54 protein-coding genes, 1 tRNA gene and 1 pseudogene (1 of these 56 running past the window's edge) are annotated in these 56,003 nt (G+C 63.1%); 36 read left to right on the top strand and 20 right to left on the bottom strand.

Features of this window, described 5'->3' with window-relative positions; translation table 11 throughout:
• The 6 genes in view from AU381_RS01985 to AU381_RS01960 are tightly spaced (at most 47 nt apart) and all read left to right on the top strand, a layout consistent with a single transcriptional unit that may run on beyond the window.
• Positions 1-232: the 3' portion of a dipeptidase gene (locus tag AU381_RS01985; protein WP_064240151.1), read on the top strand. 824 nt of this gene lie to the left of the window's left edge; the window shows 232 of its 1,056 coding nt (coding positions 825-1,056); its start codon lies off the left edge, out of view; the stop codon is at positions 230-232.
• Positions 233-279: 47 nt separating this feature from the next.
• The gene (locus AU381_RS01980) at positions 280-1,920 is read left to right on the top strand and encodes an ABC transporter substrate-binding protein (RefSeq protein WP_064240150.1); all 1,641 of its coding nucleotides are present in this window, start codon (positions 280-282) and stop codon (positions 1,918-1,920) included.
• A gap of 22 nt (positions 1,921-1,942) precedes the next feature.
• A complete protein-coding gene (locus tag AU381_RS01975; protein WP_064240149.1) occupies positions 1,943-3,004 on the top strand; it encodes an ABC transporter permease in 1,062 nt (353 codons plus the stop codon).
• Positions 3,001-3,933, top strand: coding sequence for an ABC transporter permease (locus AU381_RS01970; RefSeq protein ID WP_064240148.1), 933 nt, complete (start codon positions 3,001-3,003; stop codon positions 3,931-3,933). Before AU381_RS01975 ends, AU381_RS01970 begins: the two co-directional genes overlap by 4 nt.
• Positions 3,930-4,763, top strand: a complete 834-nt coding sequence (locus AU381_RS01965) for an ABC transporter ATP-binding protein (protein WP_064240147.1) — start codon at positions 3,930-3,932, stop codon at positions 4,761-4,763. Before AU381_RS01970 ends, AU381_RS01965 begins: the two co-directional genes overlap by 4 nt.
• Positions 4,760-5,515, top strand: coding sequence for an ABC transporter ATP-binding protein (locus tag AU381_RS01960; protein ID WP_064240146.1), 756 nt, complete (start codon positions 4,760-4,762; stop codon positions 5,513-5,515). Before AU381_RS01965 ends, AU381_RS01960 begins: the two co-directional genes overlap by 4 nt.
• Positions 5,516-5,724: 209 nt before the next feature.
• Here the strand turns inward: AU381_RS01960 and AU381_RS01955 are convergent, their stop codons facing one another.
• The gene (locus AU381_RS01955; protein ID WP_064240145.1) at positions 5,725-6,258 is read right to left on the bottom strand and encodes a dTDP-4-dehydrorhamnose 3,5-epimerase family protein; all 534 of its coding nucleotides are present in this window, start codon (positions 6,256-6,258) and stop codon (positions 5,725-5,727) included.
• A 104-nt stretch (positions 6,259-6,362) separates the two neighbouring features.
• On the opposite strand from AU381_RS01955, the gene AU381_RS01950 reads away from it, so the two are divergent.
• The 3 genes from AU381_RS01950 to AU381_RS01940 are packed head-to-tail and all read left to right on the top strand — an operon-like array spanning position 6,363 to position 8,469.
• Positions 6,363-6,848, top strand: coding sequence for an acyltransferase (locus AU381_RS01950; protein WP_064240144.1), 486 nt, complete (start codon positions 6,363-6,365; stop codon positions 6,846-6,848).
• Positions 6,848-7,678, top strand: coding sequence for an NAD-dependent epimerase/dehydratase family protein (locus tag AU381_RS01945; protein WP_064240143.1), 831 nt, complete (start codon positions 6,848-6,850; stop codon positions 7,676-7,678). The genes AU381_RS01950 and AU381_RS01945 overlap by 1 nt, the downstream gene beginning before the upstream one ends.
• Positions 7,679-7,692: 14 nt before the next feature.
• Positions 7,693-8,469 carry a cephalosporin hydroxylase family protein gene (locus AU381_RS01940; protein WP_064240142.1) on the top strand — a complete coding sequence of 259 codons (777 nt, stop codon included), beginning with the start codon at positions 7,693-7,695 and terminating at the stop codon, positions 8,467-8,469.
• Positions 8,470-8,810: 341 nt separating this feature from the next.
• Here the strand turns inward: AU381_RS01940 and AU381_RS01935 are convergent, their stop codons facing one another.
• Genes AU381_RS01935 through rfbF form a run of 3 tightly spaced genes read right to left on the bottom strand, consistent with a single transcriptional unit; the run spans position 8,811 to position 11,877 of the window.
• Entirely contained in the window at positions 8,811-10,043 is a 1,233-nt protein-coding gene (locus AU381_RS01935) for a class I SAM-dependent methyltransferase (RefSeq protein ID WP_082909598.1), read from the bottom strand.
• The gene (gene rfbG / locus AU381_RS01930; protein ID WP_064240140.1) at positions 10,043-11,113 is read right to left on the bottom strand and encodes a CDP-glucose 4,6-dehydratase; all 1,071 of its coding nucleotides are present in this window, start codon (positions 11,111-11,113) and stop codon (positions 10,043-10,045) included. Before rfbG ends, AU381_RS01935 begins: the two co-directional genes overlap by 1 nt.
• On the bottom strand, positions 11,110-11,877 hold the full coding sequence (gene rfbF, locus AU381_RS01925) for a glucose-1-phosphate cytidylyltransferase (protein ID WP_064240139.1): 768 nt from the start codon (positions 11,875-11,877) through the stop codon (positions 11,110-11,112). The genes rfbG and rfbF overlap by 4 nt, the downstream gene beginning before the upstream one ends.
• A 229-nt stretch (positions 11,878-12,106) precedes the next feature.
• On the opposite strand from rfbF, the gene AU381_RS01920 reads away from it, so the two are divergent.
• The 5 genes from AU381_RS01920 to AU381_RS30640 all read left to right on the top strand — a co-directional run bounded on the left by AU381_RS01920 (position 12,107) and on the right by AU381_RS30640 (position 15,911).
• Positions 12,107-13,546: an FAD-binding oxidoreductase gene (locus tag AU381_RS01920; RefSeq protein ID WP_064240138.1), complete on the top strand. Its 1,440-nt coding sequence runs from the start codon at positions 12,107-12,109 to the stop codon at positions 13,544-13,546.
• A gap of 230 nt (positions 13,547-13,776) precedes the next feature.
• Positions 13,777-14,190, top strand: a complete 414-nt coding sequence (locus tag AU381_RS01915; protein ID WP_064240137.1) for an EF-hand domain-containing protein — start codon at positions 13,777-13,779, stop codon at positions 14,188-14,190.
• Between the two features lie 67 nt (positions 14,191-14,257).
• Positions 14,258-14,635 (top strand): DUF488 domain-containing protein, encoded by a 378-nt coding sequence (locus AU381_RS01910; RefSeq protein WP_064240136.1) that lies wholly within the window; start codon positions 14,258-14,260, stop codon positions 14,633-14,635.
• A 297-nt stretch (positions 14,636-14,932) separates the two neighbouring features.
• The gene (locus AU381_RS01905; RefSeq protein ID WP_064240135.1) at positions 14,933-15,688 is read left to right on the top strand and encodes an adenylate/guanylate cyclase domain-containing protein; all 756 of its coding nucleotides are present in this window, start codon (positions 14,933-14,935) and stop codon (positions 15,686-15,688) included.
• A 70-nt stretch (positions 15,689-15,758) separates the two neighbouring features.
• Positions 15,759-15,911 (top strand): DUF488 family protein, encoded by a 153-nt coding sequence (locus AU381_RS30640; RefSeq protein WP_425288607.1) that lies wholly within the window; start codon positions 15,759-15,761, stop codon positions 15,909-15,911.
• Positions 15,912-16,049: 138 nt separating this feature from the next.
• Here AU381_RS30640 and AU381_RS30635 read toward each other — a convergent pair whose 3' ends face one another.
• On the bottom strand, positions 16,050-17,084 hold the full coding sequence (locus AU381_RS30635; protein ID WP_064240134.1) for a hypothetical protein: 1,035 nt from the start codon (positions 17,082-17,084) through the stop codon (positions 16,050-16,052).
• A gap of 106 nt (positions 17,085-17,190) precedes the next feature.
• Between AU381_RS30635 and AU381_RS01895 the strand changes: the two genes are divergently transcribed.
• The gene (locus AU381_RS01895) at positions 17,191-17,397 is read left to right on the top strand and encodes a hypothetical protein (protein WP_156528523.1); all 207 of its coding nucleotides are present in this window, start codon (positions 17,191-17,193) and stop codon (positions 17,395-17,397) included.
• Between the two features lie 236 nt (positions 17,398-17,633).
• On the opposite strand, the gene AU381_RS01890 is transcribed toward AU381_RS01895, so the two are convergent.
• The 4 genes from AU381_RS01890 to xylF all read right to left on the bottom strand — a co-directional run bounded on the left by AU381_RS01890 (position 17,634) and on the right by xylF (position 21,283).
• Positions 17,634-17,710, bottom strand: a tRNA-Arg gene (locus tag AU381_RS01890).
• 266 nt (positions 17,711-17,976) lie between these two features.
• Positions 17,977-18,762, bottom strand: a complete 786-nt coding sequence (locus AU381_RS01885) for an ATP-binding cassette domain-containing protein (RefSeq protein ID WP_064240132.1) — start codon at positions 18,760-18,762, stop codon at positions 17,977-17,979.
• Positions 18,763-18,777: 15 nt separating this feature from the next.
• Entirely contained in the window at positions 18,778-20,091 is a 1,314-nt protein-coding gene (locus AU381_RS01880; protein ID WP_064240131.1) for a sugar ABC transporter permease, read from the bottom strand.
• A gap of 151 nt (positions 20,092-20,242) precedes the next feature.
• On the bottom strand, positions 20,243-21,283 hold the full coding sequence (gene xylF, locus AU381_RS01875) for a D-xylose ABC transporter substrate-binding protein (RefSeq protein ID WP_064240130.1): 1,041 nt from the start codon (positions 21,281-21,283) through the stop codon (positions 20,243-20,245).
• A gap of 241 nt (positions 21,284-21,524) precedes the next feature.
• Between xylF and AU381_RS01870 the strand changes: the two genes are divergently transcribed.
• The 3 genes and pseudogenes from AU381_RS01870 (at position 21,525) to aac(6') (ending at position 25,873) form a co-directional block, all read left to right on the top strand.
• Complete coding sequence (locus AU381_RS01870) at positions 21,525-22,736, top strand: ROK family transcriptional regulator (protein ID WP_064240129.1); 1,212 nt, start codon at positions 21,525-21,527, stop codon at positions 22,734-22,736.
• A gap of 121 nt (positions 22,737-22,857) precedes the next feature.
• Positions 22,858-25,212 carry a bifunctional diguanylate cyclase/phosphodiesterase gene (locus AU381_RS01865; RefSeq protein ID WP_064240128.1) on the top strand — a complete coding sequence of 785 codons (2,355 nt, stop codon included), beginning with the start codon at positions 22,858-22,860 and terminating at the stop codon, positions 25,210-25,212.
• A 209-nt stretch (positions 25,213-25,421) separates the two neighbouring features.
• Positions 25,422-25,873: pseudogene (aac(6'), locus tag AU381_RS01860) on the top strand (aminoglycoside 6'-N-acetyltransferase).
• A gap of 137 nt (positions 25,874-26,010) precedes the next feature.
• Here the strand turns inward: aac(6') and iolG are convergent.
• A complete protein-coding gene (gene iolG, locus AU381_RS01855) occupies positions 26,011-27,003 on the bottom strand; it encodes an inositol 2-dehydrogenase (RefSeq protein ID WP_064240127.1) in 993 nt (330 codons plus the stop codon).
• A gap of 425 nt (positions 27,004-27,428) precedes the next feature.
• Between iolG and AU381_RS01850 the strand changes: the two genes are divergently transcribed.
• Positions 27,429-27,638, top strand: coding sequence for a hypothetical protein (locus tag AU381_RS01850; protein ID WP_064240126.1), 210 nt, complete (start codon positions 27,429-27,431; stop codon positions 27,636-27,638).
• A gap of 24 nt (positions 27,639-27,662) precedes the next feature.
• Here AU381_RS01850 and AU381_RS01845 read toward each other — a convergent pair whose 3' ends face one another.
• Both AU381_RS01845 and AU381_RS01840 read right to left on the bottom strand, forming a co-directional pair.
• Entirely contained in the window at positions 27,663-28,121 is a 459-nt protein-coding gene (locus AU381_RS01845) for a hypothetical protein (RefSeq protein WP_064240125.1), read from the bottom strand.
• A gap of 98 nt (positions 28,122-28,219) precedes the next feature.
• Positions 28,220-29,203 (bottom strand): LysR family transcriptional regulator, encoded by a 984-nt coding sequence (locus AU381_RS01840; RefSeq protein WP_064240124.1) that lies wholly within the window; start codon positions 29,201-29,203, stop codon positions 28,220-28,222.
• Positions 29,204-29,477: 274 nt separating this feature from the next.
• Here AU381_RS01840 and chvE point away from each other — a divergent pair, with 274 nt between their 5' ends.
• The 6 genes from chvE (at position 29,478) to araD (ending at position 37,981) form a co-directional block, all read left to right on the top strand.
• The gene (gene chvE / locus AU381_RS01835) at positions 29,478-30,545 is read left to right on the top strand and encodes a multiple monosaccharide ABC transporter substrate-binding protein (RefSeq protein WP_064240123.1); all 1,068 of its coding nucleotides are present in this window, start codon (positions 29,478-29,480) and stop codon (positions 30,543-30,545) included.
• Positions 30,546-30,732: 187 nt separating this feature from the next.
• Positions 30,733-32,268, top strand: a complete 1,536-nt coding sequence (mmsA, locus tag AU381_RS01830) for a multiple monosaccharide ABC transporter ATP-binding protein (protein WP_064240213.1) — start codon at positions 30,733-30,735, stop codon at positions 32,266-32,268.
• Positions 32,268-33,482: a multiple monosaccharide ABC transporter permease gene (gene mmsB, locus AU381_RS01825; RefSeq protein WP_064240122.1), complete on the top strand. Its 1,215-nt coding sequence runs from the start codon at positions 32,268-32,270 to the stop codon at positions 33,480-33,482. Before mmsA ends, mmsB begins: the two co-directional genes overlap by 1 nt.
• A gap of 156 nt (positions 33,483-33,638) precedes the next feature.
• Positions 33,639-34,634, top strand: a complete 996-nt coding sequence (araD1, locus tag AU381_RS01820) for an AraD1 family protein (RefSeq protein ID WP_064240121.1) — start codon at positions 33,639-33,641, stop codon at positions 34,632-34,634.
• Between the two features lie 71 nt (positions 34,635-34,705).
• A complete protein-coding gene (locus AU381_RS01815; protein ID WP_064240120.1) occupies positions 34,706-36,139 on the top strand; it encodes an aldehyde dehydrogenase family protein in 1,434 nt (477 codons plus the stop codon).
• A 96-nt stretch (positions 36,140-36,235) separates the two neighbouring features.
• A complete protein-coding gene (gene araD / locus AU381_RS01810) occupies positions 36,236-37,981 on the top strand; it encodes an L-arabinonate dehydratase (RefSeq protein WP_064240119.1) in 1,746 nt (581 codons plus the stop codon).
• A 254-nt stretch (positions 37,982-38,235) separates the two neighbouring features.
• Here araD and AU381_RS01805 read toward each other — a convergent pair whose 3' ends face one another.
• The 3 genes from AU381_RS01805 to AU381_RS01795 are packed head-to-tail and all read right to left on the bottom strand — an operon-like array spanning position 38,236 to position 41,447.
• On the bottom strand, positions 38,236-39,090 hold the full coding sequence (locus AU381_RS01805; protein WP_064240118.1) for a transglutaminase family protein: 855 nt from the start codon (positions 39,088-39,090) through the stop codon (positions 38,236-38,238).
• Between the two features lie 16 nt (positions 39,091-39,106).
• On the bottom strand, positions 39,107-40,048 hold the full coding sequence (locus tag AU381_RS01800) for an alpha-E domain-containing protein (protein ID WP_064240117.1): 942 nt from the start codon (positions 40,046-40,048) through the stop codon (positions 39,107-39,109).
• Between the two features lie 4 nt (positions 40,049-40,052).
• On the bottom strand, positions 40,053-41,447 hold the full coding sequence (locus tag AU381_RS01795; RefSeq protein ID WP_064240116.1) for a circularly permuted type 2 ATP-grasp protein: 1,395 nt from the start codon (positions 41,445-41,447) through the stop codon (positions 40,053-40,055).
• A 323-nt stretch (positions 41,448-41,770) separates the two neighbouring features.
• Here AU381_RS01795 and AU381_RS30630 point away from each other — a divergent pair, with 323 nt between their 5' ends.
• The 4 genes from AU381_RS30630 (at position 41,771) to AU381_RS01780 (ending at position 43,844) form a co-directional block, all read left to right on the top strand.
• Positions 41,771-41,932, top strand: a complete 162-nt coding sequence (locus tag AU381_RS30630; RefSeq protein WP_244520007.1) for a hypothetical protein — start codon at positions 41,771-41,773, stop codon at positions 41,930-41,932.
• A 107-nt stretch (positions 41,933-42,039) separates the two neighbouring features.
• Positions 42,040-42,231 (top strand): hypothetical protein, encoded by a 192-nt coding sequence (locus AU381_RS30625; protein ID WP_244520006.1) that lies wholly within the window; start codon positions 42,040-42,042, stop codon positions 42,229-42,231.
• A 124-nt stretch (positions 42,232-42,355) separates the two neighbouring features.
• Positions 42,356-43,285 (top strand): DMT family transporter, encoded by a 930-nt coding sequence (locus AU381_RS01785; RefSeq protein WP_064240212.1) that lies wholly within the window; start codon positions 42,356-42,358, stop codon positions 43,283-43,285.
• Between the two features lie 10 nt (positions 43,286-43,295).
• Positions 43,296-43,844, top strand: a complete 549-nt coding sequence (locus tag AU381_RS01780; RefSeq protein ID WP_064240115.1) for a cysteine hydrolase family protein — start codon at positions 43,296-43,298, stop codon at positions 43,842-43,844.
• A 237-nt stretch (positions 43,845-44,081) separates the two neighbouring features.
• Here AU381_RS01780 and AU381_RS01775 read toward each other — a convergent pair whose 3' ends face one another.
• A complete protein-coding gene (locus tag AU381_RS01775) occupies positions 44,082-45,599 on the bottom strand; it encodes a DEAD/DEAH box helicase (protein ID WP_064240114.1) in 1,518 nt (505 codons plus the stop codon).
• 673 nt (positions 45,600-46,272) lie between these two features.
• Between AU381_RS01775 and AU381_RS01770 the strand changes: the two genes are divergently transcribed.
• Positions 46,273-46,725 (top strand): host attachment protein, encoded by a 453-nt coding sequence (locus AU381_RS01770; protein WP_064240113.1) that lies wholly within the window; start codon positions 46,273-46,275, stop codon positions 46,723-46,725.
• A gap of 6 nt (positions 46,726-46,731) precedes the next feature.
• Here the strand turns inward: AU381_RS01770 and mnmC2 are convergent, their stop codons facing one another.
• A complete protein-coding gene (mnmC2, locus tag AU381_RS01765; protein WP_064240112.1) occupies positions 46,732-47,448 on the bottom strand; it encodes a tRNA (5-methylaminomethyl-2-thiouridine)(34)-methyltransferase MnmC2 in 717 nt (238 codons plus the stop codon).
• Between the two features lie 39 nt (positions 47,449-47,487).
• On the opposite strand from mnmC2, the gene AU381_RS01760 reads away from it, so the two are divergent.
• The 6 genes from AU381_RS01760 (at position 47,488) to uraH (ending at position 51,959) form a co-directional block, all read left to right on the top strand.
• Positions 47,488-48,618: an NAD(P)/FAD-dependent oxidoreductase gene (locus AU381_RS01760; protein ID WP_064240111.1), complete on the top strand. Its 1,131-nt coding sequence runs from the start codon at positions 47,488-47,490 to the stop codon at positions 48,616-48,618.
• 75 nt (positions 48,619-48,693) lie between these two features.
• Positions 48,694-49,494, top strand: coding sequence for a DUF1045 domain-containing protein (locus tag AU381_RS01755; RefSeq protein ID WP_064240110.1), 801 nt, complete (start codon positions 48,694-48,696; stop codon positions 49,492-49,494).
• Between the two features lie 79 nt (positions 49,495-49,573).
• Entirely contained in the window at positions 49,574-50,503 is a 930-nt protein-coding gene (puuE, locus tag AU381_RS01750) for an allantoinase PuuE (protein ID WP_064240109.1), read from the top strand.
• Positions 50,503-51,006, top strand: a complete 504-nt coding sequence (gene uraD, locus AU381_RS01745; protein ID WP_064240108.1) for a 2-oxo-4-hydroxy-4-carboxy-5-ureidoimidazoline decarboxylase — start codon at positions 50,503-50,505, stop codon at positions 51,004-51,006. The genes puuE and uraD overlap by 1 nt, the downstream gene beginning before the upstream one ends.
• Positions 51,007-51,084: 78 nt before the next feature.
• Positions 51,085-51,600 carry an ureidoglycolate lyase gene (locus AU381_RS01740; RefSeq protein WP_064240107.1) on the top strand — a complete coding sequence of 172 codons (516 nt, stop codon included), beginning with the start codon at positions 51,085-51,087 and terminating at the stop codon, positions 51,598-51,600.
• A complete protein-coding gene (gene uraH, locus AU381_RS01735) occupies positions 51,597-51,959 on the top strand; it encodes a hydroxyisourate hydrolase (RefSeq protein ID WP_064240106.1) in 363 nt (120 codons plus the stop codon). Before AU381_RS01740 ends, uraH begins: the two co-directional genes overlap by 4 nt.
• A gap of 18 nt (positions 51,960-51,977) precedes the next feature.
• On the opposite strand, the gene AU381_RS01730 is transcribed toward uraH, so the two are convergent.
• The 3 genes from AU381_RS01730 to AU381_RS01720 form a co-directional block, all read right to left on the bottom strand.
• Positions 51,978-53,123, bottom strand: a complete 1,146-nt coding sequence (locus tag AU381_RS01730) for an alpha-hydroxy acid oxidase (protein ID WP_064240105.1) — start codon at positions 53,121-53,123, stop codon at positions 51,978-51,980.
• Between the two features lie 102 nt (positions 53,124-53,225).
• Positions 53,226-54,542 carry a guanine deaminase gene (gene guaD / locus AU381_RS01725; RefSeq protein ID WP_064240104.1) on the bottom strand — a complete coding sequence of 439 codons (1,317 nt, stop codon included), beginning with the start codon at positions 54,540-54,542 and terminating at the stop codon, positions 53,226-53,228.
• Positions 54,539-55,771 (bottom strand): urate hydroxylase PuuD, encoded by a 1,233-nt coding sequence (locus AU381_RS01720; protein WP_064240103.1) that lies wholly within the window; start codon positions 55,769-55,771, stop codon positions 54,539-54,541. Before AU381_RS01720 ends, guaD begins: the two co-directional genes overlap by 4 nt.
• Between the last annotated feature and the right edge of the window lie 232 nt (positions 55,772-56,003).

The following is a 56,003-nucleotide window of genomic DNA, read 5'->3' as shown; positions in this document are numbered from 1 at the left end:
CGACATGGTGCGTCACGTCGACTACATGGTCGAGCGTGTCGGGATCGACTGCGTCGCGCTCGGCTCGGACTTCGATGGAGCGACGATACCCGAGGAGATCGGCGATGCAGCGGGAAATCAGAAGCTCGTTGCCGCGCTGAAGGACGCCGGATATGGTGACCGCGAGCTGACAAAAGTATGCCGCGAGAACTGGCTGAGAGTTCTGGGACAGGCATGGCACGAAGCAGCCTGATCCCATGAAGAAGAGCCCGACAAGGGCTAGACAAAGGGAAGCGCAAAATGATGCATAAGCTCAATGGACGTTTTCGACTTCTGACTGCTTCCGCGGCGCTTGCGCTCGCGATGGGGGCCGCACAACCGGTATTTGCAGAAACGCCGAAGGACACGCTGGTGGAGGGCTTCGCGTTCGACGACATCATCACCATGGACCCGGGCGAAGCCTTCGAGCTTTCGACCGCAGAGGTGACCAGCAATACCTACAGTCTGCTCGTCCGCCTCGACCTCAACGACACGTCCAAGGTCGTCGGCGATCTTGCCGAAAGCTGGACGGTTTCCGACGATGGCCTCACCTATACGTTCAAGCTGAAGCAGGGGATGAAGTTTGCCTCCGGAAATCCGATCACCGCCGAGGACGTCGCCTATTCCTTCGAGCGCGCCGTCAAGCTCGACAAGAGTCCGGCCTTCATCCTCACCCAGTTCGGGCTCAACGGCGACAATGTCACCGAGAAGGCCAAGGCGACGGACGCGCAAACCTTCGTCTTCACCGTCGACCAACCCTACGCGCCAAGCTTCGTGTTGAACTGCCTGACAGCAACCGTCGCCATGGTTGTCGACAAGAAGCTGGTGCTCGAGCACGTCAAGCCGATGACGCCTGACGACAAATACAAGTACGATAATGACTTCGGCAATGAATGGCTGAAGACCGGCTATGCCGGCTCGGGGCCGTTCAAGTTGCGGGAGTGGCGGGCGAACGAAGTCGTCGCCCTGGAGCGGAACGACAACTACTATGGCGAGCCGGCGAAGCTCGCCCGGGTCATCTACCGGCACATGAAGGAAAGCTCGGGCCAGCGGCTGGCGCTCGAAGCCGGCGATATCGATGTGGCTCGCAATCTCGAGCCGGGCGACTACGAAGCCGTTTCCAAGAATGGCGATCTGGCGACAACCAGTGCCGCGAAGGGCACGGTCTGGTACATCAGCCTCAATGAGAAGAACGAGAAGCTGGCCAAGCCGGAGGTCCAGGAGGCGTTCAAATATCTGGTCGACTATGACGCCATCGGCGCCACCCTGATCAAGGGAATCGGCGAGATCCACCAGAGCTTCCTGCCGAAGGGCGTTCTTGGCGCGTTGAACGAGAACCCCTATACGTTCGACGTCGCCAAGGCGAAGGAACTGCTGGCGAAAGCCGGCTATCCGGACGGGTTCACCGTAACCATGGATGTGCGCAATACCCAGCCGTCCACCGGCATTGCCGAATCCTTCCAGCAGACGCTGGGGCAGGCGGGCGTGAAACTCGAAATCATTCCGGGTGACGGCAAGCAGACGCTTACCAAATACCGCGCCCGCAATCACGACATGTATATCGGCCAGTGGGGCATGGATTATTTCGATCCACACTCGAACGCCGATACCTTCACCAACAATCCGGACAATTCCGACGCGGGCACAAACAAGACGCTCGCCTGGCGCAATGCCTGGGACGTTCCGGAACTGAGCAAGAAGACCAAGGAAGCGCTTCTGGAGCGCGACAGCGCCAAGCGTGCGGAAATCTACAAGGAACTGCAGAAGAGCGTTCTCGACGACAGCCCCTTCGTCATCATCTTCCAGCAGACGGAGGTCGCCGGTCTTCGAGGCAACTTGAAGGGCTTCAAGCTGGGTCCGAGTTTCGACACCAACTACGTCTGGAACGTCTCCAAGGAATAGTCGAAAGGGCGTTCCCTTGAGCATGAGCGGAACAGAATACTTGAGCGGGCGCCGGCGCGCCCGTTCCCGAAAGGCCGTGGCCGCGGCGCTGCAGTTTCTCGTTGTGGTGGCGACCACCTATATCGGTCTCCTGGCCGTTACCTTCTTCATCGGCCGGGTGATCCCGATCGATCCGGTGCTCGCCGTTCTCGGCGACCGGGCGCCGGCGCATGTCGTCGAACGGACGCGCGAGGCGATGGGTCTCAACCTGCCGCTGTATCAGCAATTCTTCATCTACTGCCGCCAGGCGCTCTCCGGTGACTTCGGCGTTTCGGTGCTGACGACCAATGCGGTGATGACCGACATCCGCCGCGTCTTTCCCGCGACAATCGAGCTTGCGACGCTCGGAACGCTGATCGGTGCCTTGATCGGCGTGCCGCTCGGCGTGCTTGCCGCGGTCAAACGCGGCAGCATCGCCGACCAGATCGTCCGCGTCATCGGCCTCGTCGGCTATTCGGTGCCGATCTTCTGGCTGGCGCTCCTGGCGCTCCTCGTCTTCTACGCGCGCCTGAAATGGGTCGCCTATCCCGGCCGCATCGACATCGTTTACGAATACACCTTCTCGCCGATCACCGGTTTCTACCTCGTCGACGCGCTCTGGCAGCGGCAATGGGACGTGTTCCGCGACGTCTTTCGTCACATCATCCTGCCCGCCTCGCTGCTCGGCTACTTTTCGCTCGCCTATATCAGCCGCATGACCCGCAGCTTCATGCTGAACGAACTGCAGCAAGAATATATCGTGGCGGCTCGCGCCAAGGGGCTTTCCGAGGCGCGGATCATCTGGGGCCATGCGCTGCGCAACGCGGCCGTGCCGCTGGTCACCGTGATCGCGCTTTCCTATGCCGGATTGCTCGAGGGCTCGGTGCTGACGGAGACGGTCTTCTCCTGGCCGGGGCTCGGCCTCTACATCACCAATTCGCTGCAGAATGCCGACATGAACGCCGTGCTCGGCGGCACCATCGTCATCGGTTCGGTATTTATCGGCATCAATCTCCTGTCCGATCTTCTCTACCGGACGCTTGACCCGAGGACGCGCGCCCGATGAGCCTTGCCACGGAAACACGCCCGATGACGCGCCGCGAATGGCTGCTCTCCGACCGGCCGCAATCGCGGCTGCAGGCGCGCCTCGGCCGCGCCTACATGACCTGGCGCCGCTTTTCGGCGAACCGCCTCGCGGTGGTCGGCCTGCTCATTCTCCTGGGCCTATGCTTCGTCGCCGCATTTGCCGATCTGCTCGCGCCGCATTCGCCGGTGATCGGCAATCTCGCCGGGGCGCGGCTCCTGCCGCCCGGCAGCGAGGGATACCTGCTCGGCACCGACGACCAGGGCAGGGACATCCTGTCGCGGCTCATCCACGGCTCCCGGCTGACGCTCGCCGTCGTCGTCCTGGTTGCCATCATCGCGGCGCCGGTGGGGCTGATCGTCGGCGCCGTTGCCGGCTATGCCGGCGGCTGGCTCGACGCGATCCTGATGCGCATCACCGATATCTTCCTCGCCTTTCCGAAGCTCGTGTTGGCGCTCGCCTTCGTCGCGGCGCTCGGTCCCGGCATCGAAAACGCCGTCATCGCCATCGCGGTCACCTCCTGGCCGCCCTATGCGCGGATCGCCCGCGCTGAGACGCTGACGGTGCGCAATTCCGACTATATCGCCGCCGTGCGCCTGATGGGCGCGTCGCCGGCGCGCATCGTCTTCCGCCACGTCGTGCCGATGTGCATGTCGTCGCTGATCGTGCGCGTGACCCTCGACATGGCCGGCATCATCCTGACGGCAGCGGGCCTCGGTTTCCTCGGCCTCGGGGCGCAGCCGCCGCTGCCCGAATGGGGTGCGATGATCGCCTCCGGCCGTCGCTTCATCCTCGATCAATGGTGGGTCGCGACCATGCCGGGCATCGCCATCCTGATCGTCAGCCTCGGCTTCAACCTGCTCGGTGATGGCTTGCGCGATGCGCTCGATCCGCGGGAGAGTGGCCAGTGAGCGCTCTGTTGACGGTCGAGGATCTCCGCGTCAGCTTTCCGACCCGCACTGGTGTCGTTGAGGCGGTACGCGGTGTTTCGTTTACCCTCGGACGCGAACGCCTCGGCATCGTCGGCGAGAGCGGTTCCGGCAAGTCGCAGACGGGCAGGGCCATCATGGGCTTGACGCCGCCCCATGCGCAAGTGACCGCGAAGCGGCTCGCCTTCGATGGCATCGACCTGCTTTCCGCCCCACCAAAGCTGCGGCGCGATCTTCGCGGCAAACGCATCGCCATGATCCTGCAGGATCCGAAATACTCGTTGAACCCGGTGATGAGCATCGGCAAGCAGATCGTCGAAACCTTGTGGCGCCATGAGAAGGTCGGCCGTGCGGAGGCCCGCAAGCGGGCCCTCGACATGCTGGCGGCCGTGCAGATCCGCGATCCGGCCCGCGTCTTCGATCTCTACCCGCACGAGGTCTCGGGCGGCATGGGCCAGCGGGCGATGATCGCCATGATGCTGGTCGCCGGCCCGGAGCTCTTGATTGCCGACGAGCCGACCTCGGCGCTCGACGTGACGGTGCAGCTCGAGGTGCTGTCGATCCTCGACAGGCTGGTTGCCGAGCGCGGCATGGGGCTGATCTTCGTCTCGCACGATCTGCGGCTCGTCTCGTCCTTCTGCGATCGGGTGCTCGTCATGTATGCCGGCAGGATCGTCGAGGAAATCGCCGCTTCGGACCTCGCCAATGCCAGGCATCCCTATACCCAGGGGCTCTTGAACTGCATGCCGGTGATCGGCGCCGATCGCCATCCCTTGCCGGTCCTCGACCGCAAGCCGGAGTGGGCGCTATGACAGGGGTCGTTTCCGTTGAAAACCTCAGCGTCGTCTATGACGATTTCCGGGCGCTCGATACCGCCAGCGTAGAGATCGGGGCCGGCGAGTCCTTCGGTCTCGTCGGCGAATCCGGTTCGGGGAAGTCAACGCTGCTCAGGGCCATCGCCGGGCTTGCCCCGGCCAGCGAGGGTGCCATCCACGTCCTGGGGCGCGAACTTCGCGGCTCGCGGCGCGAAAAGGCGTTCTATCGCGCCGTCCAGATGGTGTTTCAGGACCCCTATGGTTCGCTGCATCCGCGCCAGACCATCGACCGGCAGCTGATGGAGCCGCTGGCGATCCACGGCATCGGCGACGGCGAGCGCCGCATTTTGAAGGCACTCGACGAAGTGGGTCTCGGCTCCGGCTTTCGCTTCCGGTATCCGCATCAGCTTTCCGGCGGCCAGCGCCAGCGTGTCGCGATTGCCCGGGCGCTGATCCTCGAACCGTCGATCCTGCTGCTCGACGAGCCGACCTCCGCCCTCGATGCCTCGGTGCAGGCGGAAGTGCTAAACCTCCTCGAACAGGTCCGCCGCGACCGCAAGCTGACCTTCCTCATGGTCAGCCATGACCTCGGCGTCGTCACCCATATGTGCGACCGCCTGGCCGTAATGCAGGCGGGACGCGTGGTCGAGCGGCTGTCGTCGGCCGACCTCGTCGCGGGCCGCATCGGCGAGGACTACACCCGCAACTTGATGGTTGCGAGCAAGGGCTTCCGGAGGAAGACGGCGTGAGAGCGGGGCAGTGGCACCCCCCTCTGCCCTGCCGGGCATCTCCCCCACAAGGAGGGAGATTAGGGAAGCACCGCTGTGCACCACTACTACTTTCCGCATCGAGGTTGACGTTTCGAGCAGATGAAGGGGAAGCTCAGCAGCTTGCCAATCTCCACCCTTGTGGGGGAGATGCCCGGCAGGGCAGAGGGGGGTATCGACACCGCTTTCCGTTAAAGCAAATTAAAATTGCGATCGCGCTCCGACATCTGCGCTACTTCGAGCGGCCACTTGATGGCGAGGCGGGGATCCAGCGGGTTGAGCCCGCCTTCCGCGCCTGGAGCGTAAGGTTTGTCGTGTAGGTAGATAAGTTCGCATTCCTCTGTCAGCGTCTGGAAGCCATGCGCGAAGCCGCCGGGGATCATCATAGAGCGGGCGTTCTCGGCGCTCAGGATTTCGCCGTGCCACTGGAGATAGGTGGGCGAGTCCGGCCTGATGTCGACAGCTACGTCGAAAACGGCGCCCGACAGGCACGAGACGAACTTTGTTTCATCATGCGGCGGCCCCTGGAAGTGCATGCCGCGGATCGCTCCCTTGATGCGCGTCAAGGTGTGGTTGATCTGCGCGATGGAGCCGTCACCTCCGAAATCGCCCAATTCGTCGCGGCAGAAGAAGCGGGAGAAGAAGCCGCGCCCGTCGCCAACCTGCTTACGCTCGATGACGATCAGGCCCGGAAGCGGCGTGGAGAGGCGATTGAAGCGCGACATGACTTTCCTCGAGGATAGCAATTCCCGAGCCGCTTCATGCACGATCCAGCGTTGACGCGGCAAGCGCTAACTGGAAAAGAGGGCCGAACGACATTGGAGCCCCCATGATCGACCTGCACCCGACAGCGAGGATCAGCCCGCTCTCAGACATCGAGGATTCCGTTCGCGGCAGCCGGATCGTTGTTGGCGAAGCCTCCGTCATCGACAGTTTCGTCAAGGTCAAGCCGGCCGGCGGCTCGGGCGACCTCGAGATCGGCCGCTTCTGCTATGTCAACAGCGGCTGCGTCTTCTATACCGGCAACGGCATTCGCATCGCCGACAATGTCCTGATCGCCGCCAACTGCACCTTTGCTCCGGTCAATCACGCCTTCAAGGACAAGGATCTGATCCGCGAACAGGGCTTCCAGCCAAGCCGCGGCGGCATCGTCATAGAGGAGGACGTCTGGATCGGGGCGAATTCGGTGATCCTCGATGGCGCCATCCTTCGGAAAGGTTGTGTCATCGCCGCAGGCTCGATCGTGCGCGGCGACGTCGATGCCTACACGATCTGCGGCGGCAATCCGCTGCGGCGGCTCGGCGAGAGGTCGTGATGTACACGGTTCTCGGCGGCTCCGGCTTCATTGGACGCAACCTGGTTCGCCGCCTGCGGGAACTCGGGCAGGTCGTCCATGTGCCCGCCCGGGCCGACCTGCCGCTCGCCGGTCGGGACCTCGGCCATGTCATCTACGCCATCGGCCTCACCGCCGACTTTCGTACCCGGCCGTTCGACACGATCGAGGCTCACGTTTCGCTCGCGGCCGATATCCTGCGCCAGAACGCGTTTTCCTCCTTCCTCTATCTTTCGTCGACCAGGGTCTATGCCAACGGTCAGGACACGCGCGAGACTGCCAATCTGTCGGCGTCGCCGCTCAATCCCTCGGACCTCTATAATCTCTCCAAGTTGACGGGGGAGGCGATCTGCCTGGCCTCTGGACGCGAAAACGTGAGGGTGGCCCGCCTGTCCAACGTCGTCGGACCCGACGAGGCAGAGGCGGATACGTTCCTCGGGGCGCTGTGCCGGGAGGCGAAGGCGGGGCATATCCAGCTTCAGACGGCGCTCCAGTCAGCCAAGGACTATATCTGGATCGATGACGCCGTCGATCTGCTGCTCAGGATCGCAGAGCAGGGCCGGCATTCGGTCTACAACGTGGCGAGCGGCAGGCAGACCAGCCACGCGGACTGGTGCGCGGCAATTCAGTCGCGGGCGCAATGCTCGGTGGGCGTGAATGACCCTGCCCCGACGGTCTCTCTCGCGCCGATTTCGGTCGACAGGGTGAAAGACGAGTTCGCCTTTGCCGCCACACCTGTGCTAGAGCGCATCTCTGAAATCCTGGGCATGAGCGGATCGGGTTTCAATCTCGATCCGCGGCCTTCCACATGAAGACAGGACCCGACATGGACCCTATCGAACACTTCCGCTCCGAACGGGCGGCCTCGATCGACGCCTATGGCCGCGACGGCGACTTCCAGGCGCTCTCCGATCAGTGGCGAGAAGCCTCGATGGCGAAGCGCTACGTCTATAATTTCGACTGGCTCGGCCGCCCGATCATCCAATATCCGCAGGATATCATGGCGATGCAGGAACTGATCTGGGCGACACGTCCCGACCTGGTCATCGAAACCGGCATCGCCCATGGCGGCTCGCTGATCCTGAGTGCCTCGCTGCTCGCCATGCTCGACATGTGCGACGCGATCGAAGCGGGCGTTTCGTTCGACCCCAGCCAATCCAAGCGCAAGGTGATCGGCATCGACATCGATATTCGTGCCCACAACCGGGCAGCGATCGAAAGCCACCCGATGGCAAGCCGCATTGAGATGTTCCAGGGCTCGGCCATCGATCCCGAGATCGTGAAGCAGGTCCGCGAGGCATCGGCGGGCTACAAGCGCGTCATGGTCTGCCTCGATTCCATGCACACCCACGCGCATGTGCTTGCCGAACTGGAAGCCTATGCGCCTTTGGTGACGTCCGGCTGCTATTGCGTGGTCTTCGACACGCTGGTCGAAGACCTGCCGGCCGGCTTCTTCGAAGACCGCCCCTGGGATGTCGGCGACAACCCGAAGACCGCGGTGCATGAATATCTGGAATCCCATCCGGAATTCGAGATCGACAGGTCGGTTCAGAACAAGCTGATGGTCACGGTTGCGCCGGACGGCTTTCTGAAGAGGCTTTGAACGGCGCCTACAGCCGCGTGTTTTAGGCTCAAACGGAAACCGGGAAGCGGTGTCGACACCCCCCTCTGCCCTGCCGGGCATCTCCCCCACAAGGAGGGAGATCGGCAAGATGCGAGCTTCCCATTTCCCCTGTCCGGCGACGCGGGCCTCGCTGTAGGGCGTCGCCATGGAGCGAGGCGGCGCCTCCCCTATCTCCCCCCTTGTGGGGGAGATGCCCGGCAGGGCAGAGGGGGTGCTACACTCGGCAGGCCGAAGACGTTATTCCGCTCCGAATTCGCTGGTCGCCGCAGCGATGCTTTCATCCCTCGACGCTCCAGCCAATCAAAGCCCGATAGCCGCGCTCAAATCACCCGCACTTCCGGGATCGCGACGACGAAGCGGCCGCCCCAGGCGCGAATATAGGCATGCGTATCGACGATCTCGTCGGTCAGGTTCCAGGGCAGGATGACCACGAAGTCGGGTTTTGCCGCTTCGAGCTTGGCCGGTTCGTGGATCGGGATATGGCTGCCCGGCGAGAGCTTGCCCTGTTTCAGGTCGTTGCGGTCGACGATGAAGTCGATATCGGCCGAGGTCACTCCGCAGACATTGAGGAACGTATTGCCCTTCGCCGCCGCGCCATAGGCCGCCACCCGCTTGCCTTCGCTCCTGGCCTTCCGCAGGAAAGCGCGGAAGCCCTCACAAACGGAGGCGATCCGTTCGCCGAAGGCAACATAGGTCGCCATTTCGGTGAGCTGCGCTTTGGCCTCATCGGCCCTGACCTTGGCGAGCCCCTCGGTTGCTGCCCGAGTGCCGGTCAGCGGCTGGGCGAAGACGCGCAACGAGCCGCCATGGGTCGGCAGTTCCTCGACGTCGAAGACCTTCAGCCCGCAGGCCTCGAAGATCCGTTCGACGGCGACGAGCGAGAGATAGGAATAGTGTTCGTGATAGATCGTATCGAACTGGATGCCCTCGATCAGCCGCAGAAGGTGCGGGAACTCGAATGTCGCGACGCCGTCGGCTTTTAGAAGGAGTGCAAAGCCGCTGACGAAGTCGGCAATATCCGGCACATGGGCAAGCACATTGTTGGCGGCCGTCAGGTCGGCGCGGATGCCGCGGCCGACCAGCTCATTCGCCGTGTCGCGGTCGAAGAAGGCGACGTGGGTCGGCACGTTGCGGCTTTCGGCGATCTTCGCGGCATTGCTGGCCGGCTCGACGCCGAGCACGGGAATCCCGTTGGCGGCGAAATATTGCAGCAGGTAGCCGTCATTCGAGGCGACCTCGACGACCCGCGATGTGCCGTCAAGGCCGAAGCGTTCGGTCATCCTTTCGGCATAGCGCCGGGAGTGGTCCAGCCAGCTCGTCGAGAAGGAAGAGAGATAGTGATAGTCGGCGTTGAAGATTTCGTCGGCAGGCACCGTCTCGGTGGTCTGCACCAGCAGGCATTCAGAACAGACCATCACCTTCAGCGGAAAGGCCTTTTCCCGCGCAATCGCTGCCTCGGTCGGCTCGAGAAAGGAGTTCGACCAGGGCGTTGCGCCGAGGTCGGCGACGACGGTTTCGAGCGGGCTCGAGCAGAAGCGGCAGGAGTGAGACATCAGCGGCCTTTCGTGAATGCGTCGATTTGATCAAGCGTGAGTTCGAGCGGCGGCTTACCTTGGCGCCAGCCATCGTACCAGCGCGCGGTCCAGTCGATTGCCTGCTGCTGGGTGAACCGGGCGCGCCAGCCAAGGCGCTCGGCGGCAAGCGACGGGTCGAGGCCGAGCGTCTGCATCTCGCGCGGCTGCTTCACCGACGAGACATCGTCCCATTCGGGCTCGAGCCCCATTGCCGCCTGGATGGCGTTCGCCACGTCGCGCACGGGGACCTGCGGTTCGGCGGGCGACGGGCCGAAGTTCAGGGCATCGACCTCGCTTGCGCCGTTATAGAGTGCTTCGGCGAAGAGGAAATAGCCGTTCAGACAGTCAAGGACGTGCTGCCACGGGCGCGTCGCGAGCGGGCTGCGGATATTGAGCCTGGCGCCGGAAAGGGCGGCGCGGACGATGTCCGGGACGAGCCGGTCGGCGGAAAAGTCGCCGCCGCCGATCACATTGCCGCCGCGGGCCGTGGCGACGCGGATGCCGCCCTCGTTGAAATAGGCGCTGCGCCAGGTCGCCACGGCGAGCTCGCAGGCAGCCTTGGAGCCGGAATAGGGGTCGTGCCCGCCGAGCGTGTCGCTCTCCTGGAAATGCCGGCCGCTCTCGTCGTTGCGATAGACCTTGTCGGTGGTCACGACGAGAACGGCCTTCACCGAAGGTACCGCGCGTGCGGCCTCCAGCAGCCGGATCGTCCCCATGACGTTGACGTCGAAGGTTTCGGCGGGCGTTGCATAGCTCTCGCGCACCAGCGGCTGGGCCGCCATGTGCAGAATGATCTCCGGCTCGCTTTTCCGCGTGGCAGCGGCCAGCGCCCCTCCGTCGCGGACGTCGCCGAACTGCCCGTCCGGCAGGCCGTCCCCATGCAGAAGCGCATGGAGCGATGGGTCGGAAGCGGGGGGCAGGGCGTAGCCCGTAACTTCAGCGCCCATCTTCGTCAGCCACAGGCCGGCCCAGCTGCCCTTGAAACCCGTGTGGCCGGTCAGGAGGACGCGTTTTCCTCCCCAGAAATTCGGATCGGGCAGGCGGTTCATGGCCAGATCTTCCAGGGCGCGCGGTTCTGCTGCCAGAGCTCCTCGAGCTGGTTCTTGTCGCGCAGCGTATCCATCGGCCGCCAGAAGCCGTCATGGGGAAAGGCCATCAGCTGTCCGTCGCGCGCCAACCCTTCCAGCGGCGCGTTTTCGAAAGCGACGTGGTCGCCGTCGATGCGGTCGAGCACGGAACGGTTCAGCACGAAGAAGCCGCCATTGATGCGGCCGTTGTCGCCGGCCGGCTTTTCGGTGAAGCTGTTCACCTTGCCGGACTCGATCGCCAGCGCGCCGTAGCGTCCCGGCGGCACGACGCTGGTGACCGTCGCCTCGCGGCCGTGCCGGAGGTGGAAATCAGTGAGCGCGCGGATGTCGATGTCGGCGACCCCGTCACCATAGGTAAGGCAGAAGGTGTCGCCGAGATAGCTGCCGACACGCTTCAGGCGGCCGCCGGTCATGGACTCCGGCCCGGTGTCCACGAGGGTTACCCGCCAGGGTTCGGCCTTGCTCGAGTGATAGATCGTCTCGCCCGTCGCCATGTCGAAGGTGACGTCGGACAAATGCAGGATGTAGTTGGAGAAATACTCCTTGATCATGTAGCCGCGGTATCCGAGGCAGATCACGAAATCGGAAAAGCCGTAGTGGCTGTATATCTTCATGATGTGCCAGAGGATCGGGCGCCCGCCGATCTCGATCATCGGCTTGGGTCTCAGGTGGCTTTCCTCGGAGATGCGGGTGCCGTATCCGCCGGCGAGAATGACGACCTTCATGCCCAAACCTGCCTCTGCCAAAACTGCGTCCTTGCGTGGGCTCGCACTCCGCTGAGCCCGGGGTTCATTGGAGCATTTTCTGGACGATTGCAACAATTGCGGTGCCGTGCAGCTGCCGGCTAACCCCAAAGGAGTATAGGCCGCGGTGCCCGCCGTCGCTTGCCGGGGGACCGGCAAAGGCGCAGAATGCCGCCCGCTGGGGCATGGTTCACCGAGGGAGGATCGAATCATGAACGATATGAGCCTCACCAATCTGCAAGCAGGAAAGACGATGATCAGCGCCGCGGCGGTCGAGGCCCTGGCGGCGCGGCTGCGCGGCCGGGTGCTGGACGGGCGCGACCCGGCCTATGACGAGGCGCGCACCATCTGGAACGCGACGGTCGACCGCAGGCCGGGCCTGATCGTGCAGGCAGCCGGCGCCTCCGACGTCATCGATGCGGTCCGCTTCGCGGCGGAGAACCAGTTGCTCGTATCCGTGCGCGGCGGCGGGCACAATATTGCCGGCAATGCGGTCTGCGACGGCGGCCTGATGATCGATCTCTCGCCAATGAAATCGGTGCGCGTCGACCGGACGACCAAGCGGGCCTGGGTCGAGCCCGGCGCGACTCTTGCCGACGTCGACAAGGAAACCCAGGCCTTCCGCCTGGTGCTGCCGACCGGCATCAACTCGACGACCGGCATCGCCGGCCTGACGCTCGGCGGCGGCTTCGGCTGGACCGCGCGCAAATTCGGCCTGACGATCGACAACCTGCTGTCGGCCGATGTGGTGACGGCGAGCGGCGAGCTTGTGCGTGCGAGCCCGACTGAACACCGCGACCTCTTCTGGGGCTTGAGGGGCGGCGGCGGCAATTTCGGCGTCGTCACGGCTTTCGAGTTCCAGCTTCACGAGCTCGGTCCGGACGTCGTCGCGGGACTGGTCGTGCATCCCTTCGCCGAAGCGGAAAGTGTGCTCAAGCAATACCGGCAGGTGCTTGAGACGGCGCCGGACGAACTTACGTGCTGGGCCGTGATGCGGCAGGCGCCGCCCTTGCCGTTCCTTCCCGCCGAGTGGCACGGCAGGGAGGTTCTGCTGCTGGCCATGTGCTATTGCGGCGACCCCGAAGCAGGCGAGAAGCCAACCGCGGACCTGCGTTCCATCGGTGAGCCGATCGCCGATGTCGTCGGCCCCGTTCCCTTCGTCGCCTGGCAGCAGGCCTTCGATCCGCTGCTGGCGCCCGGCGCCCGCAACTACTGGAAGAGCCATGATTTCATGGAGCTTTCGGATCAGACGATCGGCATCCTCACCGATGCCGTCCGGCAATTGCCGGGACCGGAATGCGAGATCTTCGTCGGCCACGTCGGCGGCGCTGCCGGCCGGGTCGCCGTGGAGGAGACCGCCTTCCCGCAGCGCAATTCGCATTTCGTCATGAATGTTCACGCCCGCTGGCGCGAGCCGACAATGGACCAGGCCTGCATCGAGTGGGCGCGGCGGCTCTTCGAGGCGGCCAGGCCCCACGCGGCCGGCACCGCCTACATCAATTTCATGCCCGGGGACGAGGTCGACCGGGTCGAGGCGGCCTATGGCGGCAACTACCGACGTCTCGTCGAGGTCAAGCGCCGCTACGATCCTCAGAACCTGTTCCGGATGAACCAGAACGTGCGCCCGACCGAGTTGCGGGGCGCGGCATGAATGAGACCGGAAGCCATTGACGGGCGCGCGGTGTGACGCGGTGCTTGGCTCCAAGCTGGAGGAGAGGCGCCGCATGGATGACGGATCAGTCCACACGACCTATTTCGCCGTGCGGCAGCGCATGCCGGGCGGTTCCGCGACAAGAGGCGGCGCGGCCGTGCCCTGCTGGGGATGGCCGAGCCGCTTCACCGAGCCAGTTAGACCTGCATCGAACGGGAGGAGGAATTCCCATGTCAGCGATGAGAATGCCAACCGTAGCCGCGCTTGCGGCCCTGATGATCGTCAGCCAAACGGGCTTCGCTGCCGCGCAGACGCCCGAACCGGTTCCGCCGGCCGCGCAAACGCCCGACCAGGACCAGGACGTGCAGGCGGATCGGCCGGATATGGACCGTGGCGACGAAATGCGCGATGGCAGGCGCGGGGATCGCATGCGCGACCGGATGCGGCATGGCGACAGGATGCGGGGAGGGATGATGCACCGGCAGATGATGAAGATCATGTTCGCCATCACCGATGCGGACAACGACGGCGCGCTTTCCTTCGAGGAGATCAGCACAATCCATAAGCGGATCTTCGACAAGGTGGACGCCAACCGCGACGGCAAGGCCACGCCCGAGGAGATCCAGACCTACTTCCACAATTAGCGGATGTCCGATACTTTTGCCTGTTCCCGGGCGGTGACGGCCGCCCGGGACTTGTTACGGGGGCAGGATGACATCACCCAACTTGAAGCGCGTCTACGAGGCGCCGGAAGCGTCGGACGGAACGCGCATCCTCGTCGACCGCCTGTGGCCGCGCGGCATTGCCAAGGACAAGGCTCGGATCGACCTCTGGCTGAAGGACATCGCCCCGAGCGACGCGCTGCGCAAGCGATTTCATGGTAAGCCCGAGGATTGGGAGGCGTTTTCCGCGGCCTATGCGGCGGAACTCGAAGGGGAGGCGGCGCAGGAGGGGGTGCGCGAACTCCATGCACGCATCGCGGAGGGTCCGGTGACGCTGCTCTATGCGGCGCGGGATGAAAGCCGCAACAATGCGGTGGCGCTGAAGGCTTGGCTGGAGGGTAAACGCGAAGGGGGTTCTTCATCGTAGAGATGCGGTCGCACGAACGAGACGGGCGGCCGGCGCATCGATGCTGCTCTTTCGCCCTCATCCCTGTGGTTGTTGTCACAGGGATCCCAGCAGCGCCGCGTCCGCGGCGCGGAAGAATCTTTGCAGCCCAAGGACTTGGGCTGACTGGATTCCTGTGACAAGCACAGGAATGAGGAGGGAGGAGAAGCCCTCCGTACCGCAAGCGAGGAAGCGCAATAGGCTACTGTCGTGTACAGTGGCGTCTGAAAAGACAGCACGGTGCAGTAGCCGGAACACCGAACCAGGAGAACCGTTCAGATGGAATCGACCGCACCCAGCCGCGCTCGCATCTGCCGCGGCTGCTGGGATCAGATGCACGTGCCGATCCCGATCCGGGGGCCGCTGGCGCTTCCGTTTCGCGCTTTCGGGATCACCCGGAGCAAGATGAACCCGAACATCTGCACGATCTGCGAGCGTTCCTTTCGATACGTCAAGAAGCAGCGCCATATATCTGCCACCGCCACTATCCTGTTCGCCGACATCCGCGGCTTCACTGTCCTCTCGGAGCGAATGGACCCGATTATCCTGAGTGAAATCGTCAGCGCCTTCCAGGATGGATGTGCCGAGGCCATCTGGGCTCACGACGGGATCGTCAACAAGCAGATGGGCGACGGCCTGATGGCGATCTTCAATTTCCCGATCAAGATCGAGCATCATGTCGACGCGGCGCTCGCGGCTGCGCTCGACATCCAACGCTCCTGCACGTCGGCCCTCAGGAGCCTGGATGCGCATCTCGACGGTGTTTCGCTCGACGCGCTCGGCGTCGGCGTCGGGGTCCATACCGGTGACGTCGAAATCGGCGAGTTCTCGACCTTCCGCAGCGACTTCACGGCAATCGGCAGTGCTGTCAATCTGGCGGCAAGGCTCGAGTCCCAGGCGGCTGCGGGCGAGATACTGGTCTCGGTCGAGGCAACGGCGCAGGCGCCGGACCTGATGGCCGGCACAGCAAGGCGAACCTACAGCCTCAAAGGGATCGAGCATCCGGTGCCGGCGCACGTTTTGTTGAAGAGCTGAAGGTGACCCGAGCGCCCGTGCGGCGGAGCTTAATGGCGCAGCAGCGCCGGAGGCGAGCGACGGAGCGCGCATTCTCGTAGACCGTCTGTGGCCCCGCGGCATCGCCAAGGACAAGGTGCGGATCGACCTATCAAGGACATTGCGCCGAGCGATGGGTTGCGCAGGTGGCGGTGAAGGAGCTTGTCGAACGGTTGCGGCAGGGGGCGGTGACGCTGCTACATGAGGCGCGGGATGAGAGGCGGATGATGCGGTTGCGCTCAAGGCGTGGCTGGAGAGGACCAGAGAGGGGGTTCGCCAGCATAAAGGCGGGAGGCAGGGATCAGAGGAGGCTGTTGCCGGCACCGCGCGATGTCCGCCCTCCTCATTGCACGAGATTCAGACGGTGAATGTTGAAGAATTCATTGCATTTTGCCTCGTACTGGAAGTGGATATTTTTCAGTGCGTCACGCGAGACACCATCCGAATACAGCGCATTGATATTCCGGCATAATGACTCCTCGGTCTCTCTCCTAAGCCCAAAGCCAGTCGAATAGACCCTTGGACCATCGGCGTTCATCGCAGTCGGCTTTGAGTCAAGTAGTTCCAAGTTCTGGCGGGCGAACGCGAACCCCATAAACACGATGCGCCGCGCCGTTCTAATCGTCGCCCTCATGTCTTCGATGATATCCGGCTCCCTGACCGTTTCGGACCATGTAATCAGATTGTCTGCCGCCTGAACGAACCGGCCCACCTCACCAAATGGAACTTTATCGAGTTCACCTAATTTTCCGTATGGATGGACAATCTTGATGTTTTTGACGATGCCCCGCGCTTCTTCGATAGTCATTCCGTAGAAGCTTCGGGGAAGGGCGTGTTCAAGATAGTGTTCGATGCACCGGTCGTAATTGAAAGTGATGATCGTTATGTTGTGTCCGATCTTTTCTACCTCACTCGCCCTGTAGCCGTTGATCAAAGCCTTCGCGAAGGCCCAAATCCACGTGTTGTCGGCAACATCTAGGTTCTCGCGAAATCCCTTTTCGAAGCTTAAAATCGAATTCATTTCTGCGACGGAGATGGCGTAGGCGATTTGTAATTTTCCCACCTCCGCGATAATTGGATTATCCGAATAGCGGAAAATGTACTCGTCAATACTGTCGGCGCTTTCGATGCCGTCTTTGATCTGCCATGACGCATTTAGGCGCTGATTGAATTCATTAACTTTCGCCGGGTCTTCTCTGCCGAAAATTCGTTCGTAGTATTGAAAAATCGGTGCTGGACCCGCTTGAAGTCTGCCGCCGTAACCCAACACGAAACTACAGTTCTGTTTAATCGTCTGCATTAATCCGGCGCCGACGGGCAAACCGAATTCCTGGCTTGCTCCTGCCCCGATCACGAAAACGGTGTTGTCCTTAAACATGCCCCGCCTTCTCACCACACTTTTGTTAGTTGCACATTGATTGAACTATACTTATGCGAGCGATTCGCGGAAGGGCATCGCGGGATGGCGAGGGAAGACAATGCAGATGATCACTAAGAAAACGGTTCTGGCCATTTTGTATGGCGCGATCATCTGGTTAGTAGGGGAGACGGGTGGTCCGGTCTATGCTGCGGTGATGGTCGGCACCACCACCGTTGCGTATTCGCTCCACGCTGATCGCAAGATGACAGAACTTGAGCAGCGATTGACAGACCTGTCTTGGCGACTTCGTCACGTGATAAAAGACGAGTAGCGGTATACAGTCCCGAAGCCATTTTTAGGAGTTTCCATGCGGCTGATTTCATTGCTGCGTTGACGGTACTCGCGATCACTTTTCTCCATTACGGGACGGCGCTAGCCAATGAAGACCGTCGCGCCCTTCAGGGACTACCTGCTGCATCAAACCATGGAGTTGTCGGAGAAGGAGCGTCCAGCTCTGTTCCAATGACGTTCGTCGGTGCAGTCAATTTGGCAATTTTTCCATGGAAATGGCGCACCCGACAGGATTCGAACCTGTGACCTTTGGAATCGGAATCCAACACTCTATCCAGCTGAGCTACGGGTGCATCCGTTGGCGGCAGGGCCGCCGAAGCAGGCTGTGAGCGGTTCTTAGCCCAGCTTGCGTGCCGCTTCAATGGTCAATTGCAGGAGATTGGGGGGGAATCTCGCTTTCCAATGCGGGCTGTGGTCGCGGCGCATCGCTCATGGTGCGGCGCGGCCCAAGAAAAATGCCGCATCCGGGGATGCGGCATTCAGGCTTGGGCGGATTGGTCGACCAGGACTGCAGCGATGTTCGGGGGGCGCTTCAGGCCCTTGTCGATCTGGCCGCGCCTCAAGCCATCTGCATGGCGCCGGGGCCGGGGATGGCTTTGGCCGGTACCTTGCCCATGATGATCATGCCGAGCACCTCGTCCTTGGTGACGTCCTCTGTGCGGGCGTGGCCGACGACCTGGCCGTTCTTCATCACCGAGACGCGGTCGGCGAGGTCGAAGACGTCGTGGATGTCGTGGCTGATCAGGAAGATGCCGATGCCCTCGCGCTTCAACTGCTTGATGAGCTCGCCGACCTGCGCCGTCTCCTGCGGCCCGAGGGCCGCCGTCGGCTCGTCCATGATCAGGATGCGGGCGTTGAAGAGGATGGCGCGGGCGATCGCCACCGATTGCCGCTGGCCGCCGGAGAGCGCCTTCACCGGTTCCTTGAAGCGCTGGAAGTTGGGGTTGAGGCGGCCCATCACCTCGCGCGCTTTAGCCTCCATCGCCACGTCGTCGAGGGTACCCCAGGGGGTGCGGAGTTCGCGGCCGAGATAGAGGTTGGCGGCGGCGTCGACATTGTCGGCGACGGCGAGCGTCTGGTAGATCGTTTCGATGCCGTATTTCTTGGCGTCGCGCGGGTTGTTGATGTCGGCCGCCTCGCCGTTGATCAGGATCTCGCCGGCATCGCGCTTGTAGGCGCCGGAGAGAATCTTGATCAGCGTCGACTTGCCGGCGCCGTTGTGGCCGAGGAGCGCCACGACCTCGCCGGGGTAGAGATCGACGGAAGCGTTGTCGACCGCGTGGATGCCGCCGAAGGAGATGGAAATGTTCCTCATTTCCACGAGCGGAGTGCGTTGTTCAGTCATTGTTCGAACTCCTGATTACTTGGCGCGGGCGCGGTAGACGGTGTCGAGCCAGACGGCGGTGACGAGCACCATGCCGACGACGATCCGCTGCAGCGGGCTGTCGATGCCGAGCAGCACCATGCCCGACTGCAGCGATTGCATGACGAGCGCGCCGAGCATGGCCCCGGCGATGGTGCCGGTGCCGCCGGCAAGCGAGGTGCCGCCGATGACGGCCGCGGCGATCGTATAGAGCTCGTCAAGCTCGCCCTGCGCATTGGTGGCGGCATTGAGGCGGGCCGTCGAGATCGCCGCGGCAACGGCGCAGAGCATGCCCATCAGCGCGAAGATCCGGACGGTGACCCAGCGGGTCTTGATGCCGGCAAGCTCGGCCGCTTCCGGATTGCCGCCGAGCGCGAAGACGTAGCGGCCGAAGCGCAGGCGCGTGGCGATGAAAGTCATGACGATGCCGATCAGGATGGCGATCAGCACGGGAATGGCGATGCCATGGGCGATGAAGAGGCCTCCCTCCGGCCAGGCGATCCCGTTCGCCTCGGCATATTTGCGGGCGATATTGGTGGGCCAGGGATAGTAGTTGGCGATCGCCACGGCGCCGAGCACGAGGGCGCAGCCGACCGCCGACAGGAAATATTCGGCCCAGATCGGGCGGCGCGGAAAGCCGAAGCGTTTGCGCTGCTTGCGCGAGTGGATGATGCTGGCGACGATCGCGACGCAGGCGATGAGGCCGACGATCCAGCTCGCCGTCGCGCCGATCGACCCTTCCGTGCCGCCGCCCATCAGGCGGAAGGTCGAATCCATCGGGGCGACGGTGCGGCCGCTCGTGACGAACCAGGTGGCGCCGCGCCAGACGAGCAGTCCGCCGAGCGTGACAATGAAAGACGGCACGTTCAGGAAGGCGATGATTATGCCGTGCAGCGCGCCGATGCCGGCGCCGAGCAAGAGGCCCGCAAGGAGCGTGACGATCCAGGTGGCGGGGTGGTTGAAGCCGAGGAGCTGCGGCAGCAGTTCCGCCTGCAGCACGCCCATGATCATGCCGACGAAGCCGAGGATCGAGCCGACCGACAGGTCGATGTTGCGCGTGACGATGACCAGCACCATGCCGGTCGCCATGACGGCGACCGAGGCGGTCTGCACCGACAGGTTCCAGAGGTTGCGCGCCGTCAGGAACAGCCCGCCGGACAACAGATGGAAGCCGATCCAGATGATCAGCATCGCGCCGACCATGCCGAGCAGGCGCGTGTCGATCTCGGTGGCGCGGAAGAAGCGCTTCACCGGGCTCTCTTCCGCGCTGCGGGCGCGATTGAAATGTGCGGTATGTGTCGTATCGGCCATGGCCGCCGTCCCCCACTGATTTTACGTGTTACCGGTCGCTCACGAGGCGTCGCCGCAATCATACCACCCGCGCGAGGAACCGTTCCGACCTCATGCAAACGCCGCAACGGGTGACGTTGCGGCGTTCGAGGTCAATGCAAAAGCCCGTCCGTCACTTGCAGGCGGCGACGGAGCCGGCAGCCACGCCCTGGCAGGCTGCATCCTTGGAAATCCAGCCGGCGTCGATGACGACGTTCAGATTGTCCTTGGTGATCGCCATCGGCGCCAGGAAGACGGATTTCATGGCGACGCCCTTCGGGCCGCCATTGAAGGTCTGGACGCCTTCGATCTCGTCCATCGTCTTGCCGCCGGCGAGGGTGGCGGCAATTTCCGCGGCCTTCTTGCCGAGCTCGCGGGCGTCCTTCCAGACGGAGACCGTCTGCGTGCCGAGCGCCACGCGGTTGAGCGCCGCGTGGTCGCCGTCCTGACCCGAGACCGGAACGGAGCCGGCAAGGCCCTGCGCCGAAAGCGCCGCAATCGCGCCGCCGGCCGTGCCGTCGTTGGAGGCGACGACCGCATCGACCTTGTTGTCGTTGGCAGTCAGGAACTGCTCCATGTTCTTCTGGGCGTTTTCCGGCTTCCAGCCGTCCGTATAGGCTTCGCCGACATTCTTGACCTTGCCGGCGTCGACGGCTTCCTTCAGCACTTCCATCTGGCCGGCGAAGAGGAAGTCGGCGTTCGGATCGGAGGAGGAGCCCTTGATGAAGACGAAGTTGCCTTCCGGCTTCGCCTTGAACACTTCGCGGGCCTGCATGCGACCCACTTCCTTGTTGTCGAAGGTGATGTAGAAGGCGGCCGGGTTTTCGATCAGGCGGTCGTAGCCGACGACCGGAATGCCCTCGGCGGTCGCCTTTTCGATCGCCGGAGCGATCGCGTCGGAGTCCTGCGCAAGCACGATCAGCGCGTTGGCGCCCTGGGCGATCAGCGATTCGATGTCGGTGAGCTGCTTGGCGGCAGAGGACTGCGCGTCGGCGGAGATGTATTTGTCGCCGGAGGCTTCAAGCGCGGCCTTGATGGCGGCCTCGTCGGTCTTCCAGCGTTCTTCCTGGAAGTTCGACCAGGAAACGCCGACGACGAGGTCTTTGGCGACCGCTGCCGAATGCATGGACGCGATGATGGCAGCTCCTGCCATCAGCTTCAAAATGGACTTCATTCTATCCTCCCAAATGGCAGCGCCGCGCGTACGAACCTCCCGCACGCATCCCCGACGAGCCGGTGAACTGCTGCCGCAAACATCGCCGCCGCTTCTCCGGGGCTTTTTTCTCGACAGTCGAGAAAATAAATGTCAGAGTTTTAGAAGGCTGTCAACAAGGCCGGTAAGCTCTTGTTTCGCCAATCCGCAGATGCTTTGAGAGGGCATGTGATCCGCCATCCGCCAATGCCAGGGACATGGAATGCTGACTAAATCGAGCACCGAAGTCGTGCGTCAGCAAAACAGTGCGCTGGTGCTTTCGGCGCTGCGGCGAAAGGGGTCGCTCTCCCACACGGAAATCGCCGAGCAGACCGGTCTGGCCTCGGCGACCATCTCCGTCATCACGGCGGAACTGGAGCGGTCGGGGACGATCGCCAGGACCGAGCAGCATGTTCAGGGCGGCAGGGGGCGCCCGCGCGTTCTCTTTGCGCCGCGGCGGGACTGCGGCTACGTGATCGTCGTGCGCATCTCCTCCGACACCGTTCAGTATTCGCTGGCCGATTATGGCGGCGTGCTGCTCGACCGCTTCGAGGAGGCGCGCAGCCAGGACGCCGGCGGCACGGCGGCTTTCGGAGAGGTTTTCGTGGCGGCGCTCGAGCGTCTGCTGCAGCGCTCGCGCATCGAAAGAGACCGGGTGCTTGCCGTTTCCGTCAGCAGCAAGGGCCTGGTGGCGGGCGATGGCGCGAGGCTCCTCTGGTCACCGGTCTTCGGCAGCGAGGAGCTCGATTTCGCGAGACTGCTCGGTGAGGACTGGCGCGCCCGGGTGATGCTCAGCAACGAGACATTGCTCGTCGCCCAGGCGCTGGCTGCCAAGGCGGAAGAAAAGGACGACGGCTTCAGGGGGCTGGCGGCCATCTCGCTCGGCCACAGCATCGGTCTCGGTCTTGCCCGAAGGGGCCGCTCGGGAGAACTCGACGTTTTCGCGCCGAATTTCGGGCATATGCTGCACGCCTCGTCCGCCGGCCTCTGTCGCTGCGGCTCCTATGGCTGCATCGAGGCTGCGGCCGGTTTCTACGGCATCCTGCGCGCCGCCTTCGAGGTGCCGTCCGACACAATCCCGGCGAAGTTCGTGCCGCTCTCCGAAATGGACAAGATCGCCGCCGGCGCGCGGCAGGGACAGCGCATGCCTGGCTACGCTTTCCGCCAGGCCGGCATCGCGCTCGGCAACGGCATTTCGCGCATGCTCAGTCTCTACGAGCCGATGCCGATCTACGTCACGGGTCAGGGGACGCGGTATTTCGATCTGCTCCAGAAGGGGGTGGAGGAGGGGCTTGCGCAATCGCTGCAGGTGCGTCTCGAAGGCCTGCCGGAGATCACCGTCGTCGGCGACGAGCAGCGCCTCGTCTTCGACGGCCATCTCAACCGGGCCCTGAGCGCCGTCGACAGCGATATCACTGCAGCCGGGCATCCCTAATCTAGACCCCACCACCCGAACGGCTCGGCAGCGAACATTTCAGAGGCGAATTGTCATACTAGTACAATTTACGGTTATTTAGCGTCTCCTTGCGAAGCTGTTTCCGGGACGGGAGACAGCCATGTTCTCAGTTATCGAATGCATAAGCGATCGTCACGACTGGCGGCTGGTTCTGGTGGCGGCGGTCGTCTGTCTGGCCGGCTGCGCGGCGACGATGCTGCTCTTGCAGCGCGCCGAGCGCAGCGAAGGCCTTCAGCGGCACCTCTGGACCGCCGCCTGCTCCTTTGCCTGCGGCGTCGGCGTCTGGTCGACGCATTTCATTGCGATGCTCGCCTATGACGGCGGCCTGCCGATCGGCTACGATGCTTCGGGCACGTTGTTCTCCGTATTCGTTGCGGTGACCGCGTCCTGGATCGCCTTTGCGACCGCCCTCGTCGGCACCTCGCGCTACGCTTTCCCCGGTGCCGGAATTTTCCTCGGCCTCGGCATCGCCGCCATGCATGTAACGGGTATGCGCGCCATCGAGACGCAGGGGCGAATCGCCTTCGATCCCGAAATGAGCTTCGCCGCCGTCCTCTTCGGTCCGCTGATCGCCGCCTTTGCGCTCCATGCCTTCCACGCCCTCGGCGGCGCGCGCAAGCTTGTCGCTTCGACACTGCTCCTCGTGCTGGCGATCTGCGTGCTGCACTTCACCTCGATGAGTGGTGTGACCCTGGTGCCGGACCCGAGCGTGGCGGCAGCGGATGCGTTCGATCCCGTCTGGCTTGCCGGCGTCGTCGTCGTCGCATCGACGACGCTTATCCTCACGGCGATGGGCGCGCTCTTCATCGATCGGCACCTGACGGACCTGCGGGGGCTCGCCAATGCCTCGCTGGAGGGAATGGTGATCGTTTGCAATGGCAGGATCATCGATGCGAACGAGCGGTTTGTCAGCCTCTGCGGCGCGAAGGCGGCCGATCTTGTCGGAAGAAGGCCCGAAGAACTCTTCGCGCCACCGTCAGGACGCGAGCGCCAGATCGACAATGGGCCCGCGGAGGTCGAACTGATCTGCGCCGACGGGCGGCTTGTGCCGGTCGAGCACGTCTGTCGGACGATCGAATATCGCGGCCGGCAATGTGACGTGATCTTCGTGCGGGACCTCAGCGCCCGCAAGGAGGCCGAGAGGACCATCGAGCACCTCGCTCATCATGATGCGCTGACGGACCTTTCCAACCGCAGTTCCTTCGAGAGACGCATGAGCCAGGCGCTGACGGTCGCGGCCGCAAGGAACGAACAGCTCGCCATCTTCTGCCTCGACCTCGATCGGTTCAAGGCCGTCAACGATATCTTCGGCCATGGCGAAGGGGATCGGATCCTGCGCAAGGTTGCCGATCTTCTCCGCGCCGCGGCGGGCGAGGCGGAAACGGTTGCGCGGCTCGGCGGCGACGAATTCGCGATCCTGCAGACCGGGGCCGCCCAGCCGGAGGCGGCGCGGCAATTGTCGGACCGCATCCTCCGGCTCTTTGCCGAGGAGATGGATACCCACCGCGATCCGATGGCGGTCGGCGTCAGCATGGGGGTCGCCATCTACCCCGGCGACGGAACGACGGCCGAGCGGCTCTGCAACAATGCCGATACCGCGCTCTACCGGGCCAAGCAGTCGGGAAAGGGCATCGCCTGCTTTTTCGATGCGGAAATGGATGAGGCGGTGCGCTCGCGCCGGCAGATGGAGAGCGATCTCCGGCATGCGATCCTGCGGCGACAACTGTTCCTCGAATACCAGCCGCTCGTCGACGTCCGCGACGATCGGGTGGTCGGATACGAGGCGCTGCTGCGCTGGAGACATCCGGAGCGCGGGCTCATCGGACCGAACGTCTTCATCCCGATCGCCGAGGAAAGCGGCTCGATCATCCAGATCGGCGAATGGGTGCTGGAGCAGGCCTGCGCCGAAGCGGTCCGCTGGGCGGAGCCGCTGCCCGTTTCCGTCAACATATCGCCGGTTCAGTTCCTCGTGCCGAGTCTTTTCGATCAGATCGCCGCCATCCTGCGGCGCACCGGCCTCGAGCCCCGGCGGTTGGAACTTGAGCTCACAGAGGCCGCGCTGGTGCACAACAGGGAGGATGTGCTGGCGGCGCTCGTGCGGCTGCGCCTGCTCGGCGTGCGGATCGTCATGGACGATTTCGGCACCGGCCATTCGTCGCTCGCCAACCTGCAGACCTTCCCGTTCGACAAGCTGAAGATCGACTGCAGCTTTACGGCGGCGCTCGACAGGGACCCCGCGGCGCATGCGATCATCCGGGCGATCATCGCGCTTGGCCACAGTCTCAGCCTGCCGGTCGTCACCGAGGGTGTCGAAACGGAGCGGCAGAAGCAGATCATCATGGGGGAGGGGTGCCGGCAGATTCAGGGCTTCCTGACCGGCCGGCCGGGCGTTGCGCCGAGTGCCGGAGCGAACCCGTCGTCGGACGCCCCAGCGCTCCGACATGCCGACGCGTAACCTGACTCAGAGACAATAAAGGCCGGGAATGCCCCAGCCCCTAACCGAAATGTGGAATCCAAGTCGATACTGGTGCCGAACCCCCTTGTGGCATGGGTGTTTGGGGCGGTTTATCTTGCTGGAAATATCTTCGTGAAGCATTCTGCGCACTCGCCTGTCGCAAAACTGTCGCTTTAATTGGGGTTTTGCGACAAGGAGGGAACCGCAATATGGAATCGATTATTGAGATTGGGACCATAAAAGATGTTGAGCCATGGGCGCAGCTTCGCGTTGCGCTATGGCCGCATCACTCGCTTGAAGATCATCGAGCTGAGTTGGGCCGGGCGTTTCTTTCAGAAAGTGGAGAAGCCGTCGCGTTCATCGCGCGAAATGCTGTGAATGAAGCTGTCGGTTTTGCTGAGGCCACTTTGCGACATGATTATGTGAATGGATGCAGCAGCTCGCCCGTTCTATTCCTCGAAGGGATTTATGTCCGGCCGTTGACAGGCGAAAGGGTATCGCACGATTGCTTTGCGATGCCGTTGCCGATTGGGGGAAGTCGCTTGGGTGTGTTGAGTTTGGCTCTGACGCGCTGCTTGAGAATTCAGCCAGCCATGCGCTCCATACCGCTTTAGGATTTGAGGAGACACAGCGCGTCGTGTTCTTCCGAAAGCCACTGTAGGCCCACGAGGATGGCTTGTCGCGAAACTCACTCGCAAAAGTTGGAGTTTCGCGACAGACATTTGCTACAGAAAGTATTCTACATTTCAGTAGCGGCCGGGGGACGCCCGGCCTTTGGCATTCAAGATCGCTCCAGTGTCAGGCGAGGCTGATCTGGCGCTTCTCCGCGACCGACCGGACGGCCGCATCGGCAAGGGCGAGCGCCGCGAGGCCATCCCTGCCGGAGGGGGTGATTTCGGCACCCTTTTCGATCGCAGCGATGAAGCTTTCGATCTCGTTGGCATAGGCTTCGGTGTAGCGCGTCATGAAGAAATCATGCAGCGGCGGGCGCGTGTAGCCCTCGCCGGTGGCGATTTCGATCGAGACGGGGCGCTGGTTCTCGGCCGCGACGGCGCCCTTCGAGCCATGCACCTCGATGCGCTGGTCGTAGCCATAGGTGGCGCGGCGCGAATTGGAGATGATCGCCTGCTTGCCGGATGCGGTCTGCAGGATGACGGAGACGCTGTCAAAGTCGCCGGCCTCGCCGATCGCCTTGTCGACCAGCACGGCGGCCGTCGCCGTCACCGAAACCGGCTCCTCGCCGAGCAGGAAGCGCGCCATGTCGAAATCGTGGATGGTCATATCGCGGAAGATGCCGCCCGACCGCTTGATATAGTCGACCGGCGGGGCGCCCGGATCGCGCGAGGTGATCGTCACCATTTCGACGTCGCCGATCGCACCCGCGTCGATCGCCTTGCGCACCGCCATGAAATGCGGGTCGAAGCGGCGGTTGAAGCCGACCATCAGCTTCGCCCCGGTTTCCGAGACCACCTTCATGCATGCCTTGACGCGATCGACGTCGAGATCGATCGGCTTTTCGCAGAAGATCGCCTTGCCGGCTCTGGCGAATCGCTCGATCAGGTCGGCATGCGTGTCCGTCGGCGTGCAGATGACGACGGCGTCGATGTCGGAGGCCGCCTCGATCGCCTCGATTGTGCGAACCTCGCAGCCATAGGCCTTGGCGATCGCCTCCGCCGCGGCCGGAAACGCATCGGCAACCGCGACAAGGACGGCGTCCGGATTGCCGCTGACGGCTTTCGCGTGAACCTTGCCGATGCGTCCGGCGCCCAGAAGACCAAATCTCACTGTCATCTTCGTCTCTCTCGAATTCCGGTTCGAAAACCGGGTGGGTGCGCAATGATATTGACGCTCATCGCGCAGAGGCGTTGCGGGCACGATTGCGTCCGCGGGTAGCAGAATCCGTGAGAGCATAATGGGCGCTCCTTCAGCGCCCCACGCCTGGCTCTCCCGCCGTCAAATCCCGATTCTGGATCCTGCCTTGCGGCAGTTGCGGATAAAAATCGGAACGAAACGGCTAACATCTGTATTTTCGGAATGTTTATTCCATTTATTGATCCGGCGTCAAGCCGGTGACGACCCTTGTCGACGGCACTGCGTGTCTTGTCGGAGCGCTCCCAATACCCGGAAACTGCCCAAATATTATGTCCTTTAGTCGGTATCGATCTGAAGAAATATGCGATAGACGGGAGGCACGCAGTTTCGGCAGAGGCAATGTCATGATGAAATTCATCGACCCGGACCACCCTTTTTATCGGCCCATCTGGATCCGCGTGCTTATCGTTGCGCTGTGCGCGGTATGGACGGCTGTCGAGTTCTATGGTGGCCAGACGATGTGGGCGACGATCTTTCTCGTCGTGACGGCCTATGCCGGAGCGGCTCTGCTGATCTTCTACAAGCCGAAACAGCCGGACGAAAAAACAGACTGAAGCGGGCGACCAGACGAATAGCGGTTAGCTTGCGGAGAGCCGTCGCGACGCTTCGTCGATCAGCATGTTGGCAAGTTTCATTCGGATGGTGGCGTTCGCCCGGAACTCCGGCGGCAGACGGTCGGGGTGGTTGGCGGCCGCAAAACGGCGGCGCTTGGCAGCGAGCGTCAGCCCGGTTTCCCCTTCACCGAGATCAAGCTCGGCCGCGACATCGGCAAGGCTCGTGCGCTGCAGGTGGTCCGGCATGACGCGCGGTTCCCAGGCCTTTTCGGCTGGAGCAAAATCCCGATAGGCCCTGTCGACGGCGCCGAAGGTGGCGGTCGCCCGTGCCGGCGTCTCGAGGATGAAAGCCGGCGAACGGCCGATCGGCGGCTGCAGGCCGTCGCACGCCGCCTCTGCCCCCTGGGGCTGCGTGTCTTCATCGATAGTCTGCTCGGCCATCAGGCGCTCGAGCACGGATTGAAACACCGACATCCCGAACATGGCGCCTCCCGTGATCTGCCGCGCACAACGTTCGCACGCCAATCGAAGTGCCGCGCGAGCCAAGGCGATCTTGCCCATCGAGGATTATGCGGGCCTGATCACGTCCGGCTTTGCTTGAGGATCAGGTCGTAGAGCAGTTTCGCGCTGGGCGGGAGCGCGCGCCCCTCGGCGGTGATCAGGCCATACGGCTTGATGCGGATCGGGAACTCGGTCGGCAGGATGCGGATTTCGCCCGCCTGGGTGCCGTTGCCGGCGACGAGCCGCGCCACATCGAGGGCGACGGGGGCGATCGCGTTCGTGTTGCGGACGATCGACAGCGTCAGGATGATCGAGGATGTGTTGATGACGGTCGAAGGCAGCCGGACGCCGGCCGAGATGAAGCTATCCTCGACGGCGCGACGCAGCAGGGTGCCCGGCGGCTGAAAGACCCAGTCATAACCCGGCAGGTCGTCGGCACTGGCCGAAGCATGGTCGAGCAGCGGGTGACCCTGGCGGACGATCAGGCAGACTTCCTCGAAGCCGATTTCGACCAGGTTGAACAGGCGCGGATTGAGATCGTCCGGGATGCGGCCGACCACGAAATCATGGCGCGCGGCGAGCAACTCGCGTGTCAACACATTGCTGTTGTCGATCTGCACATTGATCTCGATGCCGGGATAGGCCGTTGAAACCTGGCGGATGGCCGGGACGGCGAGGTTGAGGGCGGGGCCGGTGACGGAGCCGAGCGACACCGATCCGCCGCTGCCCGTCTTCAATTCTGTAATTTCGCGCGCGGCCTCGCGCAGTTCGAGAAAGATGGTGCGTGCCCGCCGGGCGAGCGCTTCGCCGTAACTGGTCAATTCGACGCCCCTGGCCACCCGCGCGCAGATCGGGGCCTTCACGATCGCCTCGATTTCGGCGAGCATGCGCGAGGCGGCGGGCTGGGAGACGCCGAGCGATTCGGCCGCGGCGCTGATGCGGCGATGATCGTCGATCGCCAGGATGAGCCGCAAGTGGTTGATCTTCAATCCCGACCGGAAGAGGCCGGTATCGAAGGAGTCGCCTGCCTGGGTTGCGACGCTCGGCTTGCTGTCGAGGGTCATTGTCCGGCCCCGCTATTCAAGAGATTCAAAAATCACACTCTTTAAGAGTCGTATATCAATTTTGGTATGTAAGCAAAGCGATATTGTATTTGACAGTTATGGCAATTGATTCCAGTTTCCACCCATGTGCGCCAGCGCATGCGGGAGTATGCTAAGACAGGGAGGTCTTCCTTTATCTTGAAACGCCGCCGGGGACGATCTCTCCGGGTCGGTGAATCGCTGCGCATATGACGGGGGCTCCGGCCGCCGGCTTCAACACTCAGGGAGAGATCTGATGAAATTGATTACTTCGCTTCTCGCCGCCGCGGCGATGTCCGTCGCAGCTTTCGCTGCGCCGGTATTCGCCCAGGATAAGGGCACGGTCGGCATTTCCATGCCGACGAAGACGTCGACCCGCTGGATTTCCGACGGCGAAACCATGGAGAAGCTGTTCAAGGAAGCCGGCTACACGCCGGACCTGCAGTTCGCCGACGACGACATTCCGAACCAGCTCGCGCAGATCGAGAACATGGTGACGAAGGGCGCGAAGGTTCTCGTCATCGCCGCCATCGACGGCACGACGCTCTCCGACATCCTGCAGAAAGCTGCCGACGCCGGCGTCAAGGTCATCGCCTATGACCGCCTGATTCGCGATTCCGGCAATGTCAACTATTACGCGACCTTCGATAACTTCCAGGTCGGCGTGCTGCAGGCAACCTCGCTCGTCCAGGGCCTGAAGCTCGATGAAGCCAAGGAGCCGAAGAACGTCGAACTCTTCGGTGGTTCGCCGGACGACAACAACGCCTTCTTCTTCTATGACGGCGCGATGTCGGTCCTGCAGCCGCTGATCGACAGCGGCAAGATCGTCGTTAAGTCCGGCCAGATGGGCATGGACCAGGTCGGTACGCTGCGCTGGGACGGTGCGGTTGCTCAGGCCCGCATGGAAAACCTGCTTTCGTCCACCTACACCGATGCCAAGGTCGATGGCGTTCTGTCGCCCTATGACGGTCTCTCCATCGGCATCATCTCGGCTCTGAAGGGCGTCGGCTACGGCTCCGGCGACATGCCGATGCCGATCGTCACCGGCCAGGATGCGGAGCTGCCGTCGGTCAAGTCGATCCTCGCCGGCGAACAGTATTCGACGGTCTTCAAGGACACCCGTGAGCTCGCCAAGGTCACCGTCGGGATGGTCAATGCGATCATGGACGGCAAGGAGCCGGAAGTGAACGACACCAAGACCTATGAAAACGGCGTCAAGGTCGTTCCCTCCTACCTGCTGAAGCCGGTCTCGGTCGACAAGACCAATGCCAAGGACGTTCTCGTCGGCTCCGGCTACTACACGGAAGATCAGATCAACAACTGATCTGGCTCAAGGGTCCGCGGTTGACCGCGGACCCTTTCGCCTGATGCGACGTGCGTCCTTGCAGACGCACCATGGTCGCTGTGATAATTTGAACTGCTCGTGGTTTCCCGGATTGTCGACCGATCCGGGGCCATGCAGCGGGTGGAAGCCTGCAGTCTCTCGCAGATTGCCGCTGGAATGGCTGAATATGGACAACATCATTCTTGAAATGCGGGGCATCACGAAGACGTTCCCGGGCGTCAAGGCGCTCGACAATGTCTCGTTCAAGGTCCGCGAAGGCGAGATCCATGCCCTGGTCGGCGAAAACGGTGCCGGCAAGTCGACCTTGATGAAGGTGCTGAGCGGCGTCTATCCGGCCGGGACCTACGAGGGCGAGATCCACTATGACAGCGAGGAGCGTCGCTTCAGCACGATTGCCGACAGCGAAGAGCTCGGCATCATCATCATCCATCAGGAACTGGCGCTCGTTCCGCTGCTATCGATCGCCGAGAACATCTTCCTCGGCAACGAGATCGCCGACAAGGGCGTTATTCATTGGCCGCAGACCTTCGCCCGGACGCAGGAACTGCTCAAGAAGGTGGGCCTGACCGAGTCTCCCGCGACGCTGATCACCGATATCGGCGTCGGCAAGCAGCAACTGGTGGAGATCGCCAAGGCGCTCTCCAAGAAGGTGCGGCTGCTGATCCTCGACGAGCCGACCGCATCGCTTAACGAAAACGACTCCGACGCGCTTCTGAAGCTGCTCATGGAGTTCCGCAATCAGGGCATGACCTCGATCATCATCTCGCACAAGCTGAACGAGATCAAAAAGGTCGCCGACCAGATCACCATCCTGCGCGACGGCGGCACGGTGGAGACGCTCGACTGTCACAAGGAAGACATCAGCGAGGATCGGATCATCAAGGGAATGGTCGGCCGCGCCATGGAAGACCGCTATCCGCCGCGCGAGCCGAAGATCGGCGATACGCTGCTCGAGGTGAAGAACTGGAATGTGTACCATCAGCATCACCGCGACCGGCAGTTCCTTCACGATGTCAGCTTTACGGTTCGTGCCGGCGAGGTTGTCGGCATCGCCGGGCTGATGGGCGCCGGCCGCACCGAGACGGCGATGAGCATCTTCGGCAAGTCGTGGGGGCACAAGATCACCGGTGAGGTGACGATGCGCGGCCAGCCGGTGGACGTCAGCACGATCCCGCGGGCCATCAAGGCCGGTCTTGCCTATGTAACCGAGGACCGCAAGCAGCTGGGCCTCGTGCTGATCAACAACATCAAGGAGAACACCACGCTCGCCAATCTGAGCGCGGTGGCCGCGAACGGCGTCATCGACGAGCGTCAGGAGAGGAAGGTTGCGGGCGACTACCGCACCAAGCTCCGGATCCGTTCGCATTCGATCTATCAGGAGGCGGTAAACCTCTCGGGTGGCAACCAGCAGAAGGTCGTGCTGTCCAAATGGCTGTTCACCAATCCTGAAGTCCTCATCCTCGACGAGCCGACCCGCGGTATCGACATCGGCGCGAAGTATGAGATCTACACCATCATCAACCAGCTCGCAGCCGAGGGCAAAGGCATCCTGATGATCTCGTCGGAGATGCCGGAGCTGCTCGGAACTTGCGATCGCATCTATGTCATGAACGAGGGCCGCATCGTGGCGGAGCTTTCCAAGGAGGAAGCAAGTCAGGAATCGATCATGCGGGCCATCATGCGTTCAGGGGAGAAACACTAATGGTCGCCGATACGAGCACCCACACCACCAAACCGTCGATCGGGGACTACCTCAGGAACAACATCCGCGAATACGGCCTTCTGGTCGCGCTCGTCATCATCATGCTGTTCTTCCAGTTCGTCACCAGCGGCGTTCTCTTCAGGCCGGTCAACATCACGAATCTGGTGCTGCAGAACTCCTTCATCGTCATCATGGCGCTGGGCATGCTGCTGATCATCGTCGCTGGCCATATCGATCTATCGGTCGGCTCGATCGTCGCTTTTGTCGGGGCGATTTCAGCGATCATGCTTGTCAAATGGGGTCTGCCGGCCATCGTCGTCGTTCCCGCCTGTCTTGTCGTCGGCGGCATCATGGGGGCGGCGCAGGGTTACTGGGTGGCCTATCAGAAGATCCCGTCCTTCATCGTTACGCTCGCGGGCATGCTGGTGTTCCGTGGCATGACCTATGTCGTCCTTGGCGGACGTCCGATCGGGCCGTTCCCGAAGGATTTCCAGATCCTTTCGACCGGCTTCGTTCCTGATTTTCTCTACTTCCTCAACCCGAGCCCGGAGATCATCAAGAACATGGTGGCGCTCGTGGCGGTCCTGGCGCTCGTCGGCTATGCGATTTACGCCGGCCTGCGCAACCGCCGGATCAATGAGCAGCACGGCACCGAGAACGAGCCTTTCGTCTTCTTCGCGGTCCAGATGGCGGTCATCGGCGTCGTCGCCCTGTTCATCGGCTTCCAGCTCTCGACCTATCGCGGCCTGCCGAACGTGCTCATCGTCATGGGCGTGCTGATCGCCGCCTATACCTTCGTCACGACACGCTCGACGATCGGTCGCCGGGTCTATGCAATGGGCGGCAACGAGAAGGCAACCAAGCTCTCCGGCATCAACACCGAACGGCTGACCTTCTACGCCTTCGTCAACATGGGCGTGCTCGCGGCGCTCGCCGGCATGATCATCACGGCGCGGCTGAACTCGGCGACCCCGAAGGCCGGCGTCGGCTTCGAGCTCGACGTCATCGCGGCCTGCTTCATCGGCGGCGCTTCGGCCTCGGGCGGCGTCGGCAAGATCACCGGCGCGGTGATCGGCGCCTTCATCATGGGCGTGATGAACAACGGCATGTCGATCATGGGCATCGGTATCGACTATCAGCAGCTTATCAAGGGCCTCGTGCTGCTCGCAGCCGTGTTCTTCGACGTCTACAACAAGAACAAAGGCAAGGGCTGACCGGATCTCCGGTCGGCTCACACCGACCACATCATGAATGGGCGGCCGACCAAGGCCGCCATAGCTGGGTGGCGCGAGCCACTCTCGAGGCGGAGCATTGCCTTTCCTCATGGAAACGCGTGCCCCGAAGCCAACTCGCTCAGGAAGGATAGAGACGTGCTGATTTCCCAGGTCAGGAAGCAAGACGGATCGATTGCAGTCGCAGTGCGAGCGCCGCGTGAAACGGCGCGCGTGGTCAAGGACGCGAAAAGCGTCTACGCATTGGCAATGGAAGCGGCGAATGCCGGCAAGAGCCTCAAGGAGGTCATCGACGCCAAGGGTCTTGGAGAGGCGATCGATCTCGATGAAGCCTATGCCGAGGGGCGGATGCTGCCGCCGATCACCCACTCCGATCCGGCGCACCTGCATCTGACGGGCACCGGGCTGACGCACCTCGGTTCCGCCGCAACGCGCGATGCGATGCACAAGAAGACCACCGAGGCGGCCGAGGAGACCTTGACCGACTCGATGAAGATGTTCCGGATGGGGCTCGAAGGCGGCAAGCCGAAGCCAGGCGAAAAGGGCGTCCAACCGGAGTGGTTCTACAAGGGCAACGGCACGGCCGCGGTCGCCCCGGGCGAGCCGCTGACGTCGCCCTCCTTTGCCGAGGACGGCGGCGAGGAGCCGGAAATGGCCGGCATCTACGTGATCTCCGACAAGGGCGTGCCCTATCGGCTCGGCTTCGCGGTCGCCAACGAGTTCTCCGACCACAAGACCGAACGGGTCAATTACCTGTGGCTGGCGCATTCGAAGCTCAGGCAGGCAAGCTTCGGCCCGGAAATCCGCATCGGTGCGGCGCCGGACGACATTCGCGGCACCTCGCGCATCCTGCGCGGCGGCAAGGTCCTGTGGGAAAAGCCGTTCCTCTCGGGCGAAGCCAACATGTCCCACAGCTTCGCCAATCTGGAATATCACCACTTCAAATACGGTCTCTTCCGGGAGCCCGGCGATGTGCATGTGCACATGTTCGGGACGGCGACGCTTTCCTTCGGCGACGGCATCCGCACCCAAGCGGGAGACGTCTTCGAGATCGAGGCCAAGGACTTCGGCCTTACGCTCCGCAACCCGCTGGCGATCGCCGCGGAAGAAGAGATCGCCATACATCAGCTCTGATATATCTGCTACAGCAGCGTCGGGCCGCGACGGGCGGCCCTTGCGACAAGAAGACAAGGAGGCTGAAGCCCATGACACTTCACCAGAACCTGATTGCCGGCGAATGGGTCGGCGGCGACGGCGTCGCCAACGTCAATCCGTCGAACACCAACGACGTCATCGGCGAATATGCCCGCGCGACGGCCGAGGACGCGAAGGCGGCGATCGCCGCGGCCAAGGCTGCCTTCCCCGCCTGGGCCCGTTCCGGTATCCTCGAGCGCCACGCCATTCTCAGGAAGACCGCCGACGAGATCCTCGCCCGCAAGGACGAACTCGGCCGGCTGTTGTCGCGCGAGGAGGGCAAGACGCTCGCCGAAGGCATCGGCGAGACGGTCAGGGCCGGGCAGATCTTCGATTTCTTCGCCGGTGAATGCCTGCGCCTGGCGGGCGAGACGCTGCCGTCGGTGCGTCCGAACATCGGCGTCGAGATCAGCCGCGAACCGGTCGGTGTCGTCGGCATCATCACGCCGTGGAATTTCCCGATCGCCATTCCGGCCTGGAAGATCGCCCCGGCGCTCTGCTACGGCAACACCATCGTCTTCAAGCCGGCCGAACTGGTGCCGGGCTGCTCCTGGGCCATCGTCGACATCCTGCATCGCGCCGGCCTGCCGAAGGGCGTGCTGAACCTCGTCATGGGCAAGGGCTCCGTCGTCGGCCAGGCGATGCTCGACAGCCCGGATGTGCAGGCGATCACCTTCACCGGCTCGGTCGGCACGGGAAAACGCGTCGCGATGGCCTCGGTCGAGCATAACCGCAAGTTCCAGCTCGAGATGGGCGGCAAGAACCCGTTCGTCATTCTCGACGATGCCGATCTTTCGGTGGCCGTCGAGGCGGCGGTCAACTCGGCCTTCTTCTCGACCGGCCAGCGCTGCACCGCCTCGTCGCGGGTCATCGTCACCGAGGGCATCCACGACAGGTTCGTCGCGGCGATGGGCGAGCGCATGAAGGGGCTCGTCGTCGACGACGCGCTGAAGGCCGGCACCCATATCGGCCCGGTGGTCGACCAGAGCCAGCTCAACCAGGACACCGACTATATCGCCATCGGCAAGCAGGAAGGCGCTAGGCTCGCCTTCGGCGGCGAACTCATTTCGCGCGACACGCCCGGCTTCTACCTGCAGCCGGCGCTGTTCACCGAGGCGACGAATGCAATGCGCATCTCCCGCGAGGAGATCTTCGGCCCGGTCGCCGCGGTGATCCGCGTCAAGGACTATGACGAGGCGCTTGCCGTCGCCAACGATACGCCGTTCGGGCTGTCCTCCGGCATCGCCACCACCAGCCTCAAGCACGCGACGCATTTCAAGCGCAATGCGGAGGCCGGCATGGTGATGGTCAACCTGCCGACCGCCGGCGTCGATTTCCACGTGCCGTTCGGCGGCCGCAAGGGCTCGTCCTTTGGGCCCCGCGAACAGGGCAAATACGCCGCCGAATTCTACACAACCGTCAAGACAGCCTACACGCTGGCTTAAGACCCAGGACCGGGATGCGGAGGGCAGGTGCCTTCCTCATCCCGCTCTGAAGCCGACGTGTTCCCGCCCGCCCCACGGGCCCGAAGGAAGGAAAAGATGAAGAAGAAAGCTGAGTGGCCGCGCAAGCTGCGTTCGCAGGACTGGTTCGGCGGTACGGGCAAGAATGCCATCATGCACCGCTCCTGGATGAAGAACCAGGGGCTGCCCGCCGACACCTTCGACGGCCGGCCGATCATCGGCATCTGCAACACCTGGTCGGAGCTCACCCCCTGCAACGCGCATCTCAGGGACCTCGCGGAGCGCGTCAAACGCGGCGTCTATGAGGCGGGCGGCTTTCCGGTGGAATTCCCGGTCTTCTCGACCGGCGAAAGCACGCTTCGCCCGACGGCGATGATGTTCCGCAACCTTGCGGCGATGGACGTCGAAGAGGCGATCCGAGGCAATCCGGTCGATGGCGTCGTGCTGCTCGGCGGCTGCGACAAGACGACCCCCAGCCTGCTGATGGGCGCGGCAAGCGTCGATATCCCGGCGATTGTCGTTTCCGGCGGCCCGATGCTGAACGGCAAATGGCGCGGCAAGGATGTCGGCTCCGGCACGGCGATCTGGCAGTTCTCGGAAATGGTCAAGTCCGGCGAAATGACGCTGGAGGAGTTCATGGACGCCGAGCAGGGCATGGCCCGTTCCGCGGGAAGCTGTATGACCATGGGTACGGCCTCGACGATGGCGTCGATGGCCGAGGCCCTCGGCATGACGCTCTCCGGCAACGCCGCCATCCCCGCCGTCGACGCCCGCCGCCGGGTGATCTCGCAGCTCACCGGCCGCCGCATCGTCGAGATGGTCAAGGAAGACCTGAAGCCCTCCGACATCCTGACCAAGCAGGCTTTCGAAAACGCCATCCGCGTCAACGGCGCAGTCGGCGGCTCGACCAATGCGGTGCTGCATCTGCTCGCGCTTGCCGGCCGCATCGGCGTCGATCTCTCGCTCGACGATTGGGACCGGCTCGGCCGCGACGTGCCGACGATCGTCAACCTCCAGCCGTCCGGCAAGTACCTGATGGAGGAGTTCTATTACGCCGGCGGCCTGCCGGTGGTGATCAAGGCGGTCGCCGAGATGGGGCTCTTGCACAACGACGCCATTACCGTCAGCGGCGATACGATCTGGAACGACGTCAAGGGTGTTACCAACTACAACGAAGACGTGATCCTGCCCAAGGAAAAGGCGCTGACGAAGTCCGGCGGCATCGCCGTGCTGCGCGGCAACCTAGCGCCGCGGGGCGCCGTTCTGAAGCCGTCGGCCGCCTCGCCGCACCTGATGCAGCACAAGGGCCGCGCCGTCGTCTTCGAAAGCATCGAGGACTATCACGGCCGCATCAACCGCGAGGATCTCGACATCGACGAGACCTGCATCATGGTGCTGAAATATTGCGGCCCCAAGGGATATCCGGGCATGGCCGAAGTCGGCAATATGGGCCTGCCGCCAAAGGTCTTGAAGAAGGGGATCACCGACATGATCCGCATTTCCGATGCGCGCATGTCCGGCACCGCCTACGGCACCGTCATCCTCCACACCGCGCCGGAAGCCGCCGAAGGCGGCCCGCTGGCGCTCGTCGAGAACGGCGACCTGATCGAGGTCGACATCCCGAACCGCACGCTGCAGCTCCATGTCTCCGACGAGGAACTCGCCCGCCGCCGCGCCGCCTGGGTGTCACCGGTCAAGCCGCTCAACGGCGGGTATGGCGGCCTCTATATCAAGACGGTCATGCAGGCCGATACCGGCGCCGACCTCGACTTCCTCGTCGGGGCGCGCGGCGACCGCATCCCGATGGACCGCGACAGCCATTGATGAGGGGGAGGCGCTTCGCTTGTCAGCCACTGTGCTTCGGATTGCCCCTCTCCTCGGGTTAAACCCGAGGACTAGCCCTCTCCCCGCTTGCGGGGAGAGGGGACTTGGAGTTTGCCGCTCGCTCTTCTTCCGCGGCTGAGGAGAGGTGAGCGTGCCGCGTGTCCCCTTCGCCCCGCTTGCGGGGAGAAGGTGGCCGGCAGGCCGGATGAGGGGCAAACGCTCGCTCCGAGGCCGGGGCCAATGCCCCTACTTCATCACTGGCTCTGCGTCTGGCTCTGTTCACCTTGGCTCTGGCTTTGTGACTGCTGCTGCCTCTGCCGCTCCACCGTCACCGCCACTTTGAGCGTCTCGCTGGCGACGCCGTGGACCAAGCCGGAGACTGGCGCGGCATCGCGGTAGCAGAGGCCGGAGGCAATACGGACATAGCGGTCATCGGGGCAGATCTTGTTGGCTGGATCGAAGCCGACCCAGCCGAGGCTCGGTATGTGTATGTCGGCCCAGGCGTGGCTTGCGGTCTGCTCGGGATGGCCTTCGACCATCAGATAGCCTGAGACGTAGCGGGCCGGCAGGCCGAGCGTCCGGGCCGCCGAGACGAGGATGTGGGCGTGATCCTGGCAGACGCCCTTGCCGCGCTCCAGCGCCTCCTCGGCGGTGGTGCCGGCATGGGTTTCGCCCGGTTCGTAGGCGACCGTTTCGTGAATGACGCCCATCAGCGCGTGCATGCGCTCGAGATCGGTTGCGCCCTCCGCCGACTTCGCGAGCTCGCGGATCAGCTTGCCCGCCTTGCTGAGCGGAGTCTCCCGGGCATAGAGCCAGAGCGGCACATAGGACTGGTGCGCGCCGACGACGCCGGCCCGATCCTCCGTATCCACTTCGCCGCTCGCCTCGATGCGGAAGGTCGTCCGATCCGCGTCGACGCTGACGAGATGCGTGCGGTTGCCGAAGTGGTCGTCGTAGCTGACTTCAACCACGGCGCCTTCGACGAGCGTCCTCCAGTTCAACACCGTCTGGCCTGGCTGTGTCGTCGGCGTCAGCCGCAGCCGCTGCAGCGCATAGGACACCGGCTCGTCGTACTGGTACTCGGTCGTGTGGCTGATTTTCAGGTGCATTCCGCCCTCCCGGACCTCATTGGTAGAACCGGTAGCCGTCGGTTATTTCCTGGCCGAGACGGTTGTTGTGGCTGATGAACTCTTCCAGATATTCGTGCAGGCCGCGATCCATGATGTCGCTGATCGACTGGCTGCGGAGAGAAGCCAGCGTCTCTTCTGCGGTCTCGTGGGCGGCATGCCTCTCGCTGTATTCGCGGGCAAGGTAACCGAGATTGCTGACGATCTTTTCGTAGCAGTAGGCAAGCGAGCGCGGCATGCGGCCGTTCGAAATCAGGAAGTCGGCGATGTTGGCGGGCCTCAGTTCCGCATCGTAGACCCAGCCATAGGCGCGGTGGGCCGAGACGGAGCGCAGGATCGATTCCCACTGCACATTGTCCATCGACGAGCCGACGGCGGAGACGGCCGGCAGCAGCACGTAGTACTTCACATCGAGGATGCGGGCGGTGTTGTCGGCCCGCTCGATGAAGGTGCCGATGCGCGAGAAGTTGAAGATCTCGTTCCTGAGCATCGTGCCATGGAAGGCGCCGCGAATGAGGCCGGCGCGGCGTTTGATGGCATCGATGATCTCGGGCATGTCGGCGGGCCGCACCTTCTTGGCGAGCATCGCCTTCATCTCGATCCAGCATTCGTTGGTCGCTTCCCAGGTCTCGCGGGTCAGTGCCGTGCGGACCATTCGGGCATTGTGGCGGCCGGCCTCGATGCAGGACATGACGCTTGACGGATTGGCGCGGTCGCGCAGCAGGAAATCGATCGCGTCGCCGCTCGTCAGCGCGTCGTGCACTTCGTCATAGAGTTCGCGCACGCCGGCGCTCTGCAGCACGCCGTCCCAGTCGCCCTCGGTCGACTCGCTGCGGGTAAGCGACATGCGCATGCCGGCGTCGATCAGGCGGGCGCCGTTCTCGGCGCGCTCGATATGGCGGAACATCCAGTAGAGGCCGTTTGCAGTTCTTCCCAACATGGCCTCAGTCCTCCAGTACCCAGGTATCCTTGGTGCCGCCACCCTGGCTGGAATTCACCACCAGCGAGCCCTCCTTCAGCGCGACGCGCGTCAAGCCGCCGGGAATGATCTGCACCTTGTCGGAAACGAGCACGTAGGGACGCAAATCGACGTGCCGCGGCGCTATGCCCTTGTTGACGAGGATCGGCACGGTCGAGAGCGACAATGTCGGCTGGGCGATATAGTTGCCGGGGCGCTCCTTGAGCTTCTCGGCGAAGGCGGCACGCTCCCGCTTGGTCGCCGTCGGGCCGACGAGCATGCCGTAGCCGCCGGAGCCGTGGACTTCCTTGACAACGAGTTCTTCCAGATGCTCGAGCACGTATTTGAGGCTCTGCGGCTCGGAGCAGCGCCAGGTGGGGACGTTCTCGAGCAGCGGCTTGCGGCCGGTATAGAACTCGACGATTTCCGGCATGTAGGAATAGATCGCCTTGTCGTCGGAGATCCCGGTGCCGGGCGCGTTGGCGATGGTGATGTTGCCGGCGCGATAGACGTCCATGATGCCGGGAATGCCGAGCGCCGAATCCGGGCGGAAGGTCAAGGGGTCGAGGAAGTCGTCGTCGACGCGGCGGTAAAGCACGTCGATCGCCTCGTAGCCGCGCGTCGTGCGCATCTTCACCTTACCGTCGATGACCCTGAGATCCGATCCCTCCACCAGTTCGACGCCCATCATGTCAGCGAGGAAGGCGTGCTCGTAGAAGGCGGAATTGTAGATGCCGGGCGTCAGCACGGCGACGCGCGGCTTGCCGGCGCAGCCGGGAGGCGCCAGCGAGGACAGGCTCTGACGGAGCAGATAGGGATAGTTTTCCACCGGCCGGACCCGGTTCTCATGGAAGAGTTCCGGGAACATCTGCATCATGGTTTCCCGGTTTTCCAGCATGTAGCTGACACCGGAGGGCGTGCGGGCATTGTCTTCCAGCACGTAGAACTGGTCTTCGCCGGTGCGCACGATATCCGTGCCGACAATGTGGGTATAGACGCCGCCGGGCGGCCGGAAACCGATCATCTGCGGCAGGAAGGCGTCGTTCTTTTCGATCAGTTCGCGCGGGATTCGGCCGGCGCGGATGATTTCCTGCTTGTGATAGATGTCGTCCAGGAAGGCATTCAGCGCAATCACGCGCTGTTCGATGCCTTGGGCGAGGCGGCGCCATTCGCGGCCGGAGATAATGCGGGGAATGAGGTCGAAGGGGATGAGCTTTTCGGAGGAATCGGCATGTCCGTAGACCGCGAAGGTGATGCCCGTCTTACGAAAGATGTTTTCCGCTTCTTTCGATTTCGCTATGAGCCGGTTTCTGTCCTGGCTGGCGTACCATTGATGATAGGTCGAATATGGCTGGCGCGGGCTGCTGTCCGCATTGATCATTTCATCAAATGCCAAAGGCGTGGTCCCCTTATTTTTGTTCATTTGAGTACAACGTTTGCCGCAATGCAAGAAGCGTGCACGTTCGCGCGTGAAGAATTTTCGGCTTGGCTCAGTCCGCAATTTGAAAGCGCTAAGGCCCTCTCACTCGCGGGTATAATGCCGTCGGATTTCTCCTGCCGATCGGTAAATGGGCAGATGCCTGGATTTTCGGCGTCCCACCGCAGGTTGTCGTTGCGCCGGGGGCGCTTTGCCGATCTTGTTCATCGATGGGCCAGGAGTAAAATGTCTGCGCCGGTTAGATGGTGACGCCAGGCAGCGACGGCATGGATGCAATATACGAGATCGCCGAACGGCCGGCGCAACGGGTCACCGGCAGGCTCTGGCATGGCACATTTATCGAGGCGGCCGACGGCGCCATCCACAGGCTGATCGCCGAGACGCAGGAACATCGCCGTCGCACGCACCCGCGGGATCTGCCGCTCTGATAGGCCTTTCCTGGAATGTCCGGCCGGAAGGCTTTACCTATCTCATCGGCTATGTCGGCGAAGATCACACGACCTTTGCCGCGCCTGAGCACATGGACCTGCCGGCCATGCGCTTTGCCGCGACGATGCATCATCCTGATGGAGGAGATATTCTCGTCCAGTACCGCAAGATGTTCGATTGGATCGCAGCGGCGGGCTACGCCGTCGATCAGACCCATCTTCACTATCGCGAAGAATACGGGCCCGGCTTCGTTTCCCCGTCTGCTTCCGCTCTCCGCCTGATGGTTCCGATTCGCTGATCGCAACCATCAGAAAAATTGCTTTGACCACGTGTTGCACGCGGTCTATCGCCCGCGCACCGGTCTCGCTCGGATCTTGGTGATCCGCCTCACTTGACCGGCCTCAGTGGGGAAACAACCGATGATGCTTGCCCGCCTGGCCCCGGCCATTTTCGTGCTGCTCTGGTCCACGGGCTGGGTGGTCGCGAAATACGCGGCGTTCTTTGCCGATCCGCTGACCTTCCTGGCGCTGCGTTACAGCTTGGCGATCGTGCTCTTCATCGGTTTCTGCGCAGCGACCGGTGCGCGCTGGCCCCGCTCCTGGAGCTTGATTGGCCACGCGGTCGTGTCCGGGATCCTCCTGCACGGTCTCTATCTAGGCGCCGTGTGGTGGGCGATAGGGCAGGGGGTGCCTGCGGCCATATCGGGCATCATCGCCGGGTTGCAGCCATTGATGACGGCGGCGGTCGCGCCGTTTCTCATCGGCGAGAATCTCAGCCGGCAGCAGCGGCTCGGGCTGGCGCTCGGCTTTTGCGGCATCGCGCTCGCGGTCCTGCCGAAGACGCTCGCGATTGACACCGCATCGACGCCGATCCATTTCCTGCCGGTGGCCGTCAACGTGCTTGGCATGGCGGCTGTGACCTACGGCACGCTTTACCAGAAGCGATATCTGCAGAACGGCGACATCCGGTCGATCGCCGCCCTGCAATATGTCGGCGCGCTGATCGTCACCGTGCCGCTGGCCTTGATGCTCGAGGACCTGCGCGTCACCTGGAACCTCCAACTCGTCGCAGCCCTTGCCTGGTCGGTTCTTGGCCTGTCGATGGGAGCGATCGCGCTGCTGCTCTATCTCATCCGCCGCGGCCAGGTGTCGCGCGCCGCATCCCTCATCTATCTCGTGCCGCCGCTCGCGGCCCTACAGGCGGCACTCTTCTTCGGCGAAGCCCTGACTTGGCCGATGATCGTCGGCACGATCGTCGCGGTGACGGGCGTCTACCTCACAAATCGCAAGGCAAACGGCGAGGCACCCGCAGGAGAGCGGGGAATCAATGTTGCGGCGAGTTCAGTGAAATAGAGGCATATCGATGACCAAGGCATTGCTGATAATCGACCTACAGAACGCGATCCTTTCAGGGAAAGGCACAGCAGATCGGCAGCCGCATATCGATGCGGCGTTAAACGAAACCGTTACGCGACTGAGCGCCCTCAAAGAAAGCGCCCGATCCGCCGGCGTTCTGGTTGTATTGGTCCAACATGACGGTGGCGAGGAGCACCGCTTGGCCGTCGGTACGCCTGGCTGGGCTTTCCGCGAAGAGATTGCGCCTGCCCAGGGCGACGCCGTCGTTCATAAGAAGAGCTGCGACTCGTTTTTCGGGACCGATCTTGCCGAGCGCCTCGAGGAGCGTTCGGTCACGCACCTGGTCATCGGCGGATGCATGTCCGAGTTCTGTGTCGATACCACCGTGCGGCGGGCCGTTTCGCTCGGATATGATGTGACGCTGATTGCCGACGGCCACACGACGGCGGATTCGGGGGCCTTGCTCTTTCCCGCGATCGTTGCGCATCACAACCACACGCTTGATGGCTTCGATGCGGGCAGGGCCAAGGTCGAGGTCCGGCCGCTGCCGAAATAGCCCTCTGACGGAAAAGGCGGAGCGCCAGCCGACGGCGCTTCGCGAAAACTCGACCGCGGAGGAAGTCCGCGGCCGAGCGCGCATAATCTGGCCTCTTATCGAGAGAGCCCTACTGCATGTCTCTTAAATCGACCTCGATTTGATTAAGGACAAAGGGATGCAGCAATTCAAAGTGCTACAGCGACCTTTGCGCGTCTGATAAGACGCGCGGCGCTGTAGGCAGCGGGTCACCGTCACTCAGCCCTGCCGGCCGCCATTGTCGGCGCGGCGCATGCCTTGACCACGCTCGCGGCGATTGCCGGGTTGCCCTTCGCCGTGACGCCGGCCGTCCTGTTTCGGGCCTGGGCGACCGTGATGCTTCCGGTTTTCGTGGTTGCGGTTGCCTTCCGACCGGCCGTCGTGATGCCCGTGGCCCGCGGCGCGGTGATCGCGGCGTTCGTTTTTCTGCGGGCGGTCGTCGCGCAGCAAGTCGTCGCCGGCGAACCCACCGGTCACGGCCGGCTCACGCGCGGGCCGTTTCGGGCGCTGGCCACCACCGTTGCCGCGATGCTGACCACCGCCGTTGCCGCGCTGCTGGCCATTGCCACGACCGCCGCGTCCCTTGGAGGACCGGGCCTGGTCGGCCGGCGCTTCGCCGCTGGCAATCTCGATTTGAATGCCCATGAGCTTTTCGATGTCGCGCAGCAGGCGGATTTCGTCCGGCGTGCAGAAGGCGATCGCAATGCCATCGCGGCCATTGCGGGCAGTGCGGCCGATGCGATGCACATAGGCATCCGGCACTTCCGGCAGATCGTAGTTGTAGACGTGGGTGACGCCCGGAATGTCGATGCCGCGGGCGGCGACGTCGGTCGCGACCAGCACGCGGATTTCGCCATCGCGGAAACCTTTCAGGGCTCGCTCGCGCTGGCCTTGGCTCTTGTTGCCATGGATCGAGGCGGCCTTGAAGCCGACATGGTCGAGATGCTTCATCAGCTTTTCGGCGCCGTGCTTGGTGCGGCTGAAGACCAACGACAGACCATCGGGATTGTCGGTGAGCGACTGCTTGAGGATCGTGGTCTTCAGGTCCTTGCCGGGGACGAAATGGACATACTGCTCGATCTTGTCGGCGGCTTTGCCCGGCGGCGTCACCTCGACCTTGAGCGGGTCGGTCAGGTACTCGCCGGCAAGCTCGGCGATCTGCTTGGGCATCGTTGCGGAGAAGAGCAGGGTCTGTCGGTTCTTCGGGACCAGCTTCGAAATCTTGCGGAGATCATGGATGAAGCCGAGGTCGAGCATCTGGTCGGCTTCGTCGAGAACGAGGTAGCGCCCTTGCGTCAGCGTTACGGCTTTGCGGGCGACGAGGTCGAGCAGGCGGCCGGGCGTTGCGACGAGAATGTCGACGCCGCGGGCGAGTTGTTCGGTTTGCTTGTTGATCGAGACGCCGCCGACCACGACGCCGATCTTCAGCGGGCTCTTCTTCACGAAGAGCTTGAGGTTGGTGGCGATCTGGTTGACGAGTTCGCGGGTGGGCGCAAGCACCAGCGCGCGGATGTTGCGCGGGTCGGCGCGCCGACCATCGGCCAGAAGTTTCTCGATCATCGGCAGGCCGAAGGCGGCGGTCTTGCCGGTGCCCGTCTGGGCGAGACCAATGAGGTCATGACCCTTGAGGACAAGCGGAATGGCCTGCGTCTGAATGGGCGTCGGCTTCTCGAAGCCATTGGCGGAGAGGGTCGCCAGGATCTCCTGCGAGAGGCCGAGCTCTTTGAAAGTGGACAATGCATGTACCTTTCGGGGGCGCCAAACAGATGCGCCGGAATCGCCTCTTGCAATTCCGGTGTCGTCTGGCGTCAAGAACCCCGCGTGAATTGGGAACTTGTGGGTTAGAGAAATTCGTCAAGCGCCTGCGCTGCCGCTGAGTTGCGGCGTGTCTCGCGCTATTCCTTCTTCCCGACTTAAAGTGTCTGCCGAGGGCGCGCTCACGCGGCGGCCGGAAGGTGACGCGCTGTCCATGTCGTTGTTTTGGTCCGAAAAGTCAAGCTGCATCTTTCGCGAGTGCAAGAATTAGTGTCCTGCATCCGCTTCGTCCGAAGCTGCGTCGCCGGGGAGAATCGGGAGAAGCGCGTGGCCAGGCATCCTGCATGAAAGCCTTGCAGAACAAACGCCGGAGCGTACAATTCTGCGGCTCGGCCTCGGCATTTTCGGCACTTGCAGCTGAAGGCCAGGTGCGAACAGTGCCAGGAATTGCGTGGTCCAGGTCGGCAGGAGCGGGAGCAATACGGGCCGGCGCCGAAACCCAGTTTTGATGCCTATCTTGCGCGCTTGCAGCCAAGCCGCAGGACGTCGGACAAAAATGGACCTTTGGCGAACGGGAACCTGACGCGGATTCAACCGTTCCGTCCCAGTAGTCTTCGCCGACCTATCTTCCAATCGAGACACAGGAGAGGAACCAGTGCGGAACCGGATTTGGATACTGGCAGCCGATGGCAATGCGGCGCGCATCGTCAAGGACGTCAATTTGCTGAAGGACGGGCGTCAGCAGCCGGAAGTGGAATCCTACGAGATAGAGGGGAGACGCGCTCAAGACATCATGGCCGACAAGCCGGGACGCAGCCATTCGTCGGTGGGACATGGCCGCTCGGCGATGGAATACAGCAGCGATCCCGTGCGCGAGGAACAACACCGTTTCGCCATCGAGATCGCCGAGAAGCTCGACCATTATGCGTTGGAGAACGCCTTCGAGAACCTGGTGATCTGCGCTGCGCCGAGGACTTTGGGCGACCTTCGGAAGCTGCTCTCCCAGCACGTAAAGGACAAGACCGTTGCCGAGATCGATCGCAACTGCGTCGCCGTGCCGACCGATCAGCTGATTGCAACGGTCAAGTCCGTAGTATTTCCCGGATAGATAGCTTCAGGGCTTGTCGCCGCGCAGCATTTCGCGTTTGCCCGCAAAGCCCGGAAGACGCTCGACCGCGAAGCCGGCGGCGGCGAGATTGCGGCGCACGAAACCCGCCGCAGCATAGGTGGCGAAGGTACCGCCCCGGACGGTCTTGTCGAAAACCGCCTGCATGAGTTCCTGCGACCACATGTCGGGGTTGCGGGACGGCGCGAAACCGTCGAGGTACCAGGCGTCGAAGCTTTCCGGAGATTGCGAGACGCTCTCGAGCGCCATGCCGCAGACCACGGTCAAGCGCACGCCGCCGAAGTCGATGTCGATGCGGCCGGCTGGCGCATCCGGCCAATCGGCGACAAGCGCCTGACGCTCCGTGTCGATCTCCGGCCAACGAGAGAGTGCCCGATCGATCTCGCCGGCGCGCATCGGGAAGCGCTCGAAGGAGACGAAATGCAGGCGGCCATCGAGGACCTGCGCCCCATTCCAGTGCCGCCAAGTCTCACAGAAATTCAGGCCGGTGCCGAAGCCGAGCTCGCCGATCGTGAAGGCGCCGCCTGTGCTCCAGCGGGCCGGCAGCCGGTTGCCGCTCAGGAAAACATGGCCGCATTCCAGCCGGCCATCGGTGCGGCAGTAAAAGTGATCGCCAAATTCCACCGAATAAGGCATATCGCCGGCGTGCCATTCAAGGCTTTGGTTTGCGGGCGGCTGGCTCTGGCGCAGATCGGTCTCTGTCATGGCAATGGCGATAGACTTGCGGCCGGATAAGGTCAATCGATGAGCGAAGTTTTGATCGTTGGCGGCGGAATCATGGGGCTCTGGGCAGCGCTCATGGCCGGTCGTGCCGGCATCGAAACGCGCCTCCTCGAGCGAAAGAGCATCGGTGCAGGAGCGAGCGGCGGTCTGCTCGGCGCGTTGATGCCGCATATGCCGGACCGCTGGAACGCCAAGAAGCAGTTCCAGTTCGAGGCGCTGGTTTCCCTTGAGAACGAGATCGCCCGGCTGGAAGCCGAGACCGGACGTTCGGCAGGCTACCGCCGCTCGGGCCGGATCATGCCGCTCGGCAGACAGCATCTGCGCGAGATCGCGCTCGGCCACGAGCGGGACGCTGAGCGACACTGGATTGCGGGCGATCGGCGTTTCCATTGGCGCGTCGGCGACGCCGGTTTCGGAGATTGGTTGGCGGCGGATTCGGCACCTTTCGGGGTCATCCACGACACGCTTGCGGCGCGTGTGGCGCCACGCTACCTACTGGCGACACTACGGGCGGCGTTAGCTCAGTTTCCTCATGTCCGGGTCGAAGAGGGCGCCGAGGTTTCGGCGATCGACCCGCAGCGTGGCCGGCTGGCGCTTGCCGACCAGCGCGAGTTGCCGTTCGGGCATTGCATTCTCTCCGCAGGCGTCGCGAGTTTTCCCTTGATCGACCGACTGGCGGAGCGGCCGCAGGCAACGAGCGGCGGTGCCGTCAAGGGGCAGGCGGCGCTGCTTCGGGCCGACGTCGATCCCAGTTCGCCGATCATCTTCACCGACGGCGTCTACATCGTTCCGCATGAAAACGGCCATGTGGCCGTCGGCAGCACCAGCGAAAATCAATTCTCCGAACCGTTCTCGACGGATGCGCAACTGGACGCGCTGATCGATCGCGCTGCCGCTCTGGCGCCGATCCTGCGCGGCGCGCCGGTCGTCGAGCGTTGGGCCGGACTGCGCCCGAAGGCTACGGGTCGGGAGCCGATGGTCGGCCGACATCCCGATCATGAGAGGCTGTCGGTGCTGACGGGCGGCTTCAAGGTCAGTTTCGGAATGGCGCATGTTCTGGCGCGCTTCGTCATCGACGAGCTTGCCGGGCGAACGAGCATCGAGCTGCCGCAGTCCTTCCGGTGCGAAACCCATATCGCAAGCCTGCGATAGCCCCATCCGACTTCGTCAATCTGTCACGCAAATCACCTAAGAGGCGGCTGTCGAACGGAATTTCGGAGCCCTGCAATGCGGTACGCCATTTGTTTTACGCCGCCGATCGGAGACCCGCTGTCCGCGGCGGCGGCGAGTTGGCTCGGCCGCAGCGTCTATTCGGGCGAGCCCGTCGAACCGCCATCGATCGCCGGCCTTCGCGTTTCGGAGATCGCCTATCACACGGCGGTTCCGCGCCGCTTCGGCTTTCACGCCATGATCATGGCGCCGTTCCGCCTCGCCGAAGGCGTCGATGAAGCGCAGCTGCTGAGAACGCTGATGCATTTCACCAGCGCCGAAACGCCGTTCGCGATCGAGCGGCTGGAAATCGGGCGCATCAGCCAGTGCCTGGGCTTGCTGCCGATGCTGCCGATCCCTGCGATGCACATGCTCGCCACGCGGGTTCTGCAGGCGTTCGACCGCTTCCGGGCGCCGCTCAGCGAGGAGGAGATCGAACGGTCCGATCCAGACCGGTTGACGGCGCCGCAATTCGCCAATCTGCATCGGTGGGGCGATCCCTTCGTGATGGAGGAGTACCGCTTCCACTTGAAGCTCACCGGTTCCCTGGCGGTGGACGTCGGGCGACGGCTGGAGGCGCCATTGCGGGAAGTCTTCGAACCGCATCTGATGAAGCCGCTCGCGGTCGACAGCCTTGCCTTGCTCGTCGAAACGGAGAAGGGGGCGCCGATGCGCGTCCATTCCCAGCATCCGCTCGGCAAGGTCTCCGGCCGTCCACAAGGTAAAAGGGCGGTCCGGATCGAGGCGCAACTCAGCGCGTCTGGTGACGCTCGAGGTCCTTGGCCACTCGCAGCTAGTTCTCTTTCGGCGATCCGCTAAGCTCCTCTCCCGCCGTCATTTTCATCTCGACAATCCGGTGCGCGGTGTTACCGTCTCGGAAAAAATCGAAGGTGATTTCATGGCCGAGACTTCCTATCCGCGCGACCTCATTGGCTACGGGCGCACGCCGCCGCAGCCACATTGGCCGGGCGATGCGCGCATCGCCGTGCAATTCGTCCTGAACTATGAGGAGGGCGGGGAAAGCTGCATTCTCGATGGAGATCCGGCGTCCGAGTGCCTGCTGTCGGAAATTGTCGGCGCCCAGCCCTGGGCGGGTCAGCGCAACCTCAACATGGAATCCATCTACGAATACGGGGCCCGGGCCGGCTTCTGGCGGCTGTGGCGCATGTTCACGCGCCGCGGTGTGACGCTGACGGTCTATGGCGTGACGCTCGCCATGGCCCGCAACCCGGAGGCGGTTGCAGCGATGAAGGAGGCCGGGTGGGAGATCGCCAGCCACGGGCTGCGCTGGCTCGAATACAAGGATTTTCCGGAGGAAGTCGAGCGCGAGCACATTCGCGAGGTGGTGCGGCTCCATACGGAACTGACGGGTGAGCGCCCGCTCGGCATCTATCAGGGCAAGCCTTCGGTCAACACGCTGAAACTCGTGCTGGAGGAGGGCGGCTTCCTCTATTCCTGCGATTCCTATGCGGACGAACTTCCCTATTGGGTTCCGGGGCTGACACCCGACAAGCCGCACCTCATCATTCCCTATACGCTCGACGCCAACGACATGCGCTTTGCCACCAGTCAGGGCTTCAATTCCGGCGACCAGTTCTTCACCTACCTCAAGGACACGTTCGACGTGCTTTATGAGGAGGGCAGGGAAGGCAGCCCGAAGATGATGAATGTCGGCCTGCATTGCCGTCTCGTCGGCCGTCCCGGCCGGGCGGCGGCGCTCGCCCGCTTCGTCGATTACGTCCTGTCGCACGACAAGGTATGGGTACCGCGGCGAATCGATATCGCCCGCCACTGGTACGAACGTCACGGGCCGGAAGGACTGCGCTGATGTCGGATCGCGAGGACTTCGTCCGCCGTTTCGGCGGTATCTTCGAACATTCACCCTGGGTGGCGGAGCGCGCATTCGACCATGCCGCCTCGTCCGGGTTGACGGCTGGCAACGTCCATTCGGCGCTCTGCAATGCATTTCGCGCGGCCTCGCCCGCAGAGCGCCTCGCGGTCTTGCGCGCACATCCCGATCTTGCCGGCAAGCTCGCCCTCGCCGGAGAACTCACCGCCGACTCGAGCTCCGAGCAGGCATCGGCAGGTCTCGACCGGCTTTCGCTGGAAGAGCATGCGCGCTTCACGGAACTCAACGCCGCCTATACGAAAAAATTCGGCTTCCCATTCATCATCGCGGTCAAGGGATTGACGAAGGAGGAGATCCTCGCTGCTTTCGAGCAACGGATTGACAATTCCGCGGAAGAGGAATTTGAAACCGCCTGCGCGCAGGTCGAGCAGATCGCACGGCTGCGGCTCGGTTCCATGCTTCCGGGAGAAAACAATGCCTGACAAGACCGTTCCCGAATTGCCTGCCGGCGCCGTTTCGCGCCCTCGGCTCCCTGCCTGGAGAGCCGGAGCCCAGGCCTGATGTCTCATCTTCTTTCGATCGAGCCCCTGACGAAGGAGGCCTTCGCCCCGTTCGGCAGCGTCATCGAGGCCGATCCGGCGTCGGCGCGATTGATCAATGGCGGCAATACGCAGCGGTTCCATGCGCTTGCCGAGGCCGACATTGTCGGGGAGGGCGCCCGGGTCATCATCAACATCTTTCGCGGCCAGCCCCGGTCCTTCCCCTACCGGCTCACCATGATGGAGCGGCATCCGCTTGGAAGCCAGAGCTTTTCCCCGCTTCAAGATCGGCCCTGGCTGGCAGTTGTCGCCGCGGACGAAGGTGGACGCCCGGGCAGGCCGCGGGTCTTTCTGGCGAGTGGCCGTCAAGGGGTCAATTATGGTCGCAATGTCTGGCACCATCCGCTGATGGCGGTCGATGCCGTCTGCGATTTCCTCGTCGTCGATCGCGACGGACCTGGCGACAATCTCGAGGAGTTCTTCTACGAAGAGCCTTTCGTCATCCCAGACCTGCCTTCGAAGGAGAACGTCCGATGAGCAAGAGCGGCCGCCTGACCACCCATGTTCTCGATACCGCGCTCGGCAAGCCGGCAGAGGGGTTGCGCATCGATCTCTATCGGCTGGACGGCGAGAAGCGGCAGTTGATCCGCACGGTCAGCACGAACAGCGACGGCCGGGTCGACGGGCCGCTCGCGGAGGGAGAGACATTCAAGGCGGGGCAATACGAGCTGCTCTTCCACGCGGGCGACTATTTGCGTTCGGCCGGAGTGGCGCTTGTCGAGCCGGCCTTCCTCGACCTCATCCCGCTGCGGTTCGGTATCGCCGATCCCGCCAGCCACTATCACGTGCCTCTGCTGCTCTCGCCCTACGCCTACTCTACCTATCGCGGCAGCTGAATCGCTGCCCCTGACACGCTACATCGCGTATTCGGCGAGGACGTCGCGACCGACATCGGCGATATTGCGCTTGCCGCACAGCGCCATGGTGACGTCCATCTCCTTGCGGATGATGTCGAGGGCGAGGGTCACACCGTCCTTGCCCATCGCCCCGAGACCGTAGAGGAAGGGGCGGCCGATGAAGGTGCCCTTTGCACCCAGCGCGACGGCCTTCAACACGTCCTGCCCGGAGCGGATGCCGCCGTCGAGATGGACCTCGATCTGATCACCGACCGCATCGACGATCTTCGGTAGCATGCTGATCGAAGACGGCGCCCCGTCGAGCTGGCGGCCGCCGTGATTCGAGACGATGATCGCGTCGGCGCCGGTTTTCGCTGCCATTTTCGCATCTTCCGGATCGAGGATGCCCTTCAGGATGAGCGGGCCGCCCCAGCGCTCCTTGATCCACTCGACGTCTTTCCAGGAGAGCTGAGGATCGAACTGCTCGGCTGTCCAGGCATGAAGCGAAGAGAGGTCGGTGACGCTCTTGGCGTGGCCGACGATGTTGCGGAAGGTGCGCCGGTTCGTGCCGAGCATCTTCATGCACCAGCGCGGTCGTGTCGCCATCATCCAGAGATGTTTGGGCGTCATGCGCGGCGGTGCCGACAGGCCGTTGCGAAGATCCTTGTGGCGCTGGCCGAGAATCTGCAGGTCGAGCGTCAGGACGAGGGCCGAGCATTTTGCGGCCTTGGCGCGGTCGATGAGGTTGAGCACGAATTCACGCTCGCGCATGACATAGAGTTGAAACCAGAAAGGCTTCGTCGTCACCGAGGCGACGTCCTCGATCGAGCAGATGCTCATGGTCGAGAGCGTGAAGGGTACGCCATAGGCCTCGGCCGCCTGGGCCGCCAGCATCTCGCCGTCGGCGTGCTGCATGCCGGTGAGGCCTGTCGGGGCAAGGGCGACGGGCATCGACACCTTCTGGTCGATCATCGTCGTTTCGAGCGAGCGATTGGTCATGTCGACCAGCACCCGCTGGCGCAGCTTGATCTTCGCGAAATCCTCCTCGTTCGCCCGATAGGTTCCCTCCGTCCAGGCGCCGCTGTCGGCGTAGTCGAAGAAAAGCTTTGGAACCCGCCGCTTGGCGAGGGCCTTGAGGTCGCTGATGTCGAGGATTTGCGTCATGGATCGCCCTCATCGAATGGAGATTACGGACGCCTTAACATCTTTTCAGAAGGGTTGTAATAGCCACGTGAGGCAAGAGGTCAAAAAAATTGACCTCTTGCCTCACGTGGTGCCGAGCGCCGATTTCACCGGCTTGCCCGCCACGTAGGTCTCGGCGATCGACCGGTCGTCGCCCATCGTCTGCAAAAGGAAGAGCTCGTCTGCGAGCGAATTGACCACTTCGGCCCGGAGCGCCATGGCCGGCGTCGCCGCCATATCGAGGACCGTAAGGTCGGCATCGGTGCCGGGCTCCAGCGTGCCGACGCGATCTGCCAGCGAAAGCGCTTCGGCATTGCCGCGGGTCATCATGTAGAAGCTGTCGAGGGGGTTCAGCCGTTCGCCCTGCAACTGCAGGATCTTGTAGGCCTCGTCGAGCGTCTTCAGCATCGAATAGCTGGTGCCGCCGCCGATGTCCGAGGCGATCGAGATGCGCACCGGTTTCTCGCGCCGCGTCAATGCGCGGAGCGGGAACAGGCCGGAACCGAGGAAGAGATTGGATGTCGGGCAGAAGACGGCGACCGAGCCGGTCTCGCTCATCGCGTCGGCTTCGCGCTCGGAGAGATGGATGCAGTGTCCGAAGAGGCTCTTGGGTCCGAGCAGGCCGTAGCGGGCATAGACGTCGGTATAGTCCTTCGCATCCGGATAGAGTTCGCACGTGTAAGTGATCTCGTCGCGGTTCTCGGACAGATGCGTTTGCACGTGCAGGTCCGGAAACTCGCGGACAAGCGATTTTGCGACCTCCATCTGCTCCGGTGTCGATGTGATGGCGAATCGCGGCGTAATGGCGACATGGTTGCGGCCCTTGCCGTGCCAGTCGGCAATCACCGCCCGCGTCTCGTCATAGCTCATCTGAGGCGTGTCGAGCAGGCCCTGCGGGGCGTTGCGGTCCATCATCACCTTGCCGCCTACCATGCACATGCCGCGCCTCAGGCTCTCGGCGAAGAAGGCGTCGGCGGAAGCCTTGTGTACCGAGCAATAGGCGGTCGCCGTCGTCGTGCCGTGGCGAACCATCTCGTCGAAGAAGCGGACGGCGATCCGCTCCGCATGCGCCGTCTCGACGAAACGGCATTCCTCCGGGAACGTGTAGGTGTTCAGCCATTCGAGCAGGTTGGCGGCATAGGACGCCATGACCTGCATCTGCGGGAAATGCAGATGCGTGTCGATGAAGCCCGGCACGATGAGGTGCGGACGGTGGTCGATCTCCACCGTCCCTTCGGGCGCTGCGGCCTTGACGGTCGGGTAGGGGCCGGAAGCCTTGATCATGCCATGCTCGACGAGGAGCGCGCCATCGCTTTCATAGGCATAGGCGGAGCTGTCGTCGATGCTCCCCGGCGCGCGGTTGAAGCTCAATGTGCGGCCGCGGATGAAGGTGGATGTCATCTTGTCTCCCCGACGGCGCTCTCGAACCAGGCGGTCAACAGCCTGCGTTCGTCTGCCGTCATGTCGGTTATGTTGCCGGGCGGCATGGCGTGGCTGCGCCCCGCCTGGATATAGATTTCCCGCGCCAAAGCGGCAATCTCGGCGTCGCTCTCGAACATGACGCCGTTCGGGGGGCGGGCAATGCCCTCGTAGACGGGCTCGGCGGCATGGCACATGCTGCAGCGGGTTGCGATCGTGTCCTTGACCGCCGGGAAATGCGCATTCTCGGCAAAGCGCTTGAAAGCGGGTGCGGCCTCGGCGCGTTCTTCTCCGGTCAGCACCTTCGGCGCGGTCGAGAGCCACATGATCAGGATGAAGAGGATCGCAGTCGCGAGCCAGGTCCAGGTCGGCTTGCCCTTGCGCGCATGCGTGGTGTTGAACCAGTGGCGGATCGTCACGCCCATCAGAAACACCAAGGCAGCGATGATCCAGTTGAAGGCCGTCGCGAAGGCGAGGGGGTAGTGGTTCGACAGCATGAAGAAGATGACGGGCAGGGTCAGGTAGTTGTTGTGCAGCGATCGCTGCTTGGCCTGGGCGCCGAGCCGCGGATCGGGGGTCTTCCCGGCGATCAGGTCGGCGACGACGATCTTCTGGTTGGGGATGATGATGAAGAAGACGTTGGCGGACATGATCGTCGCGGTGAAGGCACCGAGATGCAGGAAGGCGGCGCGGCCGGTGAAGACCTGCGTGTAGCCCCAGGCCATGGCGACCAGCACGACGTAGAGGAGCGCCATCAGACCCCAGGTGTTCTTGCCGATCGGCGACTTGCAGAGAAGGTCGTAGAGGACCCACCCGACGCCGAGCGATGCGAGCGAGATCAGGATCGCCGTCGTGGCGGAAATATCCAGCACATGCCGGTCGACCAGGAAAAGATCGGCGCCGCCGTAATAGACGATGCAGAGCATCGCGAAGCCCGAGAGCCAGGTGGAGTAGGACTCCCATTTGAACCAGGTGAGATGCTCCGGCATCGCAGCCGGTGCCACCAGGTACTTCTGGATGTGGTAGAAGCCGCCGCCATGCACCTGCCATTCCTCGCCATAGGCGCCGGGCGGCAGGTGGTCGCGTCTCACGAGGCCGAGGTCGAGAGCGACGAAATAGAAGGACGAGCCGATCCAGGCGATGGCCGTGACGACATGCAGCCAGCGGGCGGCAAAGGCCAGCCATTCCCAGGCGATGGCGAATTCGTACATTCAGGTTCCCCTTTCTCTCCGTTGTTGCAGCTTGCGAGAAAAAGAGATGACGGGGAAGGGGCGATTTGATTGCCGCATCCGATTTCACAGGCCACGCCGGCGGCCGCGAAATCGATCCGTTACAAAAGGTTACGGAGGCGCTCTTGGAATATGATTCATATGTGGACGCCCCCTATGGCAAGGGCTTTTTGTCGGGTGGTTTGATCGGTTGCTTTCATATGTCCGGCCTGTT

The organism is Sinorhizobium glycinis (assembly GCF_001651865.1).
GTDB lineage: Bacteria > Pseudomonadota > Alphaproteobacteria > Rhizobiales > Rhizobiaceae > Sinorhizobium > Sinorhizobium glycinis.
The sequence above is the reverse complement of the archived record's forward strand: the minus strand, read 5'-3'. Positions and strand labels throughout refer to the sequence as shown.

Bases quoted from the DNA above. Each gene is read 5' to 3' on its own strand.
- AU381_RS01975 (WP_064240149.1), top strand. From the start codon at position 1,943: ATGAGCGGAACAGAATACTTGAGCGGGCGCCGGCGCGCCCGTTCCCGA.
- AU381_RS01960 (WP_064240146.1), top strand. From the start codon at position 4,760: ATGACAGGGGTCGTTTCCGTTGAAAACCTCAGCGTCGTCTATGACGAT.
- AU381_RS01970 (WP_064240148.1), top strand. From the start codon at position 3,001: ATGAGCCTTGCCACGGAAACACGCCCGATGACGCGCCGCGAATGGCTG.
- AU381_RS01915 (WP_064240137.1), top strand. From the start codon at position 13,777: ATGTCAGCGATGAGAATGCCAACCGTAGCCGCGCTTGCGGCCCTGATG.
- AU381_RS01740 (WP_064240107.1), top strand. From the start codon at position 51,085: ATGTCTCATCTTCTTTCGATCGAGCCCCTGACGAAGGAGGCCTTCGCC.
- rfbF (WP_064240139.1), bottom strand. From the start codon at position 11,877: ATGAAGGTCGTCATTCTCGCCGGCGGATACGGCACCCGCATCTCCGAG.
- AU381_RS30635 (WP_064240134.1), bottom strand. From the start codon at position 17,084: ATGTTTAAGGACAACACCGTTTTCGTGATCGGGGCAGGAGCAAGCCAG.
- AU381_RS01935 (WP_082909598.1), bottom strand. From the start codon at position 10,043: ATGTCTCACTCCTGCCGCTTCTGCTCGAGCCCGCTCGAAACCGTCGTC.
- AU381_RS01805 (WP_064240118.1), bottom strand. From the start codon at position 39,090: ATGCACCTGAAAATCAGCCACACGACCGAGTACCAGTACGACGAGCCG.
- AU381_RS01895 (WP_156528523.1), top strand. From the start codon at position 17,191: ATGATCACTAAGAAAACGGTTCTGGCCATTTTGTATGGCGCGATCATC.
- AU381_RS01800 (WP_064240117.1), bottom strand. From the start codon at position 40,048: ATGTTGGGAAGAACTGCAAACGGCCTCTACTGGATGTTCCGCCATATC.
- mmsB (WP_064240122.1), top strand. From the start codon at position 32,268: ATGGTCGCCGATACGAGCACCCACACCACCAAACCGTCGATCGGGGAC.
- mnmC2 (WP_064240112.1), bottom strand. From the start codon at position 47,448: ATGACAGAGACCGATCTGCGCCAGAGCCAGCCGCCCGCAAACCAAAGC.
- AU381_RS01840 (WP_064240124.1), bottom strand. From the start codon at position 29,203: ATGACCCTCGACAGCAAGCCGAGCGTCGCAACCCAGGCAGGCGACTCC.
- AU381_RS01870 (WP_064240129.1), top strand. From the start codon at position 21,525: ATGCTGACTAAATCGAGCACCGAAGTCGTGCGTCAGCAAAACAGTGCG.
- AU381_RS01780 (WP_064240115.1), top strand. From the start codon at position 43,296: ATGACCAAGGCATTGCTGATAATCGACCTACAGAACGCGATCCTTTCA.
- chvE (WP_064240123.1), top strand. From the start codon at position 29,478: ATGAAATTGATTACTTCGCTTCTCGCCGCCGCGGCGATGTCCGTCGCA.
- rfbG (WP_064240140.1), bottom strand. From the start codon at position 11,113: ATGAACCGCCTGCCCGATCCGAATTTCTGGGGAGGAAAACGCGTCCTC.
- mmsA (WP_064240213.1), top strand. From the start codon at position 30,733: ATGGACAACATCATTCTTGAAATGCGGGGCATCACGAAGACGTTCCCG.
- AU381_RS01880 (WP_064240131.1), bottom strand. From the start codon at position 20,091: ATGGCCGATACGACACATACCGCACATTTCAATCGCGCCCGCAGCGCG.
- AU381_RS01945 (WP_064240143.1), top strand. From the start codon at position 6,848: ATGTACACGGTTCTCGGCGGCTCCGGCTTCATTGGACGCAACCTGGTT.
- AU381_RS01885 (WP_064240132.1), bottom strand. From the start codon at position 18,762: ATGACTGAACAACGCACTCCGCTCGTGGAAATGAGGAACATTTCCATC.
- AU381_RS01815 (WP_064240120.1), top strand. From the start codon at position 34,706: ATGACACTTCACCAGAACCTGATTGCCGGCGAATGGGTCGGCGGCGAC.
- AU381_RS01950 (WP_064240144.1), top strand. From the start codon at position 6,363: ATGATCGACCTGCACCCGACAGCGAGGATCAGCCCGCTCTCAGACATC.
- araD (WP_064240119.1), top strand. From the start codon at position 36,236: ATGAAGAAGAAAGCTGAGTGGCCGCGCAAGCTGCGTTCGCAGGACTGG.
- puuE (WP_064240109.1), top strand. From the start codon at position 49,574: ATGGCCGAGACTTCCTATCCGCGCGACCTCATTGGCTACGGGCGCACG.
- AU381_RS01955 (WP_064240145.1), bottom strand. From the start codon at position 6,258: ATGTCGCGCTTCAATCGCCTCTCCACGCCGCTTCCGGGCCTGATCGTC.
- AU381_RS01795 (WP_064240116.1), bottom strand. From the start codon at position 41,447: ATGATCAATGCGGACAGCAGCCCGCGCCAGCCATATTCGACCTATCAT.
- AU381_RS01920 (WP_064240138.1), top strand. From the start codon at position 12,107: ATGAACGATATGAGCCTCACCAATCTGCAAGCAGGAAAGACGATGATC.
- AU381_RS01940 (WP_064240142.1), top strand. From the start codon at position 7,693: ATGGACCCTATCGAACACTTCCGCTCCGAACGGGCGGCCTCGATCGAC.
- AU381_RS01865 (WP_064240128.1), top strand. From the start codon at position 22,858: ATGTTCTCAGTTATCGAATGCATAAGCGATCGTCACGACTGGCGGCTG.
- xylF (WP_064240130.1), bottom strand. From the start codon at position 21,283: ATGAAGTCCATTTTGAAGCTGATGGCAGGAGCTGCCATCATCGCGTCC.
- uraD (WP_064240108.1), top strand. From the start codon at position 50,503: ATGTCGGATCGCGAGGACTTCGTCCGCCGTTTCGGCGGTATCTTCGAA.
- AU381_RS01845 (WP_064240125.1), bottom strand. From the start codon at position 28,121: ATGTTCGGGATGTCGGTGTTTCAATCCGTGCTCGAGCGCCTGATGGCC.
- AU381_RS01720 (WP_064240103.1), bottom strand. From the start codon at position 55,771: ATGTACGAATTCGCCATCGCCTGGGAATGGCTGGCCTTTGCCGCCCGC.
- AU381_RS01755 (WP_064240110.1), top strand. From the start codon at position 48,694: ATGCGGTACGCCATTTGTTTTACGCCGCCGATCGGAGACCCGCTGTCC.
- guaD (WP_064240104.1), bottom strand. From the start codon at position 54,542: ATGACATCCACCTTCATCCGCGGCCGCACATTGAGCTTCAACCGCGCG.
- AU381_RS01980 (WP_064240150.1), top strand. From the start codon at position 280: ATGATGCATAAGCTCAATGGACGTTTTCGACTTCTGACTGCTTCCGCG.
- uraH (WP_064240106.1), top strand. From the start codon at position 51,597: ATGAGCAAGAGCGGCCGCCTGACCACCCATGTTCTCGATACCGCGCTC.
- AU381_RS01905 (WP_064240135.1), top strand. From the start codon at position 14,933: ATGGAATCGACCGCACCCAGCCGCGCTCGCATCTGCCGCGGCTGCTGG.
- AU381_RS01785 (WP_064240212.1), top strand. From the start codon at position 42,356: ATGCTTGCCCGCCTGGCCCCGGCCATTTTCGTGCTGCTCTGGTCCACG.
- AU381_RS01850 (WP_064240126.1), top strand. From the start codon at position 27,429: ATGATGAAATTCATCGACCCGGACCACCCTTTTTATCGGCCCATCTGG.
- AU381_RS01730 (WP_064240105.1), bottom strand. From the start codon at position 53,123: ATGACGCAAATCCTCGACATCAGCGACCTCAAGGCCCTCGCCAAGCGG.
- iolG (WP_064240127.1), bottom strand. From the start codon at position 27,003: ATGACAGTGAGATTTGGTCTTCTGGGCGCCGGACGCATCGGCAAGGTT.
- AU381_RS30625 (WP_244520006.1), top strand. From the start codon at position 42,040: ATGCGCTTTGCCGCGACGATGCATCATCCTGATGGAGGAGATATTCTC.
- AU381_RS30630 (WP_244520007.1), top strand. From the start codon at position 41,771: ATGGATGCAATATACGAGATCGCCGAACGGCCGGCGCAACGGGTCACC.
- AU381_RS01910 (WP_064240136.1), top strand. From the start codon at position 14,258: ATGACATCACCCAACTTGAAGCGCGTCTACGAGGCGCCGGAAGCGTCG.
- AU381_RS01760 (WP_064240111.1), top strand. From the start codon at position 47,488: ATGAGCGAAGTTTTGATCGTTGGCGGCGGAATCATGGGGCTCTGGGCA.